Genomic DNA, 57671 nt, shown 5'->3' on the forward strand with positions numbered 1-57671 from the left:
CCAAGAACATCCTGATGATCGGCCCTACCGGAGTCGGCAAGACCGAAATCGCCCGCCGGCTGGCCAAACTGGCCAACGCGCCGTTCCTCAAGGTCGAAGCCACCAAGTTCACCGAAGTGGGCTACGTGGGCCGCGACGTCGAGTCGATCATCCGTGACCTGGCCGATGCCGCGTTGAAGATGCTGCGCGAGCAGGAAATCATCCGCGTGCGCCACCGCGCTGAAGACGCCGCCGAAGACCGCATCCTCGACGCCCTGCTGCCCCAGGCACGCGTCACCAGCTTCAGCGAAGAAGCCGCGCAGACCAGCAGCGACTCCAACACCCGCCAGCTGTTCCGCAAGCGCCTGCGCGAAGGCCAGCTGGACGACAAGGAAATCGAGATTGAAGTGGCCGATGCCGTCGGTGTCGAAATTGCTGCGCCGCCCGGCATGGAAGAAATGACCAACCAGCTGCAGAGCCTGTTTGCCAACATGGGCAAGGGCAAGCGCAAAGCGCGCAAGCTGAAGGTGAAAGAAGCGCTGAAGATGGTTCGCGATGAAGAAGCGAGCCGCCTGGTCAACGAGGAAGAACTCAAGGCCAAGGCCCTGGAAGCGGTCGAACAGCACGGCATCGTGTTCATCGACGAAATCGACAAGGTTGCCAAGCGCGGCAACGTTGGCGGCGCCGATGTGTCCCGTGAAGGCGTGCAGCGCGACCTGCTGCCGCTGATCGAAGGCTGCACCGTCAACACCAAGCTGGGCATGGTCAAGACCGATCACATTCTGTTCATTGCCTCGGGTGCATTCCACCTGAGCAAGCCGAGCGACCTGGTGCCCGAGCTGCAAGGCCGCCTGCCGATTCGTGTCGAGCTGAAGGCGCTGACCCCGGAAGACTTCGAGCGTATCCTGCAGGAGCCGCACGCGTCGCTGACCGAGCAGTACCAGGCATTGCTGAAGACCGAAGGCCTGAACATCGAGTTCCTCGCCGACGGCATCAAGCGCCTGGCCGAGATTGCCTACCAGGTCAACGAGAAGACCGAAAACATCGGTGCCCGCCGCCTGCACACCCTGCTCGAGCGTTTGCTCGAAGAAGTGTCGTTCAGTGCGGGCGACCTGGCCAGCACCCATGACGAAGCGCCGATCCAGATCGACGCGGCGTATGTGAACAGCCACCTGGGTGAGCTGGCACAGAACGAAGACCTGTCGCGTTACATCCTGTAAGACCGGTTTCGACAGTTTCGCGGGCAAGCCCGCTCCTGCACATGTCACCCCATCCCTTGGGCCTGTGGTGATCCGTGCAGGGGCGGGCTTGCCCGCGAAGAGGCCCTTGAATCCCTCCCCCATAAGCTGGAAGCTGTGCTTCATCAGCTCCCGAGAGATTCTGCCCATGGCCCGCCTGCCTACCGCCATCAACCTGCACAAAGCCTCCAAAACCCTCAGCCTCACCTACGCGCCCGGCGAGGTCTACCACCTGCCCGCCGAGTTCCTGCGCGTGCACTCTCCCTCCGCCGAGGTCCAGGGCCACGGCAACCCCATCCTGCAGTTCGGCAAGATCAACGTCGGCCTCAGTGGCCTGGAACCTGCCGGCCAATATGCACTGAAACTGACCTTCGACGACGGCCATGACAGCGGCTTGTTCACCTGGGAATACCTTGAGCAACTGTGCCTGCGCCAGGAACAACTGTGGGCGGAATACCTCGACGAGTTGCACAAGGCCGGCAAATCTCGCGACCCAGCCGAATCTGTGGTCAAGCTCATGCTCTAGCGCAAGGCCTGAGGGGTTTAGAGCGCATTTTCTAAATTCATCTGTTTGAATGACTTGCAGACAGCCCAGTGAAGGGCTGTCTTGCGCATTACACGAAAGTCGGGTAACCAATGGGTGTGGCAAGTTCCCTGCATCACTTTGCAGGTCGTCAGCACCCACGCAGCACCGCTGTTCCTTATCACTGGTCACCCGAGTAGCAGTACCGGGCTCAGGGCTGTGCACCCACCACAGCAACCGGTACTCGTCTCAGGACAACGGAGCGTCGTAGATGAGTAACAAGAACAACGATGAGCTGCAGCGGCAGGCCTCGGAAAACACCCTGGGGCTGAACCCGGTCATCGGCATCCGCCGCAAGGACCTGTTGAGCTCGGCACGCACCGTGCTGCGCCAGGCCGTGCGCCAACCGCTGCACAGCGCCAAGCATGTGGCTCACTTTGGCCTGGAGCTGAAGAACGTGTTGCTGGGCAAATCCAGCCTGGCCCCGGACAGCGACGACCGTCGCTTCAATGACCCGGCCTGGAGCAACAACCCGCTGTACCGTCGCTACCTGCAAACCTACCTGGCCTGGCGCAAGGAGCTGCAGGACTGGGTGAGCAGCAGCGACCTGTCCCCCCAGGACATCAGCCGCGGCCAGTTCGTCATCAACCTGATGACCGAGGCCATGGCGCCGACCAATACCCTGTCCAACCCGGCTGCGGTCAAACGCTTCTTCGAAACCGGCGGCAAGAGCCTGCTCGATGGCCTGTCCAACCTGGCCAAGGACATGGTCAACAACGGCGGCATGCCCAGCCAGGTGAACATGGATGCCTTCGAAGTGGGCAAGAACCTGGGCACCAGCGAAGGCGCGGTGGTGTACCGCAACGATGTGCTGGAACTGATCCAGTACAGCCCCATCACCGAGCAGGTGCATGCCCGTCCGCTGCTGGTGGTGCCACCGCAGATCAACAAGTTCTACGTGTTCGACCTCAGCCCGGAAAAGAGCCTGGCGCGCTTCTGCCTGCGCTCGCAGCAGCAGACCTTCATCATCAGCTGGCGCAACCCGACCAAGGCCCAGCGCGAATGGGGCCTGTCCACCTACATCGATGCGCTGAAAGAAGCCGTCGACGCGGTGCTGTCGATTACCGGCAGCAAGGACTTGAACATGCTCGGCGCCTGCTCCGGCGGCATCACCTGTACCGCACTGGTGGGCCACTATGCCGCCATTGGCGAGAACAAGGTCAACGCCCTGACCCTGCTGGTCAGCGTGCTGGACACCACCATGGACAACCAGGTTGCATTGTTTGTCGACGAGCAGACCTTGGAGGCCGCCAAGCGCCACTCTTATCAGGCGGGCGTGCTGGAAGGCAGCGAAATGGCCAAGGTGTTCGCCTGGATGCGCCCCAACGACCTGATCTGGAATTACTGGGTTAACAACTACCTGCTCGGCAATGAGCCCCCCGTGTTCGACATCCTGTTCTGGAACAACGACACCACGCGCCTGCCGGCCGCCTTCCACGGCGACCTGATCGAAATGTTCAAAAGCAACCCGCTGACCCGCCCCGATGCCCTGGAAGTATGCGGCACCGCGATCGACCTGAAACAGGTCAAATGCGACATCTACAGCCTCGCCGGCACCAACGACCACATCACCCCATGGCCGTCATGCTACCGCTCGGCACATCTGTTCGGTGGCAAGATCGAATTCGTACTGTCCAACAGCGGGCATATCCAGAGCATCCTCAACCCGCCGGGCAACCCGAAGGCACGTTTCATGACCGGTGCCGACCGCCCGGGGGACCCGGTGGCCTGGCAGGAAAACGCCACCAAGCATGCAGACTCCTGGTGGTTGCACTGGCAAAGTTGGCTGGGCGAGCGTGCCGGCGCGCTGAAAAAGGCACCGACCCGCCTGGGCAACCGTGCCTACGCGGCCGGCGAAGCCTCCCCAGGCACCTACGTTCACGAGCGTTGAGTTACAGCGCCGTGGCGGCCTGCGGGGCGCCACGGTGTTTACTTCACCCAAGAGTCACGTGCATGCCGCAACCCTATATTTTCAGGACCGTCGAGCTGGACCACCAGTCCATCCGCACCGCTGTTCGCCCTGGCAAACCGCACCTGACGCCGTTGCTGATCTTCAACGGCATCGGCGCCAACCTCGAGCTGGTGTTCCCGTTCATCGATGCACTTGACCCGGACTTGGAAGTCATCGCCTTCGATGTGCCTGGGGTCGGCGGCTCGTCCACACCACGCCACCCGTATCGCTTCCCTGGGCTGGCCAAGCTGACCGCACGCATGCTCGACTACCTCGACTACGGCCAGGTCAACGTCATCGGCGTGTCCTGGGGCGGCGCCCTGGCCCAGCAGTTTGCTCACGATTACCCCGAGCGCTGCAAGAAACTGGTGCTGGCCGCCACCGCTGCCGGTGCGGTAATGGTGCCAGGCAAGCCCAAGGTGCTGTGGATGATGGCCAGCCCCCGGCGTTACGTGCAGCCGTCGCATGTCATCCGCATTGCACCGATGATCTATGGCGGCGGCTTCCGACGTGACCCCGACCTGGCCATGCACCATGCTGCCAAAGTGCGCTCCGGCGGCAAGCTGGGCTACTACTGGCAGCTGTTCGCCGGGCTGGGCTGGACCAGCATCCACTGGCTGCACAAGATCCAGCAGCCCACCCTGGTACTGGCCGGTGACGACGACCCGCTGATCCCGCTGATCAACATGCGCCTGCTGGCCTGGCGGATTCCCAATGCCCAGCTACACATTATCGACGACGGCCATCTGTTCCTGATCACCCGTGCCGAAGCCGTCGCCCCGATCATCATGAAGTTCCTGCAGCAAGAACGTCAGCGTGCGGTCATGCATCCCCGTCCGGCCTCGGGGGGGTGAAACAGCTGCGGCTGACAGGGGAAATGGATCAGACGAGGGAGTGTTGCCATGAAAGACAAACCGGCCAAAGGATCGACAACGCTCCCCGCCACCCGCATGAACGTGCAGAACGCCATCCTCGGCCTGCGCGGCCGCGACCTGCTTTCCACGCTGCGCAACGTCGGCCGCCACGGTCTGCGCCACCCGCTGCATACCGCGCATCATCTGCTGGCGCTTGGCGGGCAGTTGGGGCGGGTGATGCTGGGGGACACGCCCTACCAGCCAAACCCGCGTGACGCACGCTTCAGTGACCCGACCTGGAGCCAGAACCCGTTCTACCGCCGCGGCCTGCAGGCCTACCTGGCCTGGCAGAAGCAGACACGCCAGTGGATCGATGAAAGCCACTTGAACGACGATGATCGAGCCCGCGCCCACTTCCTGTTCAACCTGATCAACGATGCGCTGGCACCCAGCAACTCACTGCTCAATCCGCTGGCGGTCAAGGAGCTGTTCAACACCGGCGGCCAGAGCCTGGTGCGCGGCGTGGCCCACCTGCTCGACGACCTGCGTCACAACGATGGGCTGCCGCGTCAGGTGGACGAGCGCGCCTTCGAAGTAGGTGCCAACCTGGCTGCGACCCCTGGCGCAGTGGTATTTCGCAACGAGCTGCTGGAGCTGATCCAGTACTCGCCGATGAGCGAAAAGCAGCACGCACGCCCACTGCTGGTCGTGCCGCCTCAGATCAACAAGTTCTACATCTTCGACCTCAGCGCTACCAACAGCTTTGTCCAGTACATGCTCAAAAGCGGCTTGCAGGTGTTCATGGTCAGCTGGCGCAACCCCGACCCACGCCACCGTGAATGGGGCCTTTCCAGCTACGTGCAAGCCCTGGAGGAAGCGCTCAATGCCTGCCGCAGTATCAGCGGCAACCGCGCCCCCAACCTGATGGGCGCCTGTGCCGGCGGCCTGACCATGGCCGCACTGCAAGGCCACCTGCAAGCCAAGCAGCAATTGCGCCGGGTACGCAGTGCCACCTATCTGGTCAGCTTGCTGGACAGCAAGTTCGAAAGCCCGGCCAGCCTCTTCGCCGATGAGCAGACCATCGAAGCGGCCAAGCGCCGCTCTTATCAGCGCGGCGTGCTGGACGGTGGCGAAGTGGCGCGGATCTTCGCCTGGATGCGGCCCAACGACCTGATCTGGAACTACTGGGTCAACAACTACCTGCTCGGCAAGACACCGCCGGCGTTCGACATCCTGTACTGGAATGCCGACAGCACGCGCCTGCCCGCCGCGCTGCATGGCGACCTGCTGGAGTTTTTCAAGCTCAACCCCTTGACCTACGCGTCCGGGCTGGAGGTGTGCGGTACACCGATTGACCTGCAGCAGGTCAATATCGACAGCTTTACCGTGGCCGGCAGCAACGACCACATCACGCCATGGGACGCGGTGTACCGCTCGGCCTTGCTGCTGGGTGGCGAGCGGCGCTTCGTGCTGGCCAACAGCGGGCATATCCAGAGCATCATCAACCCGCCAGGCAACCCCAAGGCCTACTACCTGGCCAACCCCAAGCTGAGCAGCGACCCACGCGCCTGGTTCCACGACGCCAAGCGCAGCGAAGGCAGCTGGTGGCCGTTGTGGCTGGAGTGGATCACCGCACGCTCCGGCCTGCTCAAGGCGCCGCGCACTGAACTGGGCAACGCCACTTACCCACCGCTAGGCCCCGCGCCAGGCACCTACGTGCTGACCCGATGAGCTGCTGACTGGATGAAAACCCGCGACCGTATCCTTGAATGCGCCCTGCAGTTGTTCAACCAGCAGGGCGAACCCAACGTATCCACCCTGGAAATTGCCAACGAACTCGGCATCAGCCCAGGCAACCTGTACTACCACTTCCATGGCAAGGAGCCCTTGGTACTGGGCTTGTTCGAGCGTTTTGAAGAAGCGTTGATGCCGTTGCTGGACCCGCCGCTGGAGGTGCGCCTGGACGCAGAGGACTACTGGCTGTTTCTGCACTTGATCGTCGAGCGCATGGCTCAGTACCGCTTCCTGTTCCAGGACCTGTCCAACCTGACCGGGCGCCTGCCCAAGCTCGCCCGAGGCATGCGCAGCCTGATCACTGCAGTCAAACGCACGCTGGCGGCGCTGTTGGCCAGCCTGAAGAGCCAAGGGCTGGTAGAGAGCGATACCCAGGCGCTGGGGCAACTGGTTGAGCAGATCACACTGACGCTGATGTTCTCGCTGGATTACCAGCGTGTGCTGGGGCGCGAGGGGGATGTGGGGATCGTGGTGTACCAGGTGATGATGCTGGTGGCGCCGCATCTGCAGGCCCAGGCCCGGGCGGCGGCGGAGCAGCTGGCAGTGAAGTACCTGGAGGGGTAGGCCTGCTGGAGATGTTGTGTTGCAGCCGACGCATTCGCGGGTAAACCCGCTCCTACAAGGTTTGGCGCATCTTGTGGGAGTGGGTTTACCCGCGAAGAAGGCGACGCGGTATCAGATCAGGGTACCGGTGCCGGTAGGTGCCGATGGCGTGCTGCTGGCCGGGGTAGCGGCAGGTGCCGGTGCAGTGGTCGCAGCAGGCGCAGCGCTGGCCGCTGGGGCCGCCGGCTTGGCGGCTGCCGGTTTGGCCGGCGCCTTCTTCACCGCAGGTTTCTTGGCCGCTGCCGGCTTCGCCGCAGGCTTGGCTGCTGCAGGCTTGGCTGCAGGTTTTTCCGCTGCGGTTTTGGCTGCGGGTTTTGCCGCTGCGGTTTTAGCAGCAGGTTTGGCCGCCGCCGTTTTCGCCGCAGGTTTGGCTGCCGCTGCCTTGGCCAGTGGCTTGGCCGCAGCCTTGCTCGCAGCCGGCTTGGTTGCTGCAGTGCGCGACGAAATCGGCGTAACCGAAGCACCGGTCAGCTTCTCGATCTGCTTGGTCAGGCTGTCCACCTGCTGGTGCAGTGCCTTGATCTCGTTGCGGCTCGGTACACCAAGGCGCGAGATGGCACTGTTAAGGCGCTTGTCGAAGGCTTCTTCAAGTTCGCTCCACTTGCCCAGCGCACGGTCCTTCACGCCCGACACTCGCGAAGTGGTCGAGGACTTGGCAGTCTCGGCAACATCTTCAGCCGTCTTTTTCGCCTGCTTCTCGGCCTTCTCGCCATCCTTCACCAGCGAGTCGAACAGCTTCGGGCCGTCCTGGTCGATCTTCGAATAGATACCCAGCCCCGCCAGCCAGATCTTGCGGGAGTATTTCTCGATCCCGCCGACCCAGGAGCTGCTTTCTTTTTCGGTGTTCTTCTTGCCAGCCATCCTGCTCTCCTTATGGTTTGTGCGCGACGCGCTCAAGCAGCTCATGCAACTGTTCAAGCTTGATCGACAACGCCTCAACGTCATGTTTAGACGGAATACCCAGGCGATTCAAGGCGCGACCGACCCGTGCGTCGAAAGCTTTTTCGATCTTGTCGAGTTGAATTTCTACCTTACCGCGTACGCGGTTCACTTCTTCACCGACTTCGTCAAGCTGGTGGTTGGCGGCATCGAGCTCTTTGTCGATGCGCTTCTTGCCGCGCGTCTCGACACCTTCACCCGCCCTGACCAGCTCTTTGAAGTAGTCAGAGCCTTCCTGACCGACGCGGGCGTAGGCGCCGATACCGGCCAGCCAGATCTTGCGCGCATAGCCGCGCACCTCGCCAAGCGTGCCCAGGGCTTCGTCTTTTTTCTTCACAATCACTTTGGCCATGCTGTGTACCTCATGCTCATGAGTGGTGGAAAACCGCCCATGGAGGCTGGGCTTGAGCATAAGGTAGGGAAGAAAATTAGAAACCTCACCCTAAGGTCTTCGTTGTCACATCTATATACCGCAAGCCCCTTTGACCATAGCGCTAGCGTCGCAGGCTTCACCTCACGGACATCGACGCTATGACTGCTGCAGCAATCCCACCCAGGCTGACGTTCAAGCAACGCGTGGCAGCCTGTTTCTCCAAACGACCCAGCCTGCGGGACGTTTTATCAAAAGAAGCATTCCAGATTTTCAGCGACCGGTATCCATGGGTGCACCGTAACCACCCTCACATCACATCGCTCGATCCTTTCGTCATCCTGCATGCACCGGCCAGCACCGATGACCTCTCACGTCAGAGCGGGCTGGTGGACGAGCTTCTGAGGCATTTTCTGGCCAAGGAACGTGTGCAACTGGGCGCCGCAGACAGGCTGAGCATCAGCCCTCCCCATGTGTTTCAAATTCAGGAGCAAGGCCAGGACAACCTTCGCCAGCCCGAAATCATGCCGGACCTGACAAAGCTCAACGATGACTTCGATACAGTGCTTGGCGCGTTGATACCCGCCTTCCAGCAAGCCCAGATCGGCTTCTGGAACGGGCTCGACGAAGACAGCCAAGTCTCGCGCATGCTCTGGCTGGAGCACACCATCAAGGCTGCCTTGCTCGAGAACCTCCCTCGCCAAGGCCTGGCAGATGATGCAAAAGCTGCAATGTACGCCCTGCTCGACGGGGTACACGACAGCCTGACTGTCGAGGCGATACAAGTCACGCTCGGAACGGATGGCGGGGCACACACCGTTACCCTACCGGATCTGTTGCTCATCACCACAAGCGGCACCCGCAGCCTGGTTCTGCAATGCAAGCCCTGCGGTTCGGTGCGCCGCCATGTCGACCTGCCCAGCTTTGCCACGGCGCTGCAACGGCAGCTAGCGCAACGCTATCGCTTCGAAACGTTGTCCTGGGCACACACGCCAGTAATCGGACGCCCTTTCGCCTTCCAGGTCAGGCAACTGCTGAACGATATCCTGGACGACATCGGCCGCCTGCGTATTGGCGGCCTGGCAACCGTCGACGAAATGGAGCGACAACTGCGCCAGGTGAGCGACCCGTCAGCTTACTTCTTCGACCTGCCTTCGCAGGAACGAACTGCACCCGCCGTCAGTCCGCCGCGATGGCTGCTCAATGCCAGCGCTGAGGACCGCTACGCCTATCACACTGCACTGCTCGATCTGGCGGCGAACCAAGGCCGGTCGAAGGGCCGCACATCGCTGGGCGATGTTGAGGATATCCGTGATTACGCCGCTCGCCGCTTGCGTGAGACCCTGCAGACCAGCTACCCAGACAAGGCGGTACACGACCCGAACAAGGTGCACATCCGCATTTCCCAGGCCATCATCGGCGCCGCTACACAAGGGCAGTCACTGTTCTTGTACTCGGTTTCCCTGACCGACCTGGCGATTTCACGCCTGCGGCTGGAGGCTGGCGAGGTGATGAGCGGGATGAACTTCGAGGACGGCTCGCCTGTGACCGACTGGCTGAGCATCGACCAGATCAGGGGCCTGATTCATCAGGTCGACATCGGCGGTCACTACCCCTCCTACCTGAAGGACCAAGTCAACACCCAGCCGCGCAGGGCCGAACGAATCCGCCAGCATGCCAGGGAATGGCGTTACGCCCTTCGGTTCAGCACGCTGAAGGCCAAGATCGAGCGACAGCTTGGCGAAGCGGCAAGCCAGGCAATGCTCAGGTTCTGCCAGGGCATGGACAATGGCGTGGACCTTCTGCGCATCGCCCCCCTGGCGTTCCTTTGCGCGCCTGGCGCTTCGGCAAGCGATGTGGCGCACGGGATGTTCATCATCGAAATACCGGCAAGCGGCAGCTGGGTCTTGTACCGCCCATTCTATGCCGACAGGGCGTTGCAGGAATTTCCGAACCTCGAATTGCTGATGGACGCAATCCGCAGCAGGGGCGAACTGCAAGAGAGCGTACTGGCCTGGCTCGAGGATGACGCGCGTCCGACTTACCAGAACGACGGGTTCAAGCACCCGCACCTGCACCCGAACATGACCAAGCTGACGCACCTGCTCAATGTGCCGGTCGAGCTGCTGGACCGCCTTTTGCAACGCCTCAGACGCCCGGTCCAGGCCTCGTTCCAGGCCTGGACGGATGATCTGGACACCCACCTGTTCAACGCGCGTATCGAGACCATGTTATTGGCCTCAGCCAGCAACAGCGTCTCCAATGCTCAGGAAGTGCGGGCTTTGGTGAAGGAAGCTGCGTGGGCGATCTTCAATACCGTCACCCAGCTTTGGCACGGCCCGATGACCACCCTGGTATGGCTAGTCGTGGCGCTGTCGGCAGCCAAGGAAGACGTGGAGGCGCTGATCAAGCGCAGCGGTGACGACAAGATCGTCGCAGCCATAGACCTGGTCACCAACCTGGCCTTGCTCCTTGCCCACCGCCCCGCAACGCCACCTGCCAACAGCGAAGAGCCCGCCAGGCTACGTTTTTCAGGCCCTGCGCCGAAGGAAGAGACCCCGCCCCCAGCGCTCGAGCAGCCACAGGAGAAACCCTGGCAGCCCCCCGTCGAGGCGCCACGGCCCACGCTCGTGCGTGTAGATGGCTGGCATGACGGGCAGCGCCTGAGCAACCTGTCGGTACAGGAGCGCCAGTCACTGGCCCAACTGCAAGCCTCGCAGCCACTCGAAGGGCACACGCCACTGACAAGGGGCCGTTTGCGTGGGTTGTACAATATTGCCGGTCGTTACTACGCCAAGCTGGGCGATGGCACCTATGAGGTCATCGAGACGTGGAACGGCATGCAGATCATCGGCCCCGAGCCGAGCAGCAGCGAGTGGGTGTCCCAATGGAATGGCGCCCCGGACGGTTACCACATCGTTGGTCGTGAACGGCAAAAAGGACCATGGCTTACGCGCTGGCATGGCCAATGGTCTTTGAACCTGAACCTCTATGGCGGCATGCCAAGGAACAGGCAATCCATCAACGCCGAAAACCGCCAGCGGTTCGATACGTTGAGCGCAACCGCCACGGCGAATCAACACGCGCTGAATCAGGTGGGGCTACTCATGGAGCGCAGCAGAGTGCAACTGGAGGCTTATGACGAACTCGCGCTGCAGTACAGCCGGGCTATCGATGTATTGCCTGACCAGGAGCGCACGTCACTGCCGCCAGCATTGCAGCTTCAAAAGCAGGCACTGAAAGCCCAACGCTTACGCCAATTGCCTGAAATCAGGGCGTCCGCGCTCTACCTGGAGCGACAGAGCACGCTGTTGCATGGGAACATCGAAGTGTTCAAGGAAATGGCCGAACCACGGTTCAGCAAATGCGACAATCGCCCCCAGAGCCGACGTCAATATGGTAATTGGTACGGTGCTGCCATCGAAAACGACATGCTGCTGTGCCGCCGCTTGCTAGAGCAGGTCGACCACCAGGCATTGAGCGCACAGGCCGCAATGCTGCGCCGCTTTCCCGAAACTGCCGAAGATATTCAGCAGTACCTCGATTATCGCGAACGGGTACACGATTCCTGCCAGGCCAGCCGCCGCCTGCTTGCCGCTAGCCAGCGACTGGACCGGACGCTGGCGGAGGCCCTCGATGACCCCAAGATCGACTTTGCCAATAAAGCCACGAAGCTCGCCCAGACCAATCGGAGCAGGACCTATTCGACACTGGTGATTCGGGCACAACTGCTCAGTGACCTGGCTTACCTCGTCGTCGACAAGACGCGGCTTTCTGCGGACATGGCCGAGCACCTGCTTGCAATGCGTGCGCCGCTCAGCAACCTCGAGTTGAGCCGCACGGTATGGAGCCACGACGGGCTGGCAGCTACCGAAGAGTCGCCCCAGGTCAAGGCCGAACTGCTTGACGATATCCTTCAGAAATACCGTACCGTGCTGGACCGCGCCCAGTACATGAAGACACTGGACTCGCCTGCACTGGTCACTGACGTGCTGGACGAATACATACGCGAAGTGTCAACGATGACCCAGGTCACGGAGCAGCAACTGAGCGCGATCTTGGCCAACGTCGACAGCGGCATCAGCCCACCTCCGCCTTCCCCCGGCCATCGCCCCGCGACCATCAGGCGGCGCGTCATCCGTATTGACCGAGGTCGACCGCTGCTGGTGGAAATCGACCAGGTGGGCAACCGGGCAATTCAGCGTAATGCGTTCAACCATGAGCCGGCAGGCAGTTTCGCGCAACGCGACGGGGTGTGGCATGCCGTGGCTGAGCAAGCACGGCCCGCCCAACGTGACCGGGCCCAGGTGCGCCAACGAGCAAACCGCCTGCTGGCAGAGGTGGATGGGAAAATCGCGTTTGCCGCTCACTATGCCGATGAGCCCAACAGCCTGAGCGATTTTCTGGAATGGCCGGCCGGTGACATGCGCGAAGTGCAACAGCAGCTGAGCGAGCTGAACAACCCACTGGATAACGGCCTGATCGACCTCCTGCGTGCAGCGGTAGACCGCGTCCACCACGAAAGGCTTCGGCTACTCACCGACGCCTATCTGAACACCCGCCATCCCGACGGCAAGGCGCTGCGCTTCCTGGCCGAGCAGGATCGGATACGGATCAGGCAGACCGTGATTCGCCGCCAGCTACGTCACGCCCATGATTACCTCGATGTCTACGAGGTGCGCGATGTGCAAGCGCCTCGCAGGGTACTGTGGGAGGCACACTTTCATTATCCCAGCCTGGACGCGAGCGCCCACGACTTCGTCAAGGGCCACCTCAAGTTCTGGGATGCAGGTGTAAGAGGCCGCAAGGCCATGCTCGAGCAGGCCGCAGACGCACGCGAGCGCATCGCGATTTACCGCGGCGATCTGCGCCTGGAGCAGGTGATTGGCATCATTCCTTTCCCGGCGGACGCGCCGCAGTAGCCAGACAGCGGCGCCGGCTCAGGCCAGGGCCTTGTCCAGCGCCCGCTCGATCTCGCCTTTGATGGTGCCGCTCATCATCGACAGCATCATGCCCAGCTTCAATTCGACGCGGATGCTGTCGTCGCCAATGTGCACACTGCCATTGGCGCCACTGCGCGCAACGTCCACGCGGTCACCGTTCCAGGTGGCCTTGAGGTCGTACTCGCGGCTGAGCTTGTCGACCAGCGCTTCGGCCTTGGCGCGGGCGGCATCACGGCCGAGGGAGTGTTTGCGTTCGACGCTGATCTGGGTCATGCGGGCGTTCCTGAAGATGTAGACATAATGAGCATTATGCCCGCCCCTGCCCACTGGCACACCCCGCCAAGACAAATCCGCCCGTTCGCCCTAGAATGGCGGTAATTTTTTCCGGTGAAGCGATATGAACGACCAGCGCAAAGGCGACCACGCCGAACCCACCACCCATTTCGGCTACCAGGACGTGCCTGAAAGCCAGAAGGCGAAGAAAGTCGCCGAAGTGTTCCACTCGGTAGCAGCCAAGTACGACCTGATGAACGACGTGCTTTCCGGCGGCATGCACCGCCTGTGGAAGCGCTTTACCATCGAGCTGTCAGGCGTGCGCAGCGGTAACCGCGTGCTGGACATCGCCGGCGGTACCGGTGATCTGGCGGCCAAGTTCTCGCGTCTTGTCGGGCCGACCGGGCAAGTGGTGCTGGCCGACATCAACGATTCGATGCTCAAGGTTGGCCGTGACCGCCTGCTTGACCGTGGCGTGGCCGGCAACATCGAGTTCGTCCAGGCCGACGCTGAAAAGCTGCCGTTCCCGGACAACCACTTCGACTGCGTGACCATTGCTTTCGGCCTGCGCAACGTCACCCACAAGGACGCCGCCATCCGTTCGATGCTGCGCGTGCTCAAGCCCGGTGGCCGCCTGCTGATCCTGGAGTTCTCCAAGCCGACCAACAAGCTGATGTCCAGGGCCTACGACGCCTACTCGTTCGCCTTCATGCCGCTGGCTGGCAAGCTGATCACCAATGACGCCGAGAGCTACCGTTACCTCGCCGAGTCGATCCGCATGCACCCTGACCAGGAAACCCTGAAGAGCATGATGGTCGAGGCTGGTTTCGACCGCGTCACCTACCACAACATGACCAGCGGCATCGTTGCCGTGCACCGGGGAATCAAGCCCTGATGTTGCTGGCCGGGCTGCTCGCCAGCGTCGAACATGGCCTGAACCGCGTCCTGCGCCTGGACAGCACGGCCCTGCCGCGGCTGGCCGCGCTGGAAGGTAAAGTCATCGAGATCGACTGCCGCCAACCGGCCCTGCAGGTGTTCATCCTGCCCGATGAAGAAGGCCTGATGCTCGCCGCCCATTGGGAGGGCGAGGTCGATTGCCGCCTGCGCGCCCCCGCCGGTAGCCTGGCGCAACTGGCCTTGGTCAAGGACAAGACCGCTGTGCTGCACAGCCCGCAGGTCGAGCTGCACGGCGACAGCGCCGTACTGCTCGACCTGTTCGGTGTGCTGCAGGACCTGGAGCTGGACTGGGAGCACGAGCTGCAACGCTGGCTTGGCCCGGTCGCCACGGCAATGCTGGCCGGCCATATCCGCCTGCGCGCTCGCTGGACTCGCCAAGGCCTGGCACGGTTCAGCCAGAACCTGTCCGAATACCTGGCCGAAGAATCCCGTACCCTGGTCGGCAAGCGCGAAGCCGAAGCCGCCTTCAGCGAGCTCGATGCCTTGAAGCTTGATACAGAACGCCTCGAAGCGCGCCTCAAGCGCCTCTCCCGATCCCTTGATACCAGCGATAACGCATGAAGCTGCTCGCCGTCCGACGTCTTTTTCGCATCCAGCGTGTGGTGATCCGCTACCGCCTCGATGACCTGCTGTTCGACCAGCCCTTGCTGCCCTGGTGGCTGGCCAGCCTGCGCCTGTTGATGCCGTGGCGCTGGCTGCCACGCAAGCCCACCGAACTCAGCCGTGGCGCGCGCCTGCGCCTGGCACTGCAGGACCTGGGGCCGATCTTCATCAAGTTCGGCCAGCTGCTGTCCACCCGCCGCGACCTGCTGCCCCCCGACATCGCCGACGAGCTGATGCTGTTGCAGGACCGTGTGCCACCGTTCGACCCGAAAAAAGCCGTGGCCTTGATCGAGGAACAGCTCGGTGCGAAGGTCGGCGAGGTGTTCAGCCGCTTCGACGTCGAGCCTCTGGCCTCGGCCTCGGTGGCCCAGGTGCACGCCGCACGCCTGAAAACCGGCGAAGAGGTGGTGGTCAAGGTGGTGCGCCCAGGCCTGAAGCCGGTCATCGCCCAGGACCTGGCCTGGCTGTTCCTGATCGCCAAGGCCGCCGAACGCGCCTCGGCGGATGCCCGTCGCCTGCACCCGGTGGAAATCGTCGGCGACTACGAAAAAACCATCTACGACGAGCTCGACCTGCTGCGCGAGGCTGCCAACGCCAGCCAGCTGCGGCGCAACTTCGAAGACTCCGAGCTGATGTACGTGCCCCAGGTGTACTGGGACCTGTGCCGCCCCAAGGTGCTGGTGATGGAGCGCATCTACGGCGTACCGGTGACCGACATGGCCACCTTGGCCGACCAGCGCACCGACATGAAGCTGCTGGCCGAGCGCGGCGTGGAAGTGTTCTTCACCCAGGTGTTCCGCGACAGCTTCTTCCATGCCGACATGCACCCTGGCAACATCTTCGTCAGCACGGTCAAACCGTGGAGCCCACAGTACATTGCCATCGACTGCGGCATCGTCGGCAGCCTCACCGCCGAGGACCAGGACTATCTGGCGCGCAACCTGTTTGCCTTCTTCAAGCGTGACTACCGCCGCGTCGCCCAGTTGCACATCGACTCGGGTTGGGTGCCGGCAAACACCAAGGTCAACGAGTTCGAAGCAGCGATTCGCACCGTGTGCGAGCCGATCTTTGAAAAACCGTTAAAAGATATTTCCTTTGGCCAGGTGCTGATGCGCCTGTTCCAGACCGCACGGCGCTTCAACATGGAAGTGCAGCCACAGTTGGTATTGCTGCAGAAAACCCTGCTCAACATCGAAGGCCTGGGCCGACAGCTGTACCCCGACCTGGACCTGTGGAGCACCGCCAAGCCGTACCTCGAACGCTGGATGCGCGACCGCTATAGCCCCAAGGCCGTGTTCGGCAACCTGCACAGCCAGGTAGAGCAACTGCCGCACCTGGCCGGCATGACCCGCGACCTGCTCGAGCGCCTGTCGCAGCCTCACCTGCACGATCCACAACTGCCGGAACGGCGCCGCCAGGGCGACCGCTGGGCGCTGCGCCTGCTGGGCGCCGGCCTGCTTGGCGGTGGCGCAGTTTTGGCTGCAGGCGCTGCCGAAACCGCCAGCCTGGCCGCCCCGGCCGCCTGGCCAGCCTGGTTGATGCTGGCTGCGGGCCTTTACCTGATCGTGCGCCAATAGCCAGCCGCGCCTGTGGCTGGCACACTAGCGCAAAGGGCCCGGCACAGGAGCGGGCCCGCTTTGGAGTCGACGATGAAAGACTGGCTGGACGAGATCAAGTGGAACAGCGATGGCCTGGTACCGGCGATCGCCCAGGACCACAAGACCGGACGCGTGCTGATGATGGCCTGGATGAACCGTGAATCGCTGGCCCTGACCGCCGCCGAGCAGCGTGCCATCTACTGGTCGCGTTCGCGTGGCAAGCTGTGGCGTAAAGGCGAGGAGTCCGGGCATGTGCAAAAACTGCATGAGTTGCGCCTGGACTGTGACGCCGACGTGATCATCCTGATGGTCGAGCAACTGGGCCATATCGCCTGCCATACCGGTCGTGAAAGCTGCTTCTACCGCGTCTATGAAGACGGCCAGTGGAAAATCGTCGACCCGGTCCTGAAGGACCCGGATGCCATCTACAGCGCAGGAAATTGACATGAGCGACACCCTCAACCGCCTGGCCGAAGTGCTTGAAGAACGCAAGCAAGCGGCGCCTGACAGCTCCTACGTGGCCAGCCTGTACCACAAGGGCCTGAACAAGATCCTTGAAAAGCTCGGCGAAGAGTCGGTCGAAACGATCATTGCTGCCAAGGATGCCCAGATCAGCAAGGATTACAGCGATGTCATCTACGAAACCGCCGACCTGTGGTTTCATAGCCTGGTGATGCTCAGTGCGCTGGGCCAGCATCCGCAAGCCGTGCTGGATGAGCTGGAACGCCGCTTCGGGCTTTCCGGGCATGATGAAAAGGCCGCACGCCAGCCTTCGGCTTGAGCACAACGCATTCTAGGAGAGCACCATGGGTATTTTTGACTGGAAACACTGGATTGTCCTGCTGGTCGTCGTGGTCCTGGTGTTCGGCACCAAGAAACTGAAGAACTTCGGCAGCGACCTGGGCGAATCGATCAAGGGCTTCCGCAAGGCCATGAACGAAGAAGAGAGCAAGCCGGCCGAGCAGACTCCGCCGCCTGCCCAACCTGTGCCACCGGTGCAAAACACCGCGCAGCCGCAGCAAGGCCACACCATCGAAGGCCAGGCCCACCCGGTCCAAGAGCCGCAGCGGAAAGACTGACCCATGTTCGGCATCAGTTTCAGCGAGCTCCTGCTCGTCGGCCTGGTCGCCCTGCTGGTGCTCGGTCCCGAGCGCCTGCCGGGTGCCGCGCGCACGGCAGGCCTGTGGATCGGCCGGCTCAAGCGCAGCTTCAACAGCATCAAGATGGAAGTGGAGCGCGAAATTGGCGCCGACGACATCCGCCGCCAGCTGCATAACGAGCACATCCTGCAGATGGAAGAGGAAGCCAAGCGCATCCTCAACCCAATGACGCCACCCGCGAAGCCGCCGGTCACCACGGCCAGCGTGCAGCCACCTGCCGGGCTCGAAGCCAGGCCGGTCGAAGCACCTGCTGCCCCGGCCGCACCGTCTGAACCGCCTCAACCGCCGCGAGCCCCATGAGCGAGAATCCGGAACACGACCAGCCGATGCCGCTGGTTTCGCACCTGACCGAACTGCGCACCCGCCTGCTGCGCTGTGTTGCCGTCATTTTCCTGATCTTTGCCGGGCTGTTCTCCTTCGCCCAGCAGATCTACACACTGGTTTCCGCGCCGCTGCGCGAGCACTTGCCGGCCAACGCAACGATGATCGCCACCGATGTGGCCTCGCCGTTCCTCACGCCGTTCAAGCTGACCATGATCGTGGCGCTGTTCCTGGCCATCCCGTTCATCCTTCAGCAGATCTGGGGTTTTATCGCGCCAGGGCTGTACCGCCATGAAAAGCGCATCGCCATTCCACTGTTGGTGTCGAGCATCTTCCTGTTCTATGCCGGCATGGCATTCGCCTACTTCCTTGTATTCCCGCTGATCTTCGGTTTCTTCGCCAGCGCCACGCCAGAAGGCGTTTCGATGATGACCGACATCGCAAGCTACCTCGACTTCGTGATGACGCTGTTCTTCGCCTTTGGCGTGGCCTTCGAAATCCCGGTGGCGGTGGTGCTGCTGGTGTGGATCGGCGTGGTCGACGTGAAGTACCTGAAGAAAGTCCGCCCGTATGTGATCATCGGCTGCTTCGTGGTCGGCATGGTCCTCACCCCACCGGACATCTTCTCCCAGACCCTGCTGGCCGTGCCCATGTGGCTGCTGTTCGAGATCGGCGTGCTGTGCGGCAGCCTGATCCGCAAGCGCAGCGCCCACGACGAAACCGCCGACGACCATAACGACCAGCCACCAGCGACCCAACCGTGAACCTGCTGCTTCTTGAAGAGGCCGACTTCGTCTCGGCCAACCGCGTCGTTCTTGCTGATCGGCGCTTCACCCATATGCAGGAAATCCACCGCGTGGCAGTGGGCGACAACCTGCGCGTGGGCCGTATCAATGGCCTGATGGGCAAGGCCACGGTGCTGCGCCTGGAAAAGCACGAAGCCGAACTTGAAGTGGCCTTCGACCAGCAGCCACCGGCCAAGCTGCCGCTGACCCTGGTGCTGGCAGTGCCTCGACCAAAAATGCTGCGACGGCTGTTCCAGACCGTGGCCACATTGGGCGTGCCGCGGCTGATCCTGCTGAACAGCTACAAGGTCGAGAAAAGCTTCTGGCAAACACCTTTTCTACAGCCCGAGAGCATTCGCGAAAACCTGATCCTGGGCCTGGAACAGGCACGCGACACCGTGCTGCCCGAGGTGATCATTGAAAAACGCTTCAAGCCTTTTGTCGAAGACCGCCTGCCCACCATCGCCGCCGGCACCCTGGGCCTGGTCGGCCATCCCGGCCCCTACCCAGCCTGTCCGCGCGCCGTAGAACAAACCGTTACCCTGGCCATTGGCCCCGAGGGTGGCTGGATCCCCTACGAGATCGACCTGCTGGGCAAGGCAGGCCTGGCGCCGGTACAGCTGGGTGACCGCATCTTGCGGGTGGAGACCGCCGTTACCGCGCTGCTTTCGCGTATTTTCTGACACAAACACCACTTTTTCGCCCATCAAGTTTCCCTCTCCCGGGCCGATGGCCTTGGCAACAATACAATTATTTGTGCTGCCAAGCCGCCGGGGAGTCGAACATGTATCAATGGTTAGCCCAATCGTTGGGCAATGTGAGCGTCAATCGCAAACTGGGGCTGGGTTTCGGCCTGGTGCTGCTGTTGACCTTGGCGATTACCCTGACCGGCTGGTACGGCATGGACAGCATCATCGACCGTGGCGACAAACTGGGAAACATCTCGGTCATCCAGCAATACACCCAGGAATTGCGCATCGCCCGCCAGCATTACGATCGCCGCCGCGACGAGGCTTCGCTGGCAGAACTGGAAAAAGCCCTGAGCAACCTCGACCGCCAGGTGCAGCGGATGCTTGGCCAGATCGAACAACCCGCCGACCGCCAACACCTCGAACAGCAACGCGAGGCAGTGCGCACCTACCAGCAGGCATTCAACGAGCTTAAGCAAGCCGACCAACGCCGCGAAGCCAGCCGTGATGTACTGGGTAGCAGCGCCGATAAAGCCGTGGAGTTGATAGGCCGTGTACAGCGCAGCCTGCTGCAAGACGCAGACATCAACCAGTACCAGCACGCGGTGGACGTCAGCGCCCTGCTGCAACAAGCGCGTTTCCAGGTGCGTGGCTACACCTACAGCGGCAATGCCGAATACCAGCAAACGGCACTGAACGCCATCGACCAGGCTTTGGCCGAACTGCGTGCACTGCCGGCCAAGGTGTCTGCCGAACATGCTGCCAGCCTGGATGACGCCGCCACAGCCATGGGCGGCTACCGCGATGCGGTGACCCAGTTCGGCGATGCCCAGCTCGCCAGCGAGCAAGCGTTGCAACGCATGGCTGAACAAGGCACGGTACTGCTGCAGGCCAGCCAGATGATGACTACCTCGCAAACCGAGGTGCGCGATGCCGCTGCCGCGCAGGCCAAAACACTGCTCGCAGTTGCCACCGTGCTGGCACTGGCCTTTGGCCTGCTGGCCGCCTGGGCCATTACCCGGCAGATCATCATCCCTCTGCGCCAAACACTGCGCGCCGCAGAGCGTGTGGCCAGCGGAGACCTGACCCAGAGCCTGCAGGTGCAACGCCGCGACGAACTGGGCCAATTGCAAGCCAGCATGCATCGTATGACCCAAGGCTTGCGTGAACTGATCGGCGGTATTGGCGACGGCGTGACGCAGATCGCCAGCGCTGCCGAGCAGCTGTCGGCGGTGACAGAACAGACCAGTGCCGGGGTCAACAACCAGAAGGTCGAAACCGACCAGGTGGCGACCGCGATGAACCAGATGACTGCCACCGTGCACGAGGTGGCACGTAATGCCGAACAGGCTTCGGAAGCCGCCTTGATGGCCGACCAGCAGGCCCGCGAGGGCGATCGCGTGGTGGGCCAGGCGGTGGCACAGATCGAGCGCCTGGCAAGCGAAGTGGTCAACTCCAGCGAAGCGATGAACCTGCTCAAGACCGAAAGCGACAAGATCGGCAGCGTACTCGACGTAATCAAATCGGTGGCCCAGCAAACCAACCTGCTGGCCCTCAACGCGGCAATCGAAGCCGCCCGCGCCGGTGAGGCCGGGCGTGGCTTTGCCGTGGTTGCCGACGAAGTACGCAGCTTGGCCCAACGCACACAGCAGTCGACCGAAGAGATCGAAGAGTTGATTGCCGGCCTGCAAAGCGGCACCCAACGGGTGGCCAGCGTGATGGACAACAGCCGCCAACTGACCGACAGCAGCGTCGAGCTGACCCGCCGCGCCGGCAGCTCGCTGGAAACCATCACCCGCACGGTGTCGTCGATCCAGGCAATGAACCAGCAGATTGCCACGGCGGCCGAGGAGCAGACGGCGGTGGCCGAAGAAATCAACCGCAGCGTGATGAATGTGCGTGATATTTCCGACCAGACCTCGGCGGCGAGTGAGGAGACGGCCAGCTCCAGCGTGGAACTGGCGCGGTTGGGTACCCATTTGCAAGGGTTGGTTGGGCGGTTCCGGCTGTGATCTGAACCAGCGGTCGCCCGGTCGGGCCTCTTCGCGGGTAAACCCGCTCCTACACACATGCACAGGCCGTCGTAGGAGCGGGTTCACCCGCGAATGGGCCGGCCCTGCTGGCCAATTCCACCCGCCGTTCACCGTTGCCGCCGCCACCGTATTCGCGGGTAAACCCGCGCCTACACACACGCACAGGCCATCGTAGGAGCGGGTTTACCCGCGAAGAGGACGGCACAGGACGAAATATATCCTACTGTTCGCGGCGAACTTTCCTACCTGTTTATCAGGTCAAGTCCTACAGCTCCGCTGCCGATGGGCAGAGATGTGATGCCAGCCATGCGCCTGCATCCTTTCTCTCACTCGCTCGGAGATTCCCCATGCTTGGCTCTCTCAACCGCAAGCTCGGCAACATCAGTGTCGCCGCCAAGCTGGCCCTCGGCTTCGCCGTGGTCCTGCTGCTCACCCTGGCCACCACCATCAGCGGCTGGCGTGCCCTGGATGGTGCCATCGTGCGCTCACAGCAACTCAGCGAAATAGGCCTGATCAACGACCTGACAAAAGACCTGCGCGCGGAACGCATCACCTACCGCGTGCTCAACGACGATGCCAGCAGAGCACGCATCAGCAACATCCTCGACCAGCTCAACAGCATGCTGACCACCCTGCAACAACGCAGCAACGTCGATGAGTCACGGCAGTTGCTGACAGAAAAAATGGCATTGTTGCAGAGCCTGCGCGACACCTTCAGCGAACTGCAGCGCAGCGTCGCCAGCCGTGTAGCCCTGCGCGAAGCCCTGCAGTCACAGGAACATGCACTCAGCGAGGCGATTGACCAACTGCAGACCCAGGCCTTGCTGAAAATGCCTGACGACAGTCAGCAAAGTGGTGTGCTGGGCCTGATGGACACCCTCAGCCGGCATGTCGAAGGTGCCAACCAGCAAAGCCTGGTTCCAGCCTACACCTTCGCCCCGGTCGAGGATTTTGCCAAAGTCGGTGATAACGCCCTGGATGCCGCCGACAATAGCCTTGCGCAACTGCTTGAAGGCCTTGCGCCGTTGGGCTTGCCACGTGCCATCAGTGAGCAACCCGGTGTCGAGCTGAGCAAGTACCGCACCAGCCTGGATCAGTATCGCCGCGCCGCCGTACGTGTGGAGCAGTTGCAGAACAACATGGAAAACATGGGCAACGAGCTGCGAACGGTGAGCCTCGAACTGGGCAAACGCAAGGTCGAACAACGCGACAGAGAGGCCTTGGCCGCCCGGTCGCTGCTGACCAGTGTGGCGCTGCTGGCCATGGTGGTAGGGGCGCTGGCCGCCTGGCTGATCACCTTGCAGATCACCCAGCCGTTGCGCCAGACACTGGCCGTGGCTGCCCGCATCGCCAAGGGTGACCTGAGCCAGGTCGACACCGTGCAACGTCGCGACGAAATGGGCCAGCTGCAAACCAGCATGCGCGAGATGACCTTGAGCCTGCGCGAGCTGATCGGTGGCATTGATCAGGGTGTCGGCCAGCTGTCACAGGCCGCCACACAGTTGGCGGCCAGTAGCGAAGACACCAAGCTGCGCATCAATCAGCAGCGCGAGGAAACTGACCAGGTGGCGACTGCCATGAACCAGATGAGCGCCACCGTGCAGGAAGTGGCACAGAACGCCGAGCAAGCCTCGCTGGCCGCGACCAGCGCTGACCAGCAGGCCCAGGTGGGTGACCAGGTCGTCGCCGAAGCCATCGGCCGTATCGAACAGCTGGCCGGGCAGATGGACCATTGCCTGGCGGCCATGCAGCACCTGGCAGGCGAGAGCCAGCGGATTGGCAGCATTCTCGATGTGATCAAGTCGGTGTCCGAACAGACCAACCTGCTGGCGCTGAACGCAGCGATCGAAGCGGCACGGGCCGGTGAAGCCGGGCGCGGTTTTGCCGTGGTGGCCGATGAGGTGCGTGGCCTGGCACAGCGTACGTCGACGGCGACCGAAGAGATCGGCCAACTGATCGACAGTCTGCACAACGGTACCGACGAAGTGACCCGCTTGCTGGACAGCAGCAAGAGCCTGACCGAACAGAGTGTGGAGCTGAGCCGCAGGGCCGGGCACGCACTGAGCCAGATCACCGACACGGTGTCGAGCATTCAGGGCATGAACCAGCAGATCGCCACCGCCAGTGAAGAGCAGAGCGTGGTGGCCGAGCAGATCAACCGAAGTGTGATCAATGTGCGGGATGTTTCGGATCAGACCAGCGCGGCCAGTGAGCAGACGGCAGCCTCGAGTGGAGAACTGGAGCATCTGGGGCAGCAATTGCGGGGGATGGTGGGGCGGTTCAGCCTCTGACTTCGCCTCGCCCTCTTCGCGGGCAAGCCCGCTCACACAGGTACATCACCCCCCTCAAGGCAGTGGTGGACATGCAGGAGCGAGCTTGCCCGCGAAGAAGCCAGCGCGGTTACAGCACCTGGCGCAGGAATGCCTGCGCACGCGGGTCTTTCGGCGCAGCGAAGAACGCGGCCGGGGCCGAATCTTCCAGCAGTTTGCCGTGGTCGAAGAACAGCACGCGGTCAGCCACTTCGCGGGCGAAGCCCATTTCGTGGGTGACGCAAACCATGGTCATGCCTTCCTGGGCCAGGGTCTTCATCACGTCCAGCACCTCACCGACCATTTCCGGGTCGAGCGCCGAGGTGGGCTCGTCGAACAGCATCACTTTCGGGTCCATCGCCAGGGCCCGGGCAATCGCTACCCGTTGCTGCTGGCCGCCAGAAAGCCGGGACGGGAATTCGTTGGCCTTCTGCGCGATACCGACCTTTTCCAGCAGCGCCCGGGCCTTGGCCTCGCGGTCAGCCTTGTTGCGCTTGCGCACCACCTTCTGCGCCAGGCACAGGTTTTCCAGCACAGTCATGTGCGGGAACAGGTTGAAGTGCTGGAACACCATGCCGACTTCGCGGCGGTAGGCATTGATGTCGGTCTTGGGGTCGGCCAGTTGCAGGCCATCGATGGCCACATGGCCTTGGTCGAAATGCTCCAGGCCGTTGAGGCAGCGCAGGAACGTCGACTTGCCAGACCCCGACGGGCCGAGCACGACCACCACTTCGCCCTTGGCGACCTGAGTGGTGACGTTATCCACAGCCCTTACCACCTGGCCACGGGTGTCGAAGACTTTCAGCAGGTCACGGACTTCAATCACTTTGCGCAAGCCTCCGCTCGAGCCGGCTGGCAATGTGCGACAGCGGCAGGTTGATCAGCAGGTACAGGCCTGCCACGCAGAACCAGATCTCGAAGGTAGAGAACGAGGTGGTGATGGCCTCACGGCCACTCTTGGTCAGCTCGGTGATGGCGATCACCGACACCAGCGAGGTGTCCTTGACCAGGCTGATGAACTGGCCGGCCAGGGGCGGAAGCACGCGCTTGAAGGCCTGCGGCAAGATCACATGGCGCATCGACTGGCCAGCGTTCAGGCCCAGCGACCGCGCAGCCTCGTTCTGGCCCTTGGCGATCGACTGCACGCCAGCACGGACGATTTCGGCCACGTAAGCACCAGTAAACAATGCCAGCGCCGCTACCCCGGCAAACTCGCGGGACAGGTTGAGCACGGTGCCGATGAAGAAGTAGAAGATGAAGATCTGCACCAGCAGCGGCGTGCCGCGCACCAGTTCGACATAGACGGTCGACAGGTCGCGCAGGGTCGGGTTGTTCGACAACCGGCACAATCCGGCGAACAGGCCGATCACCAGGCCCAGCGCCCCGGACACCACCGAGATCCACAAGGTGGTCCACAGGCCCCATGCCAGCGGGCCAGCGGCCCAATGGCGGGTTACCCCAATCTGGTCGCCTTCGGCAACATCGTCGCCGCGGCTCAGTTGCAGGCTGTCCTTGGCCACATCGAGCACTTGCTCGGCACCACTTTCGTCCTTCAGCGTGACGCGAGCGTTGTCACCGGAGATGACGATTTCCTGCACAGTGCCGTAGCCGGCAGCGCGTTGTGTTTCCTCGGCCTTGTAGGCGAAGTACTGCGGTACGCGGTTCCAGCGCCACTCGTAGGAAATCATCGAGGTGGCCATGTAAAGGCTGAGCGCCAGGCCTACCAGGACCAGGGCAGTCAACCCATGCCAAGGCCACTGGGCTTTCTTGTGTTTGATCACGTGGGGTACTTCCGTAAATGCGAACGCGCAGGGTTTGCCTGCGCGTCGGGGTCATAAAGCCGGGCTTGTGGCCTGAGCCTTATTCCATTTCCTTCAGCCAGTCCTTGTTCTTGAACCACTTATCGTGAATACGATCGTAGGTCCCGTCGTGCTTGATCTGGTGCAGGAAGTTGTTGATGAAGTTGATGCTGTCGTAGTCGCCTTTCTTCAGGCCGAAGGCCAGCGGCTCGTAGGTGAAGGGTTCTTCGAGGAACAGCAGCTTGCCGGCGCCGGCTTTCTCTACCGCCACCACGTTGTAAGGCGCGTCATAGACAAAGGCGTCGGCCTTGCCATTGACCACGTCCATCACCGCTTCCTGCTCGTTGTCGTAACCGTGGTACTTGGCTTTGCTGATCAGCTTCTTGGACACCATTTCGCCGGTGGTGCCAAGCTTGGAGGTCAGGCGGTACTTCTCGTTGTTCAGGTCCTTGTACGACTTGATCTCGCCAGCCAGCTCCTTGCGGATCAGCAGGGTCTGGCCAACCACGATGAAGGGTTCGCTGAAGTTCAGGCGCAGGTTGCGCTCCTGGGTCAGGGTCATGCCGCTGCCGATCATGTCGAACTTGTCGGTCAGCAAGGCCGGGATGATGCCGTCATAGGCGGTGGACACTGCCTCGAACTTCACGCCCATGGACTTGGCCATGGCTTTGAGGATATCGACTTCGAAGCCGATGATCTCGCCACGTTTGTTGGTCATCTGGAACGGCATGTAGGTTGGGTCCATGCCCACCCGCAAGGTGCCGCGCTTGACCGCGTCATCGATGGCGCCCGCCTGGGCCGCGGTCACGGCGACCAGGGCGGTCACACCGACCAGCAGTCGCGAAAGGTATTTCTTGATCATCACCAAGTCCCCTAGCAAGAAAAGTAGCGAATCTTATTGTGTTGGCACGGCCGTACTGGCCGAAGCGTCGTATCGGAGAAGGATGCTAACGCATGGCGGCCCGAGGACCTAGAGCCGCGGGGGGACTTTGTTGGCCAAAATGAGGGGGCTAGGCCAAAAAGCTTCGCGGGTGAACCCGCGCCTACAAGGGAATGTGTATCCCTGGTAGGAGCGCGTTCACCCGCGAAGAGCCCCGATCAGGCGTCCTGTAGGAGCGGGTTCACCCGCGAAGAGGCCCTGTCAGGCGCCCCGTAGGAGCGGGTCCATCGGGGCGCCGAACCGCCGCGAACAGGCCCTGTCAGGCGCCCCGTAGGAGCGGGTTCACCCGCGAAGAGGCCCTGTCAGGCGCCCTGTAGGAGCCGGTCCACCGGGGCGCCGAACCGCCGCGAACAGGCCCGATCAGGCGCCGACGAGTGCCGGTTGGCCTGCGCTTTCCGGGTGCAACGGCAACAGCGGCGAATGCGGGTCATTGTTGATCGACGCACGCCACACATCGATCCAGGCCGCATTGTGCTCGGCCCACACCTGCTCGTGCAGGCGGCTCAGTGCCACCGGGTCGCTGAGCAGGGCCAGGCGAGTATTGAGGTCCAGGCCTTTTGGCCCGACTTCAATTGCCTTGGCAACGCGCTCGGCACGCAACGCTTCGATCGGTGCCGCCTGGCCATGGCGGGCAGTGGCCATGGCGCAGGCCAGGGCGTTCTGCCGCGGGTCGACCACGGCCCGCACGAAACCATCATGCAAGGCATGCCAGCGGTTTTCGTGGGTGTACTGGTCGGTAGCCAACAGCTCTTGTGGGGTGGCGTATTCCTCTGGGATGAGGAACAGCTTCTCGTCCTTGGCCGCCAGGCCCAGGCGGGTGCGGCTGGAAATCACCGATACCGGGATCGACAGCACCAGCGAACCGACGATAGGCGCCAGCCACCACAGGAAGCTCGGGTTCAACCACGCCACCAGTGCGGCCCAGGCAACGCCCAGCAGCGTCTGCGGGCCATGCCGGCGCACGGCTTCGCCCCACGGCGTGGAGTCGTCGTCACGCTGCGGCGAGTTCCAGGTCGCAGCCCAGCCGAGGAACGCGGCCAGCACGAAGCGGGTGTGGAAGATCATGCGTACCGGTGCCAGCAACATGGAGAACAGCATCTCCATCAGCATCGACAAGGTGACCTTGACGCGTCCACCGTACTCGACGGCGCCCTTGGCCCAGATCAGGATGACGCTAAGCAGCTTGGGCAGGAACAGCAGCACAATGGTGGTGGAGAACAGCGCCACAGCCTTCTCCGGGTGCCACTGCGGCCACAGCGGGTAAAGCTGGTACGGCTCGATGAAATACTGCGGCTCCATCAGCGTGTTGGTCGCCAGCAGCGCGGTCGACAGCACCAGGAACAGGAACCACAGCGGCGCCGACAGGTAAGACATCACCCCGGTGAGAAACACCGCACGGTGAACCGGGTGCATGCCCTTGACCAGGAACAGGCGGAAGTTCATCAGGTTGCCGTGGCACCAGCGGCGGTCGCGCTTGAGCTCGTCGAGCAGGTTTGGTGGCAGTTCTTCGTAGCTGCCCGGCAAGTCGTAGGCAATCCACACACCCCAGCCGGCACGGCGCATCAGCGCGGCTTCGACGAAGTCGTGGGAAAGGATGGCACCGGCGAACGCGCCCTTGCCCGGCAACGGCGCCAGGGCGCAGTGCTCGATGAACGGCTTCATGCGGATGATCGCGTTGTGGCCCCAGTAGTGCGACTCACCCAACTGCCAGAAGTGCAGACCGGCAGTGAACAGTGGGCCGTACACGCGGGTAGCGAACTGTTGCATGCGTGCATACAGGGTATCCATGCCCGAGGCTTTCGGCCCGGTCTGGATGATGCCGGCGTCCGGGTTGGCCTCCATCAGGCGCACCAGGCTGCTCAGGCACTCGCCACTCATGACGCTGTCGGCGTCGAGCACGACCATGTACTTGTACTCGCCCCCCCAGCGACGGCAGAAGTCGTCGAGGTTGCCGCTCTTGCGCTTCACACGGCGCCGACGGCGGCGGTAGAAGATGCGGCCAAAGCCTTTGGTTTCGCGGCACACATCCAGCCAGGCCTGTTGCTCGGCCACGGCAATGTCGGTGTCGTTGGTGTCGCTGAGCACAAAGAAGTCGAACCGGTCGAGGTTGCCGCTGGCAGCCACCGACTCGAACGTTGCGCGCAGGCCGGCGAACACCCGCGGCACGTCTTCGTTGCAAATCGGCATCACCAGCGCGGTACGCGCCTCGGGCGCGATCGGCTCGTTGCCTGCGCTGCTACCGGAAATCTTGTATTTGTCACGCCCGGTGAGCAGCTCGAGGAAGCCCATCAGCGCGGTCCAGAAGCCCGCCGACACCCAGCAGAACAGGATGCCGAAGAGGATCAGGATGGAAGTTTGCAGGGCATACGGCCACACCTGCACCACCGTGTCCCACAGCGGCTGGTTGACGATTTCGTCAAAGTCCACGAACGACCAGCCCTGGTACGGCAGGATGCCTTTCATGTACCAGCCAGCGACGATAGTCTGGCCGATCATGAGCGTCAGCAGGATGTAACGGCGGATCGAGCCAACCGTGCGCCAGCGGGCCGGCGGCAGCTCGCGCTTGGGCGGCTGCGGGGCATTGGGGCGGCCGGTCATGCGTCGCCACATGCGGATCAGCACATTGGTGCGCCATGGCTCGGGCACGACCTTGGTGCGCTTGATCGGTGGGGCGATCTTCAGGCACAGGCGACCGCTGCCGTCGACGCCGAGCATTTCGGCGTCTTCCAGCTCGGCGGCGCTGCCCACGGTCAGGCGCGGGCCCACCGAGGCCTGCACGGCCTCGGCAGAGCTGGCGGCCGGGTTGGCCGCCAAGCGTTGGTGTAGCTCACTGAACGAGGTGCAGCTGGCAAGTTCAGCCCGCTGCTCGTCGCTCAGGGGTAGGTGGGCCAGGTACTCGCCAAGCGATTCCGGCCTTGCGCTTGAGTTACTCATCGGCAGGCAACTGATAGCTCCAGGTCTCGGTCAGCACCTTCTCGGTGGTGGCCGGGGCCCCGTTGGTGGGCGCCGCATCGGCGGCAGGTTGTTCGGCCTTGGCAGATTGCTCAGCCTTGACGGCTTTCTCGGCCTTGGCATGCTTGGCTGCGGCTTTGTCCTGCTTGGCGTCCTGGGCAGGCTTGGCGGGCTCGACCGGTACATCACGCACCAGTGCGGCGCGCATTTCGGTCGACTTGTTGGCTTCCTTGACCTTCAGGCGCAGGGTCAGGCGCCAGCCCTTGGTCTCAGGGTTATAGCGCAGATTGTTCTCGACCACCTCGGCGTTGTCGCCCACGCTGATCTGGCTGCGCACGGCGGTGTCTTCCGGCAGGGCCGCAAGCGCCGGGCCGGCGAAGTCGACCAGGAATGCCACGCTGCCATCTGGCTGGCGGATCAGGTTGGACTGCTTGACGTCACCCGTGGAACGCAGGGTCTGCTTGACCGAGCCCAGGTCAGGGGCCTGGAACTTCGGCTCGTCGATGGTCCAGTGCAGGCGGTAGGCGTACTCGAACGGCTTACCTGGCTCAGGCAGTTTCTCCGGGCTCCAGAAGGCCACGATATTGTCGTTGGTCTCGTCGGCGGTCGGGATTTCGACCAGGTCGACGCTACCCTTGCCCCAGTCACCCTTCGGCTCGATCCAGGCGCTTGGGCGCTTCTGGTAGTTGTCGTCGAGGTCTTCGTAGTCGCTGAAAGCACGCTGACGCTGCATCAGGCCGAAACCACGCGGGTTCTCGACGCTGAAGTTACTTACAGCCAGGTGTTTCGGGTTGTTCAGCGGGCGCCACAGCCACTCGCCGTTGCCGGCATGGATCGACAGGCCTTCGGAGTCGTGCAGGGCCGGGCGGTAGTTGAGCACCTTGGACGGCTGGTTGGGGCCGAACAGGTACATGCTGGTCAGCGGCGCAATGCCCAGGCGGCTGACATGGTCACGCAGGAACACGCGGGACTGCACGTCGACCACGGTGTCGTTGCCTGGACGCAAGGTCAGCTTGTAGGCGCCGGTAGAGCGCGGCGAATCCAGCAGCGCGTAGATCACCAGGTGCTTATCGGCTGGCTTGGGCTTTTCAACCCAGAACTCGGTGAAGCGCGGGAATTCTTCGCCCGACGGCAGGGCGGTGTCGATGGCCAGGCCACGGGCAGACAGGCCGTAGACGTGGCCCTTGCCGACTACGCGGAAATAGCTGGCGCCAAGCAGGGTCATGATCTCGTCCTGCTTGTCGGCCTTGTTGATCGGGTACAGCACGCGGAAACCGGCATAACCGAGGTTTTTGGTGGTTTCCGGGTCGTGCGGCACGTCACCGAACTCGAAGCGGTCCGGGTCGTACTTGATTTCCTCGACCTTGGTGGCGGTGACCTCGTTGATTTTCACCGGGGTGTCGAAGTGCATGCCCTGATGATAGAACGACAGTTTGAACGGGGTCTTGTCCTTGGCCCACTCGGCCTTTTCCTGCAGGAAACGGATTTTCTGGTAGTCCGCGAACTTCATGTCGCGGAACACGGCCGGCAGGTTGCTTTTGGGCGCGTCGTACTTCTGGCCGGCCAGATCCTTTGCCTTGGCAGCAACATCGTCAAGATTGAATGCCCACAGCTGGCCCGCGCTCATCAGGCCGACCAGAGCCACACTGGCCATCAGCGCCTTGCGTAGCCCGACGCTGGGGATTCTTGATGCTTTTTGGGGACTAACAATCACGAGCAACCCTCGCCGAAAACAGATCATGAAACCAACGGCCAGCGACAAATGCCGGGTTGGCGAGCACTGTTCGGACCCCGCGAGGGCGTAATGATTCCCCAAACGGATCCAGACAATGCTCGAGTCAGAGTGAAACGGACCTACGAACGCAGGTCCATGCAGCGCGCGATTATCCAGCAGGTTGCGTGACAACGCATCAGGCTGGAGCAACTATTTATCGTACAAAACCCCTTGTTTTCCTGTGAACAAAGGGTTTTTTGACCTCATATTTGTAACATAAATGTTACCGGGCCATCATTGACCAGGTGCACCTGCATATCTGCACCAAAACGGCCGCTGGCTACGTCGGCGTACTGTGCTTTTGCCTGTTGCAAAAGATAGTCGAACAACTCGGCGCCGAGGGCCGGTGGCGCTGCGGTCGAGAAGCTTGGGCGCATGCCGTTGCGGGTGTCGGCCGCCAAGGTGAACTGTGACACCAGTAGCAGGCCACCCCCGACATCCTTGAGCGACAGGTTCATCTTGCCCTGCTCGTCACTGAACACACGGTAGTTCAGCAGCTTGTGCAACAGCTTATCGGCCTGTTCACGGGAATCTTCAGGCTCGACCGCGACCAGCACCAGCAACCCTTGGTCGATGGCGCCGACCACCTCCCCCGCCACTTCAACCCGCGCACCGCGCACGCGCTGCAGCAGGCCCCTCATGCTTCTTCCAGGGGCAGGTCGAGCAGGCGCCGGGCCATCTGGTCGGCGGCACGCACCAAGGCATCGGTGATGCCAGGCTCGGAAGCCGCGTGACCGGCGTCACGGATCACTTTCAACTCACTGTTCGGCCAGGCCTGGTGCAACGCCCAGGCGTTGTCCAAGGGGCAGATCACATCGTAGCGCCCATGCACGATCACCGCCGGCAGGTGGGCGATTTTGGGCAGATCGCGGATCAGCTGGTCCGGTTCGAGGAAGGCGTTGTTCATGAAGTAGTGGCATTCGATGCGGGCGATCGACAACGCCCGCTGCGGTTCGGAAAAGCGGTCGACCACCAGCGGGTTGGGGCGCAGGGTGGCGGTACGGCCTTCCCAGGTGGACCACGCCTTGGCGGCGTGCATCTGGGCGATCTGGTCGTTACCGGTCAGGCGTTTGTGGAAGGCCCTGACCAGATCGCCGCGTTCCTCCGGTGGAATCGGTGCGATGTAGTCCTGCCAGTAGTCGGGGAACAGGCGGCTGGCGCCTTCCTGGTAGAACCACTCGATTTCCTGCGGCCGGCACAGGAAGATGCCGCGCAGGATCAGGCCGTGCACGCGTTCTGGGTGAGCCTGAGCGTAGGCCAGGGCCAGGGTCGAGCCCCAAGAGCCACCAAACAGCACCCACTTGTCTATGCCAAGGTGTTCGCGAATGCGCTCCAGGTCTTCGACCAGGTGCCAGGTGGTGTTGTTCTCCAGGCTCGCATGGGGCGTGGAGCGGCCACAGCCGCGCTGGTCGAAGGTGATGATGCGGTACAGGTTGGGATCAAAGTAGCAGCGGCTCTGGGCGTCGCAGCCAGCGCCAGGGCCTCCGTGGATGAACACCACGGGCAGACCTTCCGGCGAGCCGCTTTCGTCGACATAAAGCACATGCGGCGCTTCCACGGCCAGATCGTGCCTGGCGTAGGGTTTGATCTGCGGGTAGAGGGTCTGCATTGCGCACTCCGTGTGAGGATTATTCGGCCGTGGGCCATCATAAACCTGAATTGCGCTTTCAGCACCGTCCTTGCTGACGCGTTCGAACGGCGCGAATTGACCCTTGCGCAGATTTCCGGCAACTGCCTCCCACGGTGCCTGGCGACGCCAATAGCGTCGCCGCCTCCACTCAACGCTTGTAACGCGCGTCGCCCCAGGCCAGCAGCGCTTGCAGAAGCTGCCTCAATACCGCTTGCGTCGGTTGCGCCAAGTCTTCCCGGTAGGCAAACGGCTCGACTTCCTCCATATAGGTGCTTTGCGCCAGCTCCAGTTGCACAGCATGGATATGGTTGGCCGGGTCGCCATAATGCCGGGTGATGTGACCGCCTTTGAACCGACCATTAAGCACATGGCTGTAACCTTGCACCTCGGCGCACACACCCTGCAGCCGCTCAGCCAGTGCCGGATCGCAACTGGCGCCGTTGAAAGTACCCAGGTTGAAGTCCGGTAGCTTGCCGTCGAACAGGTGCGGGATCAGCGAACGGATCGAATGGGCATCCCACAGCAGCGCATAGCCAAACTGCTCACGCAAGCGGTCCAGTTCACGACGAATGGTCGCGTGATAAGGGCGCCAGATTTGCTCCAGATAGCGTTTGCGCTCTTCGCCAGACGGCGCCAGCCCGTCTTTGAAGAGGGGTTCGCCGCCGAACAAGGTCGCCGGGTACAAGCCCGTGGTGGCGCCGGCGTACAGCGGCTTGTCGTCGTCCGGACGGTTCAGGTCGATGACGAAGCGTGAGTACTCTGCGGCTACCACGCTGGCACCCAAGTCACGGGCAAAGTCGTACAACTGCGGGATGTGCCAGTCGGTGTCCGGCAAGCTTTGCGCCTGGTCGACCAGGCCGTCGCGCACGGCGTCGGTCAGACGCAAGCCAGCGTGCGGCATGCTGATCAGCAGCGGCAGGCGACCTTGGTGAAAACTCAATACCTTGTCCATCGTGCCTCGCTCAGTTGGAGATTTCGTGGCCCATGCGCACTACGCGCTTGGGCAGGTCGCCACCCAGCCAGTAGGCCAGGTCGGCGGGGCGTTCGATTTGCCAGGCAACGAAGTCGGCCACCTTGCCCACTTGCAGCGAGCCGTGACTGTCACCCAGGCCCAGCGCCGTGGCGGCGTGCACCGTAACGCCTGCCAGGGCCTCTTCCGGTGTCATGCGGAAGCAGGTGCAGCCCATGTTCAGCATCAACCGCAGCGACAAGCCTGGCGAGGTGCCGGGGTTGAGGTCGCTGGCCAGGGCAATCTTTACCCCGTGGCGGCGCAATGCATCCATTGGCGGCAGCTGGGTTTCACGCAGGAAGTAGAAAGCACCCGGTAACAGTACGGCGACCGTGCCGGCGTTTGCCATGGCCACGGCGTCTTCCTCTGTCATGAACTCCAGGTGGTCAGCCGACAGTGCCTGGTAACGCGCGGCCAGGCTTGAGCCGTGCAACGATGACAGCTGTTCGGCATGCAGCTTGACCGGCAGGCCCAGTTCGCGCGCCTTGATGAACAGCCGCTCGACCTGGGCCGGCGAGAACGCGAGGTGTTCGCAGAAGGCATCCACCGCATCCACCAGGCCTTCGCCGGCCAGGGCAGGCAACATCTGGTCACAGATGTGCGCGATGTAGTCGTCGGCCCGACCCGCGTACTCCGGGGGCAAAGCGTGCGCCGCCAGGCAGGTGGCACGCACCGTCAGCGGCAGCTCGTCAGCCAGGCGCCGGGCCACTCGCAGCATCTTGCGCTCATTGGCCAAGTCCAGGCCGTAGCCGGACTTGACCTCGAGGGTGGTCACGCCATCGCGCATCAGTGCCTGAACGCGCTGGCGAGCACTGGCGAACAGCTCGTCTTCGCTGGCCGCCCGGGTAGCCCGCACGGTACTCGCGATACCCCCGCCCTGCGCGGCGATTTCGGCATAGCTCACGCCCTGCAGGCGCTGCTCGAACTCGCCGCTGCGGTTGCCACCGAACACCGCATGGGTGTGGCAGTCGATCAGGCCGGGGGTGACCCAGGCCCCCCCCAGGTCAACCGTGCGGTCAGCTTCGACCGGTGCCAGCTCGGCGCGTGGGCCTATCCACTCGATCAGCCCGGCGCTGGTGACGATCGCCGCGTCCTCGATGGCCGAGTAACGGCCATCGGCCATGGTTGCAACATGGCAATGCTGCCAGAGGGTTCTCATGCACAATCTCCTTTGCTAGCGGTGCAGCTCGGCCGGCTCCGCTACCGGCTGGCCCTGCCCTGCGCGCGGCTTGCACCACAGCAGGTAGGACGCCACCAGGAACACCACCCAGATCACGCCGACGATCAATGCCGCCTGGGTGTCCGGGAAGTAACCGAGCACGCCAAAGATGAACACCATGAACGCAATGGCCATGGCCGGGCCGTATGGCCAGAACGGTACCGGGAACTTGAGCTGGGCCACTTCCTCGCGGCTCATGCTGCGGCGCATGGCTACCTGGGTGAGCAGGATCATCAGCCACACCCACACCGTGGCGAAGGTGGCGATCGAGGCAATCAGCAGGAACACATTTTCCGGGATCAGGTAGTTGAGCAATACGCCGATCAGCAGCGCAGCCCCCATCACCACGACGGTCATCCACGGTACGCCATGTTTCGACAACTTGCTGAAGCCGCGCGGGGCGTGGCCTTGCTGGGCCAGGCCATACATCATGCGGCCAGCGCCAAAGATGTCGCTGTTGATGGCAGAGATGGCAGCGGAAATCACCACGACGTTCAGCACGGCAGCGGCAGAACCAATGCCCAGGTTGCTGAAGATCTGCACGAACGGGCTGCCCTGGCTACCGATCTGCGGCCAGGGGTACAGGCACATCAGCACGAACAGGGTGAGCACGTAGAACAGCAGGATACGCAGTGGCACCGCGTTGATCGCTTTGGGAATGACGCGCTGCGGGTCTTTTGCCTCACCGGCGGTGACGCCGATGATCTCGATACCGCCGAAGGCGAACATCACCACGGCAAACGACGCAATCAAGCCCCCCACGCCGTTAGGCATGAAGCCGCCGTGGTCGAACAGGTCGCTCATGCCTACGGCATGCCCGGTACCCACCTGGCTGAAACCGAAGGCCATGATGCCGAGGCCGGCCAGGATCATCGCCACGATGGCGCCGACCTTGAGCAGCGACAGCCAGAATTCCATTTCGCCGAATACCTTGACGTTGCACAGGTTGAGGCCGCCGATCAGGAAAACGATGCCCAGCACCCAGATCCAGCGGGCTACCTCCGGGAACCAGAAGCCCATGTAGATACCGAACGCGGTGACGTCCGCGATGGCGACGATGACCATCTCGAATGCGTAGGTCCAGCCGAGGATGAAACCGGCCATTGGGCCGAGGTAGGTCGTGGCGTAGTGGCCGAAGGAGCCGGCCACCGGGTTGTGCACGGCCATTTCGCCAAGGGCGCGCATGACCATGAACACGGCGGCGCCGCCGATCAGGTAGGCCAGCAGCACGGCCGGGCCTGCCATCTGGATGGCCGAGGCAGAGCCGTAGAACAGGCCGGTGCCGATGGCGGAGCCGAGGGCCATGAAACGGATGTGGCGGGCACTTAGCCCGCGCTTGAGACCTTGAGCTTGTTGCATGTCACGTCCTTGAATTGTTTTTGTGGTCGTGAGATTGAGCGGCTGCTGCGCAGCCCCTTCGCGGGCAAGCCCGCTCCTACATGGATAGCGTTTGCAGATCGCAAGCTGTGTAGGAGCGGGCTTGACCGCGAAGGGCCGCCAAGCGGCCCCAAGGGGCATTACAGGCTTGGCAGCACACCCGCCGGCAGCAAGCCGGTCAGACTACCTTTGGCCAACAGGTCCACGGCCTTTTCGATATCCGGCGCGAAGAAACGGTCACGGTCGTAATGCGGCACCTCGCTGCGCAGCGCCTGGCGCGCCTGCTCCAGCTTGGCCGAAGTCTTCAGGCCTTTGCGCAGGTCCAGGCCCTGGCACGCGCCCAGCCATTCGATGGCCAGCACGCCACGGGTGTTTTCGGCCATTTCCCACAGGCGCTTGCCGGCAGCCGGGGCCATCGACACGTGGTCTTCCTGGTTGGCCGAAGTTGGCAGGCTGTCGACACTGTGCGGGTGCGACAAAGCCTTGTTCTCGCTGGCCAGGGCGGCAGCGGTGACCTGGGCGATCATGAAGCCAGAGTTGACCCCACCGTTTTCCACCAGGAACGGCGGCAATTGGGACATGTGCTTGTCCATCATCAGCGAGATGCGACGCTCGCTGAGCGAACCGATTTCGGCGATGGCCAGGGCCAGGTTGTCGGCGGCCATGGCCACCGGTTCGGCGTGGAAGTTGCCGCCGGAGATCACATCACCTTCGGCAGCGAACACCAGCGGGTTGTCCGACACGGCGTTGGCTTCGATGCCCAGTACCTCGGCGGCCTGGCGCAGCTGGGTCAGGCAGGCACCCATGACCTGCGGCTGGCAGCGCAGCGAGTACGGGTCCTGGACCTTGTCGCAGTTCTTGTGCGACAGCGACACTTCGCTGGAGTCGCCCAGCAGGTCGCGGAAGCAGGCGGCGGTGTCGATCTGGCCGCGCTGGCCACGCACTTCGTGGATACGCGCATCGAACGGCGAACGCGAGCCCAGCGCAGCTTCGACGCTCAGGCCACCGCAGGCGATGGCAGCGGCATACAGGTCTTCGCCCTGGAACAGGCCACGCAAGGCATAGGCGGTGGAGGCCTGGGTACCGTTGAGCAGGGCCAGGCCCTCTTTGGCGGCCAGGGTCAGCGGCTCGAGGCCGGCAATCGCCAAGGCCTCGGTGGCCGGCAGCCACTGGCCCTTGTAGCGGGCCTTGCCTTCACCCAGCAGCACCAGCGACATATGCGCAAGCGGCGCAAGGTCACCGGATGCGCCGACCGAGCCTTTCAGCGGGATGTGCGGGTAGACTTCGGCGTTGACCAGGGCAATCAGCGCGTCGATGACTTTGCGGCGGATGCCGGAGAAGCCACGGCTGAGGCTGTTGATCTTCAGCACCATGATCAACCGCACCAAGTCGTCATCCAGCGGCGCGCCGATACCGGCGGCGTGGGACAGCACCAGCGAACGCTGCAGGTTCTCCAGGTCATGGCTGGCGATGCGGGTCGAGGCCAGCAGGCCGAAGCCGGTGTTGATGCCGTAGGCAGTACGGTCTTCGGCAATGATCTGTTCGACACAGGCGACGCTGGCGTCGATGGCCGGTGCGGCGCTGGCATCCAGTTGCAGGCGCACGGGCGCGGCATGGATCGCGCGCAGCTGGGCCAGGGTCAGGGTGCCAGGCTTGAGGGTGAGTTCGGTCACGTTACTACTCCAAATCGCGTGGAGCCGCAGGCCCGCTTGTGGGTGCCTGCGCGCTCCTTCTTGTTGTTCAGTATCACCCCTTGCAGGGTGCGATCCAAAGCGTGGTGATCAGCCGGTGATCATCGGCAGGTCCAGGCCCTGCTCCTTGGCGCAGTCGATGGCGATGTCATAACCGGCATCGGCGTGACGCATGACGCCAGTCCCTGGGTCGTTGGTCAGTACCCGGGCGATGCGCTCGGCGGCCTCATCGGTACCGTCGCAGACGATGACCATGCCCGAGTGCTGCGAGAAGCCCATGCCCACGCCACCGCCATGGTGCAGCGATACCCAGGTGGCGCCGCCTGCGGTGTTCAGCAGGGCGTTGAGCAGCGGCCAGTCGGAAACAGCGTCCGAACCATCACGCATGGCCTCGGTTTCGCGGTTCGGGCTGGATACCGAGCCGGAGTCGAGGTGGTCACGGCCGATCACCACCGGTGCCGACAGCTCGCCGCTGCGGACCATTTCGTTGAAAGCCAGGCCCAGCTTGGCGCGAAGGCCCAGCCCCACCCAGCAGATACGTGCCGGCAGGCCCTGGAAGCTGATGCGCTCGCGGGCCATGTCCAGCCAGCGGTGCAGGTGGGCGTCGTCGGGGATCAGTTCCTTGACCTTGGCGTCGGTCTTGTAGATGTCCTCGGCTTCACCGGACAGCGCCGCCCAGCGGAACGGGCCGACCCCGCGGCAGAACAGTGGGCGGATGTAGGCCGGGACGAAGCCTGGGAAGTCGAAGGCATTGGCCACGCCCTCTTCCTTGGCCATCTGGCGGATGTTGTTGCCGTAGTCGAAGGTCGGGATGCCCTGCTTCTGGAAGTCCAGCATGGCCTGCACGTGCACGGCCATCGACTGCTTGGCAGCCTTGACCACTGCAGCTGGTTCGGTCTGCGCGCGGTCGCGGTACTGTTCCCAGGTCCAGCCAGCAGGCAGGTAGCCGTTCAGTGGGTCGTGGGCGCTGGTCTGGTCGGTGACCATGTCCGGGCGCACGCCACGTTTGACCAGCTCTGGGAGGATTTCGGCGGCGTTGCCATGCAGGGCGATGGAGATGGCCTTGCCTTCGGCGGTGTACTTGGCGATGCGTGCCAGGGCGTCGTCGAGGTCAGTGGCCTGCTCGTCGACGTAGCGGGTTTCCAGGCGGAAGTCGATACGGCTCTGCTGGCATTCGATGTTCAGCGAGCAAGCCCCGGCCAGGGTCGCGGCCAGTGGCTGGGCGCCGCCCATGCCGCCCAGGCCAGCGGTGAGTACCCACTTGCCTTTCAGGCTGCCGCCGTAGTGCTGGCGACCGGCTTCGACGAAGGTTTCATAGGTGCCCTGGACGATGCCTTGGCTGCCGATGTAGATCCAGCTGCCGGCGGTCATCTGGCCGTACATGGCCAGGCCTTTGGCGTCCAGTTCGTTGAAGTGTTCCCAATTGGCCCAGTGTGGCACCAGGTTGGAGTTGGCGATCAGCACGCGCGGTGCGTTGCTGTGGGTCTTGAACACACCGACCGGCTTGCCCGACTGCACCAGCAGGGTTTCGTCGTCTTCCAGGCGGGTCAGGGTTTCGACGATCTTGTCGTAGCACGCCCAGTTGCGCGCGGCGCGGCCGATACCGCCGTATACCACCAGCTCTTTCGGGTTTTCCGCGACCTGTGGATCGAGGTTGTTCATCAGCATGCGCAGTGGCGCTTCGGTCAGCCAGCTTTTGGCGGTCAGCTTGTTGCCACGTGGGGCACGGATTTCAACGTCACGGTATTTGTTGTTGTCGGTCACGGGAAAGGTCCTCTGCGGTCGTCCGCGGGCGGGTATGTCGTGGTCAATATACAAACACACCTTTACTTGTATGTACAAGCATGGACAACCAAAATATTCGGACCTGTTGTTCCTGCTTTGATTTTTTTTTGGGGGGGGTGAAGCGAGCGTCGGTCCGGCTTGAGTTTTGCGGCGGCGCATAAATCGAGCGCCGCCCGCGCGGCGCATCGCGACGCAAGGCCGCTCCCACATTTGTTTCGGGCCAATTACTCCTGTGGGATTCGCGCGCGAGCCCCTTGGCGCATGACTCAATATCGCGTCGTACAAACAAGGCGGTCGCGCGCGCATGGCACAGGAGGGACTGGCCCGAAACAAATGTGGGAGCGGCCTTGCGTCGCGATGCGCCGCGCGGGCGGCGCTCGATCTCACAGGCGATGAAAATGTATCGCCAAGCCCATCAGCGAGAAATGAGCTCAATCAAGCAAAACCGCCCCTGAACCTCCAGCCCAAGCAATTCGTCATTGCCCTCCAGCCGCAGGCAGTCATACAACCCTAGCCGCTGCGTTTCACGCCCCACGATGGTCACCTCAACATGGCTGCTGGCAGCAAACAACAACACCGTCGACGCCGAGCTGTACACCCGGCTGGTGCCATCCAGCCACTGCAGCCGCGCCCGATATCGCTCAGGTGCATAGATCAGGTTGAAATCGCGGATCGCCCCGCCCAGCAACTTGCAGCTGACCTGGCTCTCGCCGCTGAACGCAAACGCATCGAACGCCAGCAATGGCCGACTGGCCTGGCCGTCGACCAGCAGGCGCATGCCGTCGCCCTGCAGCACGGTGATGATCCGCTGGTAGCCGGCAAAGGTGGAAAACCCGCCCGACTCTTCGATATCGGCAATCGACAGACGCCAGCCAAAACCGTCCAGGCCCTCGCCACTGTCGCGGGTGATCTCTTCGGTGAAACCGCCACCGTTCTTCCACGGCATGCGCGGGTAATCGTGCGCACGCAACAACTGCAGCTGACTCATTTGCTGAAACGTCCTTCCAGGCGATGACGGGAACCGGGGTGGATCAGCCGTGCAGCGGTCACCGGCTGGCGGCCGGACCAGGTGCGACGACGAATCAGCAGGCAAGGCTCGCCCCGCTCGATCTGCAACAGGCGGCATTCTTCCGGCTCGGCCAGGATCGCCTCGACCACATGCTCACCTTCGGTCAACGGCGCCACCTGGGACAGGTAGGCGTAAGGCGTCTGCCGAGTAAAGTCCTGCTTGAGGTAGTCGGGGGCGATGGCCGCGTTAACGTAGCGGTCCTCGATCTGCACCGGCACGCCGTTCTCGAAATGCACGATCAGCGAATGGAACACCCGCTGACCTTCACGCATGTCCAGAGCCAGCGCCCGCTCGGAGCCGGCCGCTTCTTCGGCAAGCGTGATCACCTGGCAGCTATGCTGGTGCCCGCGCGCGGCAATTTCATCGGCAATGTTGTTGACCTCGAACAGCGCCGAACGGCCCTTGGGCTCGGCCACGAAGGTGCCGACCCCTTGCATGCGCACCAGCAGGCCCTCGGCGGTGAGTTCACGCAGGGCGCGGTTGATGGTCATGCGGCTGAAACCCAGCTCGTTGACCAACTCGCTCTCGGAGGGTACCCGGTGATGCGGTGGCCAGCTGCCGTTGTCGATCTGCTGGATGATCATCTGTTTGACCCGGGCGTAGAGCGGCGCCGGGCCCTCGCCCATCTGGGCAACCAGCACGGAGACAGGAGGTGTCGGCACGGCGATGGATCCTTGTGCAAATGAAATGAGCGGTAGCTTGCCGCAGTTTACCCGGCAGGCAAACGCCTGTATATGTATATACAAGTTAACAATAACAGGATTCCACCGATGTCAGCCTACTTCGCCGAACGCGCCCTGCTACCTACGGGTTGGGCCAGCCATGTGCGTATCGAGGTCGCCCGCGATGGCCGCGTGGCCAGCATCGAGCCTGGCGCTTCGGCCGAAGGCGCCGAGCGCCTGGCCGGCCCGCTGCTGCCCGGCATGCCCAACCTGCACTCGCATGCCTTCCAGCGCGCCATGGCAGGCCTGGCGGAAGTTGCCGGCAACCCCAACGACAGTTTCTGGACCTGGCGAGACCTGATGTACCGCCTGGTCGGGCAGATCAGCCCAGAGCAGCTTCAGGTCATCGCCCGCCAGCTGTACATCGAGATGCTCAAGGCCGGTTATACCTCGGTGGCGGAGTTCCACTACGTGCACCACGACCAGGCCGGCAAGCCCTACGCCGACCCCGCCGAGCTGTCGCGACGCATCAGCGCGGCCGCAGCCGACAGCGGCATCGGCCTGACCTTGCTGCCGGTGCTGTACAGCCATGCAGGCTTTGGCGGCCAGGCGCCGAACGACGGGCAGCGGCGCTTCATCAACTCCACCGCGCAGTACCTGCAGCTGCAAGCCCAGCTCGCCCCGCTGCTGGCCGCGCAACCGGCGCAGCAACTGGGCCTGTGCTTCCACTCACTGCGGGCGGTAACGCCTGGGCAGATCGCCGAAGTGTTGGCGGCCAGCGACAGGCAGTGCCCAGTGCATATCCACATCGCCGAACAGCAGAAGGAAGTCGACGACTGCCTGGCCTGGAGCGGCCTGCGCCCGCTGCAGTGGCTGTACGAGCACGTGGACGTGGACCGCCGCTGGTGCCTGGTACACGCTACCCACGCCGAACCGGACGAAGTCACTGCCATGGCCCGCAGCGGCGCGGTGGCCGGGTTGTGCCTGACCACCGAAGCCAACCTGGGCGATGGGATCTTCCCGGCAGTGGATTTCCTGGCACAGGGCGGGCGTATGGGCATTGGCTCGGACAGCCATGTGTCGTTGAGCGTGGTGGAGGAGCTGCGCTGGCTGGAATATGGCCAGCGCCTGCGGGACCAGCGGCGCAACCGCCTGTATCGCGGCGACCAACCGATGGTCGGGCGCACGCTGTATGACGCGGCGTTGGCCGGTGGTGCACAGGCGCTGGGGCAGGCGGTCGGCGAGTTGGCGGTGGGCAAGCGTGCCGACTGGCTGGTGCTCGATGGGCAGGACCCCTACATCGCCATGGCGGAGGGTGATGCCATTCTCAACCGTTGGCTGTTTGCCGGCGGCGATCGCCAGGTGCGCGATGTGATGGTGAATGGGCAGTGGGTGGTGCGCCAGGGGCGGCATGCGCAAGAAGAAGAAAGCGGGCGGGCGTTTGCCGAGGTGTTGCGCCAGCTTTTGGGCTGAGTGTATCGGGGCTGCATTGCAGCCCTTCGCGGGCTTGCCCGCGAAGGGTTGCAAATCAACCCCAAAAAAAACTCAGTGCATTTTTACTATTTGCTGATCGGACGCCCGCCAGATCAAGCGGCTGGTGTCATACCCCTGCTGCCGCGCCCTGGACAGCAGGTTCTCACGCTCCCAGGCCGGCAGTGTCGGCATGCGCGACAGAATCCAAAGGTATTTGCGGTCCGGGCTGCCGACGATGGCCGTACGGTAGTGGTCGTCCACATAAAGAATCCAGTACTCACCCCGCGCCACGCCTGGCACCAGCCTGGTGAACCAGTTATCGAACTCGACCCACAGCTTGTCGGTGTGCCCCGGCTCCTGGATATTCGCATGCCCTTCGGCGCGAAGCCATTCATCACCCATGGTGCGGCAGCGGTTGAGCACGCCATAACTGCCATCAGGCCTGAGGTTGTAATGGGCCTCGGACTGCTCGCAGCCTTCCTGGAAGCGCATGGGCAGGCGCGCCAGCTCGTACCATTTGCCCTGGTAGCGCTTGAGGTCGACATGGCCGGCGGTTTTCGGCGCCAGCGGGTCGTGCACGGAACCTGCACAACCGCCCAGCAGCAACGCCAGGCATACCCCCATCAGCAGGTACGCACGCCTCATTTGAGGCCCTGCCCGGAATACATCAGCACCTTGTCAGCTGCGTACTGCACGCTGATGAAGCTCTTCTCGTCCCCCCAGGTGCAGCTGCTCATGCCCAACGCGCCAGAACACTCGGTCGGCGTGCCGAGCAACTGCTCGACCTCGGCCTTGTTCATACCGGCCTTGATCTTGGAATAGTTTTCCTGATTGATCTTGCTGCAGGCAGTCAGCACGACGCACAGCGACAACAGGGCGAGGGAACGCAACGACATGAAGGGACACTCCTGAAAGATGATACAGGCGAGTGGCCTGCAGTGACCTTCGACGTGAAAATCCCTCCCAGGTTCCCTGCCCCACCCCCTATGTCCCTACACCATTGGTCGGATGGCCACTACTGTGCGATTAATCACAAAGCATTAATCATGCGCCCAATAAAAAAGGCCGTCCCCAATGGGAGCGGCCTTGCGTCGCGATGCCTGCACAGCAGGCCCCTTGGGCCTCAGAACCGGGACCCAGGCTCCAGCAAAAAGTCCATCTCTTCGCTGGTGCTCGGCCGCTCCAGCACCAGGTTGCGGTGCGGGAAGCGCCCGAAACGGGCAATTACCCGCTGGTGCTGCTCGGCATAGTCGAGGAAGCCTTCAAACAGCCGGCGGTTGGCCTCGGGCTGTTCGTCCAGCAGCATTCGATAACGCTCCACGCACAGGTTCTGCCAGTCCAGCACTTCGGCATGCTCCAGTACCAGCAGCACGAACACGCGCTGGATCGGCAGCAACTGGTAATCCCAGCCCTTCTGCAGGCCCTGCATGGCCACCACCTGGGCACGCCGGTCGCCCTCGAAGGCACGCGGCGTGTCGCGGTAGATCATGCGTGGCAGCTGGTCGAGCAAAATCAGCAGGCCCAGCCAGCCCTGCGGGCTTTGCTGCCACTCTTCGAGCCCACCCGCCAGGGCATGCTCGACCAGGTCGCCAAACAGCGCATGGGCCTCGGCATCGTAATGTTTGCCGAACCACAGCGTGCTCTTCTCGTCAGCCACGGCCTGGGCACTGGTGCCCCAACCGAACCACCACTCCAGCAACGGCTGCCAAGGTGCGAGCATGACTTACTCCTTGTGGTAAGCGGTGACGCGCTCGACCTCTTCCTTCGAGCCGAGAATCACCGACACGCGCTGGTGCAGGCTTTCTGGCTTGATGTCGAGGATGCGATCGTAACCGTTGGTGGAAGCGCCACCGGCCTGTTCGATGATGAACGACATCGGGTTGGCTTCGTACATCAGGCGCAGCTTGCCCGGCTTGCTTGGTTCGCGGGCGTCACGTGGGTACATGAACAGGCCGCCACGGGTCAGGATGCGGTGCACGTCGGCCACCATCGAGGCGATCCAGCGCATGTTGTAGTTCTTCTTCAGCGGGCCGGTCTCGCCTGCCAGCAGTTCGCCCACATAGCGCTGTACCGGGGCTTCCCAGTGGCGCTGGTTGGACATGTTGATGGCGAACTCGGCGGTGGTCTCCGGTACGCGGATGTTTTCGTGAGTCAGCACGAAGCTGCCCAGTTCGCGGTCCAGGGTGAAGCCCTTGACGCCGTTGCCCAGGGTCAGGATCAGCATGGTCTGCGGGCCGTAGATGGCATAACCGGCAGCAACCTGCTCGGTACCTGGCTGCAGGAACGCTTCTTCGTTGAGGCTTTCGTTCTGGCTCAGGTATTGGTTAGGGCAACGCAGAACCGAGAAGATGGTACCGACCGACACGTTGACGTCGATGTTCGACGAACCGTCCAGCGGGTCGAAGACCAGCAGGTAGGCGCCTTTCGGGTACTTGCCCGGGATCTGGTACGCGTTGTCCATTTCTTCGGAAGCCATGCCAGCCAGGTGACCGCCCCACTCGTTGGCTTCCAGCAGGATATCGTTGGAAATCACGTCCAGTTTCTTCTGGACCTCGCCCTGCACGTTTTCAGTGCCCATGCTGCCCAGCACACCGCCGAGGGCGCCTTTGGACACGTGATGGCTGATTTCCTTGCACGCACGCGCTACCACTTCGATCAGGAAGCGCAGATCGGCAGGGGTATTGTTGCTGCGGGTCTGCTCAATCAGATAGCGACTCAGGGTAACGCGGGACATGTATGGCTCCGAACGGATTGGGGGGATGAAAAACCCCCGCAGTTTACAGGGAGAGTGACGGGCTAGCGAGTGATGAGACTCGCCACGGCTCTCAGACGGCACAATAGGTCGGTAGTTCAGCCTTCGCCAGGCCGGTGGTCTGGTTGTGGGGCCATTCGCGGACGCGCCCGCGCCTACAGGTGGATAAGGGCCCTGTAGGCGCCGGATTACCCGCGAACAAGCCAGCACAGGCCCGCCTCAGTCCAGCGCCTTCCAGATCTCGGTCGCATACTCGCGAATGGTCCGATCCGAGGAGAACCAGCCCATCCGCGCGGTATTGAGCACCGCCTTGCGCCACCACTCCTGCGGTGTGTGCCACAGATCCTCGACCCGCCGCTGGGCATCCCAGTAGGCATCGAAATCGGCACACACCAGGAAGCGATCGTAGGCCACCAGGCCGTCGATCAACCCGGTGTACCGAGAAGGGTCGTCTGGCGAGAACACACCACTGCGAATGGCCTGCAACACATCGGTCAAGCGGTTGGAAGCAGCTATGGCGGCATTGGCGCCAAAATCACCGGCACGCTTGCGCGCTTCAACCTGCTGCGCGGTCAGGCCAAAGATGAACATGTTGTCGGCCCCCACCTGTTCGCACATCTCTACGTTGGCGCCATCCAGGGTGCCGATGGTCAGCGCACCATTGAGGCCGAACTTCATGTTACTGGTACCGGAAGCTTCGTAACCCGCGGTGGATATCTGCTCGGAAAGGTCCGCCGCCGGGATGATGCTCTCGGCCAGGCTGACGTTGTAGTTGGGCAGGAACACCACCTTCAGCAGGCCGCGCACCGTCGGGTCGTTGTTCACCACCCGGGCGATGTCGTTGGCCAGCTTGATGATCAGTTTGGCCTGGTGGTAACTGGCCGCAGCCTTGCCAGCGAAGATCTTCACCCGCGGCACCCAGTTGGTGCCAGGGTCGTTGCGTATGGCCTGGTACAGTGCAACGGTGTGCAGCAGGTTGAGCAACTGGCGCTTGTATTCGTGAATACGTTTGACCTGAACGTCGAATAGCGCCTCGGGGTTGACCGTGACGCCGATACGATCCTGAATGATGCTGGCCAAGGCGCGCTTGCTGTGCAGCCGCTGGGCAGCGAACTGCTTGCGGAAACCGGCTTTTTCGGCGAACGGCACCAGGCCCGCCAGACGCGTCTGTGGGTCGTCCTTGAGTTCCGGCCCAAGCGCCTCGACCAGCATCTCGGTCAGTTGAGGGTTGGACTGGTACAACCAGCGGCGGAAGGTAATGCCGTTGGTCTTGTTGTTGATCCGTTGCGGGTAGAGCTTGTGCAGTTCGGAGAACACCGTGCTTTTCATCAACTTGCTGTGCAGCGCCGACACGCCGTTGACGCTGTGCGAGCCGAGAAACGCCAGGTTGCCCATGCGCACCCGTCGGCCGTTGTCTTCCTCAATCAGCGAAACCGCGCGCAGCACGTCGAAGTCGTGCAGGCCTTTGGCCCGCAACGCATCGATATGGTAGGCATTGATCAGGTAGATAATCTGCATGTGCCGTGGCAGCATGCGCTCCATCAGCGCTACCGGCCAGGTTTCCAGGGCTTCTGGCAACAGGGTATGGTTGGTGTAGGCAAGCGTGCCGACGGTCAGCTCCCAGGCCTTTTCCCAAGGCACTTCGTGCTGATCCACCAGCAACCGCATCAGCTCCGCCACCGCAATCGAGGGATGGGTGTCGTTTAGCTGGATGGCCGCTGCATCAGGCAGGTTGAGCAGGTCCTTGTGCATGTTCAGGTGGCGCCGCAGCAAGTCCTGCAGCGAAGCCGAGACGAAAAAGTACTCTTGGCGAAGGCGCAGTTCCTGACCGGCCTCGGTACTGTCGGCGGGGTAAAGCACACGCGAAATGCTCTCGGCACGCGCCACTTCAGCCACAGCCCCCAAATGGTCACCGGCGTTGAAGCGCTCCAGGTGCAGCTCTTCCAGCGCCCGCGCACGCCACAGGCGCAGGGTGTTGACGCTGGATCCGCGCCAGCCGACTACCGGCGTGTCGTAGGCCACCGCCCGCACCGTCTCGCCAGGCCACCATACCTGGCGCTGGCTACCGCTTGCATCGTGCACCGTTTCGACACTGCCGCCAAAGCTGATCGGGTAGATCACCTCGGCGCGCTCGAACTCCCAGGGGTTGCCGAAATCCAGCCAGTTCTCGGTCTGTTCCTGCTGCCAGCCATCGACCACGGCCTGACGGAACAGCCCGTGCTCGTAGCGGATGCCGTAACCATGGGCAGCGATACCCAGGGTAGACATGCTCTCCATGAAGCACGCAGCCAGACGGCCAAGGCCACCATTGCCCAGCGCGGCGTCCGGCTCGAGCAGGCGAATGCGTTCGAGGTCCACATTCAGCCCTTCCAGCGCATCGCGGGCGACGTCCAGCAGGCCCAGGTTGCTCAGGCTGTCGTACAGCAAGCGGCCGATGAGAAACTCCAGGGAAAGGTAGTAGACACGCTTCTGGCTGCGCCGATAGGCCTGCCGGGTGTGATCCATCCAGTGGTCGACCATGTGATCGCGCGCAGCCAGGGCAATGGCTTCGAACCAGTCATGGTCGAAGGCGTGCTCGGGGTCCTTGCCGACCGCGTAGGTCAGCTTGTTCAGTACAGCAGCGCGAAAATCCGCGACTTCGGCGTCACGTGCTTTGGGTTCCTGGGACATGCGGCATCCTCGGGCAAGTTGACGAAAGCGGAGGGAGAGTGTTGAGACTAGACCCTTCGACAGAGAGCGACAGTTACGGTTCGCAGTTTTCATGCCCACTCTGCGATTCCGGCAAAAGGTTGTTCATAAATTGAACAATTCCGGTATCATCGCGCGCCCCAAGACCGTGATCCACCCTATAAAGATGAAAACGACCCTGATCGCCGCGGCCGAAGTCGACCGCCTGGAGACCTGGCAGCGCTATACCAGCAACATGTGCCATGGCTGCCATTCGACCTGCTGCACCCTGCCGGTGGAGGTGAAGATCAAGGATCTGATCCGTATCGGCGTGGTCGACGAGTTCGAAAAAGACGAACCCCCCAAGAACGTGGCCAAGCGCCTGCAAAAAGAAGGCATCATCGAGCGCTTCAACCAGAAGTCCGGGATCTTCACCCTCACCCGGATGAGCAACGACGACTGCATGTACCTGGATCGTAAAAGCCGGCTGTGCACCATTTATGACAAGCGCCCGGATACCTGCCGCAACCACCCCAAGGTCGGACCGCGGCCGGGGTATTGCGCCTACAAGCCCAAGGTGGTTGGGCGCTGATCTATTGCCTGCAGCGGCCTCTTCGCGGGTGAACCCGCTCCTACAGGTCTTGACCTTTGTGGATATCCTGTAGGAGCGGGTTTACCCGCGAAGAGGCCGGTACTACCAGCACAAAAAACCCAGATGTCTAGTCCTGAAATAGGTTTACACCTGTTCAGGTAGGCCGACAGGCCTCAAAACGCCCGATGCACCGCATCGGGCGTTTTGTTTTTCAGGGCCATATGAGGCCGTTCTGTATTGTAAATCTGCACTGCCTCGTCAACCATCTGCCTCGCTTGTTCCAGATCTTCAGGGCTACTCAACAGCAGCTCCATCTTGAGGATTCCGTTGATTCGCTCGGCCAGCGCGTTCTGGTAGCAGTCATACCCATCAGTCATGGAGCACTGAACGCCGTGCCGTTGATGTAGTGACTGGTATAGCGCCGAGCAATATTGGATTCCTCGATCCGAATGGTGGACTAATGGCTGGCGACGACGGCGCTTTCGTAATGCCTGCTTGAAGGCTTGCGCCACTGACTCGGCATGCAGGCTTTCATGGACGTGGTGGCCAACAATCTTCCTGGAGTACGCATCCGTTACCAGGCTCAGGTACAGCGGGCCCTTGCGTGCGGGCAGGTAAGTAATGTCGGCAACCCAGACGTGCTCCGGCCTTGTCGGAACGATCTGACTTGGGCCGGGTTTGAGTAAATTGGGATGGCGGTAGAAGCGATGAAAGCTTTGTGTTGTCTTGTGATAGGCCCGCTTAGGCAGCACTAGCAAACGGCGCTCTCCCAAGACCTGGAACAGCCTATCTCGGCCGACCTGGAATCGTCTGTCAGGTTGGCAATGCAGCAGATAGTGCAGCTTGCGTGTGCCCAGACGAGGCTGGCGTATCCGGATCTGCTGTACAAACTCAACCACCCGGTCTGCCTGGCGTTCTTTGCCATCAGCAACTCGATTGCGTTTGTAGTAAGCCTGTCGACTGATGCCTAGAAACTGACAAGCCCTGGCAATGCTCAGTCCTGCGACTTGACCTTGCGTGAGGACTTGCCGGATCGCTTTTTTACGACCGAGACACCATAGTCATTTTTCAGAACATCAACGACCGTCTCAAAGAATTGGGCCTTCTGGCTCATCAGCTCAAGCTGCTGCTCAAGCTCTTTGATCCGCTGCTCTGGAGTGAGCGTTTTGGGGTCAGACATCGCGCAGCTCCTCTCGTCGCGGATCGAGGCCCCCTGGCTCCAATCCTGCCGACCGTGCTTACGCAACCATACCAGAACCGTCGAGCGACCCTGGATGCCATACCGCATCTGGGCCTGCTTGTAGGTCAGTTCGCCTTTTTCTATCTGATCAACCACCGCCAATTTAAAAGACAGTGAGTAATCACGCTGTGTGCGCTTTACACCTTGCTCCATCAGACTCTCCGGAAATTCGGGATGGGAGGTGTAAACCTTATTCAGGACGGGACAAGACAAACAAAAACGCCCCCGGCCTTTCGACCGGGGGCGTTTTCATTCAGCCTGAGCTAACTCAGTTCTTGGCTTTCTTGGCTGCGCGGGTACGCTCGCCTTCGTCCAGGATCTTCTTGCGCAGACGGATCGACTTAGGCGTCACTTCGCACAGCTCGTCGTCCTGGATGAATTCCAGGGCCTGCTCGAGGGTGTGGCGAACTGGTGGCACCAGGGCGATGACTTCGTCTTTGCCGGAAGCACGCATGTTGTCGAGCTTCTTGCCTTTGGTCGGGTTCACGCCCAGGTCGTTGTCACGGCTGTTCAGGCCGATGATCTGACCGTTGTAGATCTCCTGGCCGTGTTCAACGAACAGCTTGCCGCGAGCCTGCAGGGTTTCCAGCGAGTAGGTCAGTGCCTTGCCGGTCTCGACCGAAACCAGTACGCCGTTGAGGCGGCCGGACATCTGGCCCGACTTCATGGTGTCGTAGCGATCGAAGATCGAGGTCAGGATGCCTGCACCGTTGGTCAGGGTCAGGAACTGGTTACGGAAACCGATCAGACCACGGGCTGGAATGTTGTACTCCAGACGAACACGGCCCTTGCCATCCGGAACCATGTTGGTCAGGTCGCCTTTACGCAGACCCATCTCTTCCATGACTTTGCCCTGGGATTCTTCAGGGATGTCGATGGTGACGTTCTCGAACGGCTCCTGCTTCACGCCGTCGACTTCGCGGATGATCACTTCAGGACGGCCCACGGCCATTTCGAAGCCTTCACGACGCATGGTTTCGATCAGCACCGACAGGTGCAACTCACCACGGCCCGAAACCTTGAACTTGTCTGGGGAGTCGGTCTCCTGAACGCGCAGGGCAACGTTGTACAGCAGCTCCTTGTCCAGACGGTCCTTGATGTTACGGCTGGTGACGAACTTGCCTTCTTTACCGCAGAACGGCGAGTCGTTGACCTGGAAGGTCATCGAAACGGTCGGCTCGTCAACGGTCAGCGGCTTCATCGCTTCTACCGCATCCGGGGCGCACAGGGTGTCGGAGATGAACAGCTCATCGAAACCGCTGATGCAGACGATATCGCCAGCCTGGGCTTCTTCGACGTCAACGCGGTGCAGACCGTGGTGACCCATCAGCTTCAGGATACGGCCGTTACGCTTCTTGCCGTTGGTGTCGATGGCGACAACCGGGGTGTTCGGCTTGACGCGGCCACGGGCGATGCGGCCAACACCGATCACGCCGAGGAAGCTGTTGTAGTCCAGTGCGGAGATCTGCATCTGGAACGGGCCGTCGCGGTCAACAGACGGTGCTGGTACGTTGTCGATGATCGACTGGTACAGCGGGGTCATGTCTTCGGCCATGGCAGTGTGGTCCAGGCCGGCAATGCCGTTCAGGGCCGAGGCGTAGACCACTTTGAAGTCCAGCTGTTCGTCGGTGGCACCGAGGTTGTCGAACAGGTCGAAGATCTGGTCCAGAACCCAGTCAGGACGTGCGCCCGGACGGTCAACCTTGTTGATCACGACGATTGGCTTCAGGCCGGCTTCGAAAGCCTTCTTGGTCACGAAGCGAGTTTGCGGCATCGGGCCGTCTTGGGCGTCGACCAGCAGCAGCACGGAGTCGACCATCGACATTACACGCTCAACCTCGCCACCGAAGTCGGCGTGGCCGGGGGTGTCGACGATGTTGATGTGGTAGCCGTTCCAGTTGATGGCGGTGTTTTTCGCCAGAATGGTAATACCGCGCTCTTTTTCCTGGTCGTTGGAGTCCATGACGCGCTCGTCATTGAGCTCGTTACGCTCCAGAGTGCCGGACTGACGCAGGAGTTTGTCGACCAGAGTGGTTTTACCATGGTCAACGTGGGCGATGATGGCGATGTTACGCAGATTTTCGATCACAAGTGTATCTCGATCAGAGGATTCGGTTGCCGCCCAGTGTAGGCGGCCAATATGTACTGTTTAAGGCTCAGCGGGCCCGGCGGTCGGGAGGGCGATGGCGGATACTGCCGCCATACAGCCCCGGCGTCTTATGTCGGACGATAAACACGCACATTGGCATGTCCCTCACTGAGCAGGTGGTGTGCGTGCAAACGGCTCATCACACCCTTGTCGCAATACAGCAAGTACTGGCGCGTGGGGTCCAGGTGCTTGAACTTGCTGTTGATGGCGTAGAACGGCATGGCCTGGACTTCGATACCTTCCAGCACCAGAGGTTCGTCTTCCTGGGCATCGGGGTGGCGAATGTCGATGACGATCTGGCCTGGCAGCGCCTCGGCCACTTCCTCGATTTCGATGTCCTTGCCCAGCTCATCGATCACATGGTCGATGGAAATGAACTTGGCGCGCTCAAGAGCGCGCTCCAGCACGGCCATGTCGAACTGCTTTTCTTCGTGCTCCATGCGGTGACGCTTGGCATGGGTGGTCGGGTTTACCGAGATCACGCCGCAATATTCCGGCATGTGCTTGGCAAAGTCCGCGGTGCCGATTTCGGTGGCCTGGTCGATGATGTCCTGCTTGTGGCTGGCCAGCAGCGGGCGCAGCACCAGCTTGTCGGTGGCCGAGTCGATGATCGACAGGTTCGGCAGGGTCTGGCTGGACACCTGGGAAATCGCTTCGCCGGTCACCAGCGCGTCGATCTGCAGGCGGTCGGCCATATGGGCGGCGCCGCGCAGCATCATGCGCTTGAGGGTCACGCCCATGTAGCTGTTGTCGACCTTGTTGAGGATCTCGCCAACCACTTCTTCGAACGGCACGCTGATGAACAGTACGCGCTGGCTGCTGCCGTATTTTTTCCACAGGTAATGGGCCACTTCCATTACGCCCAGCTCGTGGGCACGGCCGCCGAGGTTGAAGAAGCAGAAGTGGGTCATCAGGCCGCGGCGCATCATCTGGTAGGCCGCAACGGTGGAGTCGAAACCACCGGACATCAGCACCAGGGTCTGCTCCAGGGCACCCAGCGGATAACCGCCGATGCCATTGTGCTGGTTGTGGATCACGTACAGGCGCTGGTCGCGGATTTCGATGCGCACCAGCACTTCAGGCTTTTTCAGCTCGATCCCGGCGGCGCCACACTGCTGGCGCAGCTGGCTGCCGACGTAACGGTCGACGTCCATCGAGGTGAAGTCATGGTGGCCACCGCGCTTGCAGCGCACGGCGAAGTGCTTGCCGGCCAGCAGGTGGCCGAAGTGGTGCTTGCACTTGGCGACGATGTCGTCGAAGTCACCCAGCGGGTATTCCTCTACCTGCAGGAAGTGGGTGATACCCGGGGTGCAGGTGAGGCGTTCGATCATCTCGCGCTGGACTTTTTCGTCTTCGACGCGGGTGACCACCTCGAGATTGTCCCAGACACCATCGACCGCGAGCTCAGGGTCGAGATCCTTGAGCACGTTGCGGATGTTCTTGCCAAGCTGGCGGATGAAGCGCTTGCGCACCGGCCGGCTTTTGATGGTGATTTCTGGGAAGACTTTGACGATAAGTTTCATTGGTTAACAGCGCGCGCAGGGCCTGCCGAAAATGAGGGGCGCGAATTATATCGGAAATTGCTCAGGATTTGACCAACTTTTGATCAGAAGCTTTGAGATAAATGCAGAGGCCAGGTTTTGCAGTGCCTGTTCCGGCCCTTTCGCGGGTAAACCCGCGCCTACAGGCGGTGCAAAGCCCGTAGGAGCGGGTTTACCCGCGAAGAGGCCCTAGAACCTGGCACACCACTCACGCAACGCACCCTATTGGTGCGATACGATCAAAAAACGCATCGTAAGGGTGCACTTTTACCCGCCAACCCAACGCCAAATGCCCGCAAACGCCCCCTTTTATCCCACCCTCGCCATTTTCGGGCACTGGCATGCAATTTGCTCCCTTGTGAGGCAGGTAAGCTTGGCCGACTATCCGCGCCCGGCAACACCCTTTTTCCAGGGCAGCGGCCCACCGCGCTCTAGACCATCCGGAGGACAACATGTCGAAGTCGGTTCAACTCATCAAAGATCATGACGTCAAGTGGATTGATCTGCGTTTCACGGACACCAAAGGCATTCAGCACCACGTGACCATGCCGTCGCGTGATGCGCTGGACGAAGACTTCTTCGAAGTCGGCAAGATGTTCGACGGTTCCTCCATCGCTGGCTGGAAAGGCATCGAAGCTTCCGACATGATCCTGATGCCGGTCGACGAAACCGCCGTTCTGGACCCGTTCACCGAAGAACCAACCCTGATCATCACCTGCGACATCGTCGACCCGTCGAGCATGCAGGGCTACGACCGCGACCCACGCGCCATCGCCAAGCGTGCTGAAGAGTACCTGAAGAGCACCGGCATCGGTGACACCGTATTCGCCGGTCCAGAGCCTGAGTTCTTCATCTTCGACGAAGTGAAGTTCCACTCGGACATCTCCGGTTCGATGTTCAAGATCTTCTCCGAGCAGGGCTCGTGGATGACCGGCGCTGACGTGGAAGGCGGCAACAAAGGCCACCGTCCAGGCGTGAAAGGCGGCTACTTCCCGGTTCCGCCGTTCGACCATGACCACGAAATCCGTACTGCCATGTGCAACGCCCTGGAAGAAATGGGCCAGACCGTTGAAGTTCACCACCACGAAGTGGCGACTGCCGGCCAGAACGAAATCGGCGTCAAGTTCAACACCCTGGTGAAGAAGGCTGACGAAGTACAGGCGCTGAAATACGTCGTGCACAACGTTGCCGACGCTTACGGCCGTACCGCCACCTTCATGCCGAAGCCACTGTACGGCGACAACGGCTCGGGCATGCACGTGCACATGTCGATCTGGAAAGACGGCAAGAACACCTTCTCGGGTGAAGGCTATGCCGGCCTGTCCGACACCGCCCTGTACTTCATCGGCGGTATCATCAAGCACGGTAAGGCCCTGAATGGCTTCACCAACCCGTCGACCAACTCGTACAAGCGTCTGGTCCCAGGCTTCGAAGCCCCGGTAATGCTGGCCTACTCGGCTCGCAACCGTTCCGCCTCGATCCGTATTCCTTACGTTGGCAGCCCGAAAGCCCGCCGTATCGAAGCACGCTTCCCGGACCCATCGGCCAACCCGTACCTGGCGTTCGCGGCCCTGCTGATGGCTGGCCTGGACGGCATCCAGAACAAGATCCACCCAGGCGACGCGGCCGACAAGAACCTGTACGACCTGCCGCCAGAAGAAGCCAAGAACATCCCGCAAGTGTGCGGCAGCCTGAAAGAAGCTCTGGAAGAGCTGGATAAAGGCCGTGCGTTCCTGACCAAGGGCGGCGTGTTCTCCGATGACTTCATCGACGCCTTCATCGAACTGAAGAGCGAAGAAGAAATCAAGGTCCGTACCTTCGTACACCCGCTGGAATACGAGCTGTACTACAGCTGCTGATCTGATTGGCGCCTCGCGCCGATGACATGATCACAACGGCCTCCCTCGGGAGGCCGTTTTTGTTTCTGCGCACCTTGCAGAAGCACCACTGATTCGCCTGCCACGCTATGCTCTATCTTGGTGCACTAATTCACGCCATGCCCTCAATTGCTCCCCAATCTGGTTCAGATTAAACGTTTCACCAAGACTTTCTGATCCGAATTTGCGCAGATTCAGGCCTTTATCGGTAAATCCCGCTTCTTTTCGGAGCTTTGGTTTGTTTCTTGCATTTTCTTATCCAGAGTCTCGCATCAGTGGATCCACCCCGCGTCCGGCCCTGACCAAAGCAGTGCCAGGCAAGCGCCAAACGAGGTCAACGACGCCTTATGACCATCAGCGATGCACAGCACCGTCTGCTTCTGGACAACCTGACCACCGCCACGTTGCTGCTCAACGCCGAGCTGCGCCTGGAGTACATGAACCCGGCCGCAGAAATGCTACTGGCCGTCAGCGGCCAGCGCAGCCATGGGCAGTTCATCAGCGAGCTGTTCACCGAATCGACCGAGGCGCTCAGTTCGCTGCGCCAGGCGGTCGAGCAGGCGCACCCGTTCACCAAGCGTGAAGCGCAGCTTACATCGCTGACCGGGCAGACCATCACCGTCGACTACGCGGTAACGCCGATACTGCATCAAGGCCAGACCCTGCTGTTGCTCGAGGTGCACCCGCGGGACCGTCTGCTGCGCATCACCAAGGAAGAGGCCCAACTGAGCAAGCAGGAAACCACCAAGATGCTGGTGCGCGGCCTGGCCCACGAAATCAAGAACCCCCTTGGCGGCATCCGCGGAGCGGCCCAGCTACTGGCCCGCGAACTGCCCGAGGAAGGGCTGCGCGACTACACCAATGTGATCATCGAAGAGGCCGACCGCTTGCGTAACCTGGTCGACCGCATGCTCGGCTCGAACAAGCTGCCGTCGCTGGCCATGACCAATATTCACGAAGTGCTGGAGCGGGTGTGCAGCCTTGTCGATGCCGAAAGCCAAGGGTGCATCACTTTGGTGCGCGATTACGACCCAAGCCTGCCGGACGTGCTGATCGACCGAGAACAGATGATTCAAGCCGTACTCAACATCGTGCGCAACGCCATGCAGGCGATCAGCTCGCAGAATGAGCTGCGCCTGGGTCGCATCACCTTGCGCAGCCGTGCCCTTCGCCAGTTCACCATCGGCCACGTGCGTCACCGCCTGGTAGCGCGGGTAGAAATCATCGACAACGGCCCGGGCATCCCGCCGGAACTGCAGGACACCCTCTTCTATCCCATGGTCAGTGGCCGCCCGGACGGTACCGGGCTGGGCCTGGCCATTACCCAGAACATCATCAGCCAGCACCAGGGCCTGATCGAGTGTGAAAGCCACGCTGGCCATACCGCCTTCTCGATTTACCTGCCTCTGGAACAAGGAGCCACCGCCTCATGAGCCGAAGTGAAACCGTATGGATCGTCGACGATGATCGTTCCATCCGCTGGGTCCTGGA

48 protein-coding genes and 1 pseudogene (2 of these 49 running past the window's edge) are annotated in these 57671 nt (G+C 62.1%); 24 read left to right on the forward strand and 25 right to left on the reverse strand.

Annotated features, from left to right (window positions below; translation table 11 throughout):
• The 6 genes from hslU to LMH93_RS25105 form a co-directional block, all read left to right on the forward strand.
• Positions 1-1199, forward strand: the 3' portion of a protein-coding gene (gene hslU, locus LMH93_RS25080; protein ID WP_003249308.1) for an ATP-dependent protease ATPase subunit HslU. Its footprint begins 145 nt before the window's first position; the window shows 1199 of its 1344 coding nt (coding positions 146-1344); its start codon lies off the left edge, out of view; its stop codon occupies positions 1197-1199.
• Positions 1200-1365: 166 nt separating this feature from the next.
• Positions 1366-1743 carry a gamma-butyrobetaine hydroxylase-like domain-containing protein gene (locus LMH93_RS25085; protein ID WP_003249306.1) on the forward strand — a complete coding sequence of 126 codons (378 nt, stop codon included), beginning with the start codon at positions 1366-1368 and terminating at the stop codon, positions 1741-1743.
• A gap of 268 nt (positions 1744-2011) precedes the next feature.
• Positions 2012-3691 carry a class II poly(R)-hydroxyalkanoic acid synthase gene (phaC, locus tag LMH93_RS25090; RefSeq protein WP_003249304.1) on the forward strand — a complete coding sequence of 560 codons (1680 nt, stop codon included), beginning with the start codon at positions 2012-2014 and terminating at the stop codon, positions 3689-3691.
• A 62-nt stretch (positions 3692-3753) separates the two neighbouring features.
• On the forward strand, positions 3754-4605 hold the full coding sequence (phaZ, locus tag LMH93_RS25095) for a poly(3-hydroxyalkanoate) depolymerase (RefSeq protein ID WP_004576725.1): 852 nt from the start codon (positions 3754-3756) through the stop codon (positions 4603-4605).
• A 48-nt stretch (positions 4606-4653) separates the two neighbouring features.
• Positions 4654-6336, forward strand: a complete 1683-nt coding sequence (gene phaC, locus LMH93_RS25100; protein WP_087535548.1) for a class II poly(R)-hydroxyalkanoic acid synthase — start codon at positions 4654-4656, stop codon at positions 6334-6336.
• Between the two features lie 12 nt (positions 6337-6348).
• Positions 6349-6963: a TetR/AcrR family transcriptional regulator gene (locus LMH93_RS25105; RefSeq protein WP_003249297.1), complete on the forward strand. Its 615-nt coding sequence runs from the start codon at positions 6349-6351 to the stop codon at positions 6961-6963.
• A gap of 111 nt (positions 6964-7074) precedes the next feature.
• Here the strand turns inward: LMH93_RS25105 and LMH93_RS25110 are convergent, their stop codons facing one another.
• On the reverse strand, positions 7075-7863 hold the full coding sequence (locus LMH93_RS25110; protein ID WP_004576727.1) for a phasin family protein: 789 nt from the start codon (positions 7861-7863) through the stop codon (positions 7075-7077).
• Between the two features lie 10 nt (positions 7864-7873).
• A complete protein-coding gene (locus LMH93_RS25115; RefSeq protein WP_003249293.1) occupies positions 7874-8293 on the reverse strand; it encodes a phasin family protein in 420 nt (139 codons plus the stop codon).
• A gap of 179 nt (positions 8294-8472) precedes the next feature.
• Here LMH93_RS25115 and LMH93_RS25120 point away from each other — a divergent pair, with 179 nt between their 5' ends.
• Positions 8473-13233 (forward strand): DUF6543 domain-containing protein, encoded by a 4761-nt coding sequence (locus tag LMH93_RS25120; protein ID WP_230064715.1) that lies wholly within the window; start codon positions 8473-8475, stop codon positions 13231-13233.
• Between the two features lie 18 nt (positions 13234-13251).
• Here LMH93_RS25120 and LMH93_RS25125 read toward each other — a convergent pair whose 3' ends face one another.
• Positions 13252-13527, reverse strand: a complete 276-nt coding sequence (locus LMH93_RS25125) for a polyhydroxyalkanoic acid system family protein (protein WP_003249289.1) — start codon at positions 13525-13527, stop codon at positions 13252-13254.
• Positions 13528-13651: 124 nt separating this feature from the next.
• Here LMH93_RS25125 and ubiE point away from each other — a divergent pair, with 124 nt between their 5' ends.
• The 12 genes and pseudogenes from ubiE (at position 13652) to LMH93_RS25180 (ending at position 23964) form a co-directional block, all read left to right on the forward strand.
• A complete protein-coding gene (gene ubiE / locus LMH93_RS25130; protein WP_003249287.1) occupies positions 13652-14422 on the forward strand; it encodes a bifunctional demethylmenaquinone methyltransferase/2-methoxy-6-polyprenyl-1,4-benzoquinol methylase UbiE in 771 nt (256 codons plus the stop codon).
• Entirely contained in the window at positions 14422-15045 is a 624-nt protein-coding gene (locus tag LMH93_RS25135; protein WP_003249286.1) for a ubiquinone biosynthesis accessory factor UbiJ, read from the forward strand. Before ubiE ends, LMH93_RS25135 begins: the two co-directional genes overlap by 1 nt.
• On the forward strand, positions 15042-16664 hold the full coding sequence (ubiB, locus tag LMH93_RS25140; RefSeq protein WP_004576731.1) for a ubiquinone biosynthesis regulatory protein kinase UbiB: 1623 nt from the start codon (positions 15042-15044) through the stop codon (positions 16662-16664). Before LMH93_RS25135 ends, ubiB begins: the two co-directional genes overlap by 4 nt.
• Before the next feature lie 72 nt (positions 16665-16736).
• Positions 16737-17129 carry a phosphoribosyl-AMP cyclohydrolase gene (hisI, locus tag LMH93_RS25145; RefSeq protein ID WP_230064716.1) on the forward strand — a complete coding sequence of 131 codons (393 nt, stop codon included), beginning with the start codon at positions 16737-16739 and terminating at the stop codon, positions 17127-17129.
• Position 17130: 1 nt separating this feature from the next.
• Positions 17131-17466: a phosphoribosyl-ATP diphosphatase gene (locus LMH93_RS25150; RefSeq protein ID WP_003249283.1), complete on the forward strand. Its 336-nt coding sequence runs from the start codon at positions 17131-17133 to the stop codon at positions 17464-17466.
• A 25-nt stretch (positions 17467-17491) separates the two neighbouring features.
• Positions 17492-17764, forward strand: a complete 273-nt coding sequence (locus tag LMH93_RS25155; protein ID WP_003249282.1) for a twin-arginine translocase TatA/TatE family subunit — start codon at positions 17492-17494, stop codon at positions 17762-17764.
• 3 nt (positions 17765-17767) lie between these two features.
• Complete coding sequence (gene tatB, locus LMH93_RS25160) at positions 17768-18145, forward strand: Sec-independent protein translocase protein TatB (RefSeq protein ID WP_003249280.1); 378 nt, start codon at positions 17768-17770, stop codon at positions 18143-18145.
• Positions 18142-18930 carry a twin-arginine translocase subunit TatC gene (gene tatC / locus LMH93_RS25165; RefSeq protein ID WP_003249278.1) on the forward strand — a complete coding sequence of 263 codons (789 nt, stop codon included), beginning with the start codon at positions 18142-18144 and terminating at the stop codon, positions 18928-18930. Before tatB ends, tatC begins: the two co-directional genes overlap by 4 nt.
• Positions 18927-19634, forward strand: a complete 708-nt coding sequence (locus LMH93_RS25170; RefSeq protein ID WP_012053922.1) for a 16S rRNA (uracil(1498)-N(3))-methyltransferase — start codon at positions 18927-18929, stop codon at positions 19632-19634. Before tatC ends, LMH93_RS25170 begins: the two co-directional genes overlap by 4 nt.
• A 218-nt stretch (positions 19635-19852) precedes the next feature.
• A pseudogene (locus LMH93_RS30010) lies at positions 19853-20797 on the forward strand (methyl-accepting chemotaxis protein); the annotation flags it as partial.
• A gap of 141 nt (positions 20798-20938) precedes the next feature.
• Entirely contained in the window at positions 20939-21652 is a 714-nt protein-coding gene (locus LMH93_RS30015; protein ID WP_371044509.1) for a methyl-accepting chemotaxis protein, read from the forward strand.
• Between the two features lie 368 nt (positions 21653-22020).
• Entirely contained in the window at positions 22021-23964 is a 1944-nt protein-coding gene (locus LMH93_RS25180; RefSeq protein WP_230064717.1) for a methyl-accepting chemotaxis protein, read from the forward strand.
• 109 nt (positions 23965-24073) lie between these two features.
• On the opposite strand, the gene LMH93_RS25185 is transcribed toward LMH93_RS25180, so the two are convergent.
• The 14 genes from LMH93_RS25185 to hutC all read right to left on the reverse strand — a co-directional run bounded on the left by LMH93_RS25185 (position 24074) and on the right by hutC (position 41853).
• Complete coding sequence (locus LMH93_RS25185; RefSeq protein WP_003249271.1) at positions 24074-24808, reverse strand: amino acid ABC transporter ATP-binding protein; 735 nt, start codon at positions 24806-24808, stop codon at positions 24074-24076.
• Positions 24801-25763: an amino acid ABC transporter permease gene (locus LMH93_RS25190; protein WP_003249268.1), complete on the reverse strand. Its 963-nt coding sequence runs from the start codon at positions 25761-25763 to the stop codon at positions 24801-24803. The genes LMH93_RS25185 and LMH93_RS25190 overlap by 8 nt, the downstream gene beginning before the upstream one ends.
• Positions 25764-25842: 79 nt before the next feature.
• A complete protein-coding gene (locus tag LMH93_RS25195; RefSeq protein WP_029380729.1) occupies positions 25843-26640 on the reverse strand; it encodes a transporter substrate-binding domain-containing protein in 798 nt (265 codons plus the stop codon).
• Positions 26641-27081: 441 nt separating this feature from the next.
• Complete coding sequence (mdoH, locus tag LMH93_RS25200) at positions 27082-29655, reverse strand: glucans biosynthesis glucosyltransferase MdoH (protein WP_019752661.1); 2574 nt, start codon at positions 29653-29655, stop codon at positions 27082-27084.
• Positions 29648-31387, reverse strand: coding sequence for a glucan biosynthesis protein G (locus LMH93_RS25205; protein WP_003249263.1), 1740 nt, complete (start codon positions 31385-31387; stop codon positions 29648-29650). Before LMH93_RS25205 ends, mdoH begins: the two co-directional genes overlap by 8 nt.
• A 263-nt stretch (positions 31388-31650) precedes the next feature.
• A complete protein-coding gene (gene dtd, locus LMH93_RS25210) occupies positions 31651-32088 on the reverse strand; it encodes a D-aminoacyl-tRNA deacylase (protein WP_003249262.1) in 438 nt (145 codons plus the stop codon).
• Positions 32085-33056 (reverse strand): prolyl aminopeptidase, encoded by a 972-nt coding sequence (pip, locus tag LMH93_RS25215; protein ID WP_003249260.1) that lies wholly within the window; start codon positions 33054-33056, stop codon positions 32085-32087. The genes dtd and pip overlap by 4 nt, the downstream gene beginning before the upstream one ends.
• A 169-nt stretch (positions 33057-33225) precedes the next feature.
• Positions 33226-34029: an N-formylglutamate deformylase gene (gene hutG / locus LMH93_RS25220; protein WP_003249258.1), complete on the reverse strand. Its 804-nt coding sequence runs from the start codon at positions 34027-34029 to the stop codon at positions 33226-33228.
• 10 nt (positions 34030-34039) lie between these two features.
• Positions 34040-35245: an imidazolonepropionase gene (gene hutI, locus LMH93_RS25225; RefSeq protein ID WP_003249256.1), complete on the reverse strand. Its 1206-nt coding sequence runs from the start codon at positions 35243-35245 to the stop codon at positions 34040-34042.
• A 15-nt stretch (positions 35246-35260) separates the two neighbouring features.
• Positions 35261-36664 (reverse strand): amino acid permease, encoded by a 1404-nt coding sequence (locus LMH93_RS25230; RefSeq protein ID WP_230064718.1) that lies wholly within the window; start codon positions 36662-36664, stop codon positions 35261-35263.
• 158 nt (positions 36665-36822) lie between these two features.
• Entirely contained in the window at positions 36823-38355 is a 1533-nt protein-coding gene (gene hutH, locus LMH93_RS25235; RefSeq protein ID WP_003249248.1) for a histidine ammonia-lyase, read from the reverse strand.
• A gap of 108 nt (positions 38356-38463) precedes the next feature.
• Positions 38464-40137, reverse strand: a complete 1674-nt coding sequence (gene hutU, locus LMH93_RS25240; protein WP_004577162.1) for a urocanate hydratase — start codon at positions 40135-40137, stop codon at positions 38464-38466.
• 436 nt (positions 40138-40573) lie between these two features.
• Positions 40574-41146, reverse strand: a complete 573-nt coding sequence (locus LMH93_RS25245) for a HutD/Ves family protein (protein WP_088512561.1) — start codon at positions 41144-41146, stop codon at positions 40574-40576.
• Complete coding sequence (gene hutC / locus LMH93_RS25250) at positions 41143-41853, reverse strand: histidine utilization repressor (RefSeq protein WP_173881450.1); 711 nt, start codon at positions 41851-41853, stop codon at positions 41143-41145. Before hutC ends, LMH93_RS25245 begins: the two co-directional genes overlap by 4 nt.
• Before the next feature lie 144 nt (positions 41854-41997).
• Between hutC and LMH93_RS25255 the strand changes: the two genes are divergently transcribed.
• Positions 41998-43362 (forward strand): formimidoylglutamate deiminase, encoded by a 1365-nt coding sequence (locus LMH93_RS25255; protein WP_004576932.1) that lies wholly within the window; start codon positions 41998-42000, stop codon positions 43360-43362.
• A 72-nt stretch (positions 43363-43434) separates the two neighbouring features.
• On the opposite strand, the gene LMH93_RS25260 is transcribed toward LMH93_RS25255, so the two are convergent.
• The 5 genes from LMH93_RS25260 to LMH93_RS25280 form a co-directional block, all read right to left on the reverse strand.
• The gene (locus tag LMH93_RS25260; protein WP_230064719.1) at positions 43435-44007 is read right to left on the reverse strand and encodes a lipocalin family protein; all 573 of its coding nucleotides are present in this window, start codon (positions 44005-44007) and stop codon (positions 43435-43437) included.
• Positions 44004-44258, reverse strand: coding sequence for an outer membrane protein assembly factor BamE domain-containing protein (bamE, locus tag LMH93_RS25265; RefSeq protein WP_003249234.1), 255 nt, complete (start codon positions 44256-44258; stop codon positions 44004-44006). Before bamE ends, LMH93_RS25260 begins: the two co-directional genes overlap by 4 nt.
• A gap of 227 nt (positions 44259-44485) precedes the next feature.
• Positions 44486-45082 carry a DUF924 family protein gene (locus LMH93_RS25270; RefSeq protein ID WP_012053931.1) on the reverse strand — a complete coding sequence of 199 codons (597 nt, stop codon included), beginning with the start codon at positions 45080-45082 and terminating at the stop codon, positions 44486-44488.
• A gap of 3 nt (positions 45083-45085) precedes the next feature.
• Positions 45086-46096 (reverse strand): class 1 fructose-bisphosphatase, encoded by a 1011-nt coding sequence (locus tag LMH93_RS25275; RefSeq protein ID WP_003249230.1) that lies wholly within the window; start codon positions 46094-46096, stop codon positions 45086-45088.
• Between the two features lie 237 nt (positions 46097-46333).
• Positions 46334-48784, reverse strand: coding sequence for a glycogen/starch/alpha-glucan phosphorylase (locus LMH93_RS25280; RefSeq protein WP_012053932.1), 2451 nt, complete (start codon positions 48782-48784; stop codon positions 46334-46336).
• A 184-nt stretch (positions 48785-48968) separates the two neighbouring features.
• Between LMH93_RS25280 and LMH93_RS25285 the strand changes: the two genes are divergently transcribed.
• A complete protein-coding gene (locus LMH93_RS25285) occupies positions 48969-49373 on the forward strand; it encodes a YkgJ family cysteine cluster protein (RefSeq protein ID WP_003249225.1) in 405 nt (134 codons plus the stop codon).
• Between the two features lie 173 nt (positions 49374-49546).
• On the opposite strand, the gene LMH93_RS25290 is transcribed toward LMH93_RS25285, so the two are convergent.
• The 3 genes from LMH93_RS25290 to thiI form a co-directional block, all read right to left on the reverse strand.
• Positions 49547-50766, reverse strand: a protein-coding gene (locus tag LMH93_RS25290; protein WP_156747497.1) for an IS3 family transposase whose coding sequence is annotated in 2 segments (ribosomal slippage) — positions 49547-50418 and positions 50418-50766 — 1221 coding nt in all. Because the reading frame shifts where the segments join, the coding sequence is not laid out codon by codon here.
• A gap of 115 nt (positions 50767-50881) precedes the next feature.
• Positions 50882-52702, reverse strand: a complete 1821-nt coding sequence (typA, locus tag LMH93_RS25295) for a translational GTPase TypA (RefSeq protein ID WP_003249222.1) — start codon at positions 52700-52702, stop codon at positions 50882-50884.
• A gap of 128 nt (positions 52703-52830) precedes the next feature.
• Positions 52831-54285: a tRNA uracil 4-sulfurtransferase ThiI gene (thiI, locus tag LMH93_RS25300; protein ID WP_003249221.1), complete on the reverse strand. Its 1455-nt coding sequence runs from the start codon at positions 54283-54285 to the stop codon at positions 52831-52833.
• A gap of 470 nt (positions 54286-54755) precedes the next feature.
• Here thiI and glnA point away from each other — a divergent pair, with 470 nt between their 5' ends.
• The 3 genes from glnA to ntrC all read left to right on the forward strand — a co-directional run.
• Positions 54756-56162: a type I glutamate--ammonia ligase gene (glnA, locus tag LMH93_RS25305; protein ID WP_003249219.1), complete on the forward strand. Its 1407-nt coding sequence runs from the start codon at positions 54756-54758 to the stop codon at positions 56160-56162.
• Between the two features lie 365 nt (positions 56163-56527).
• The gene (gene glnL / locus LMH93_RS25310; protein ID WP_003249215.1) at positions 56528-57613 is read left to right on the forward strand and encodes a nitrogen regulation protein NR(II); all 1086 of its coding nucleotides are present in this window, start codon (positions 56528-56530) and stop codon (positions 57611-57613) included.
• Positions 57610-57671, forward strand: the beginning of a protein-coding gene (gene ntrC, locus LMH93_RS25315) for a nitrogen regulation protein NR(I) (RefSeq protein ID WP_003249213.1). 1375 nt of this gene lie beyond the right edge of the window; 62 of the gene's 1437 nt are visible here — the first part of the coding sequence; it begins with the start codon at positions 57610-57612; its stop codon lies beyond the right edge, outside the window. The genes glnL and ntrC overlap by 4 nt, the downstream gene beginning before the upstream one ends.

The organism is Pseudomonas sp. CIP-10 (assembly GCF_020911845.1).
In the GTDB taxonomy this organism is placed as follows: Bacteria; Pseudomonadota; Gammaproteobacteria; order Pseudomonadales; family Pseudomonadaceae; genus Aquipseudomonas; species Aquipseudomonas alloputida.

Coding starts and splice junctions, on each gene's coding strand:
- dtd (WP_003249262.1), bottom strand. CDS start 32,088: ATGAGGGGCCTGCTGCAGCGCGTGCGCGGTGCGCGGGTTGAAGTGGCG.
- phaC (WP_003249304.1), top strand. CDS start 2,012: ATGAGTAACAAGAACAACGATGAGCTGCAGCGGCAGGCCTCGGAAAAC.
- LMH93_RS30015 (WP_371044509.1), top strand. CDS start 20,939: ATGAACCAGATGACTGCCACCGTGCACGAGGTGGCACGTAATGCCGAA.
- hutG (WP_003249258.1), bottom strand. CDS start 34,029: ATGGACAAGGTATTGAGTTTTCACCAAGGTCGCCTGCCGCTGCTGATC.
- phaC (WP_087535548.1), top strand. CDS start 4,654: ATGAAAGACAAACCGGCCAAAGGATCGACAACGCTCCCCGCCACCCGC.
- LMH93_RS25155 (WP_003249282.1), top strand. CDS start 17,492: ATGGGTATTTTTGACTGGAAACACTGGATTGTCCTGCTGGTCGTCGTG.
- LMH93_RS25245 (WP_088512561.1), bottom strand. CDS start 41,146: ATGAGTCAGCTGCAGTTGTTGCGTGCGCACGATTACCCGCGCATGCCG.
- phaZ (WP_004576725.1), top strand. CDS start 3,754: ATGCCGCAACCCTATATTTTCAGGACCGTCGAGCTGGACCACCAGTCC.
- LMH93_RS25260 (WP_230064719.1), bottom strand. CDS start 44,007: ATGAGGCGTGCGTACCTGCTGATGGGGGTATGCCTGGCGTTGCTGCTG.
- LMH93_RS25105 (WP_003249297.1), top strand. CDS start 6,349: ATGAAAACCCGCGACCGTATCCTTGAATGCGCCCTGCAGTTGTTCAAC.
- ubiB (WP_004576731.1), top strand. CDS start 15,042: ATGAAGCTGCTCGCCGTCCGACGTCTTTTTCGCATCCAGCGTGTGGTG.
- LMH93_RS25285 (WP_003249225.1), top strand. CDS start 48,969: ATGAAAACGACCCTGATCGCCGCGGCCGAAGTCGACCGCCTGGAGACC.
- LMH93_RS25085 (WP_003249306.1), top strand. CDS start 1,366: ATGGCCCGCCTGCCTACCGCCATCAACCTGCACAAAGCCTCCAAAACC.
- LMH93_RS25125 (WP_003249289.1), bottom strand. CDS start 13,527: ATGACCCAGATCAGCGTCGAACGCAAACACTCCCTCGGCCGTGATGCC.
- ubiE (WP_003249287.1), top strand. CDS start 13,652: ATGAACGACCAGCGCAAAGGCGACCACGCCGAACCCACCACCCATTTC.
- LMH93_RS25115 (WP_003249293.1), bottom strand. CDS start 8,293: ATGGCCAAAGTGATTGTGAAGAAAAAAGACGAAGCCCTGGGCACGCTT.
- LMH93_RS25270 (WP_012053931.1), bottom strand. CDS start 45,082: ATGCTCGCACCTTGGCAGCCGTTGCTGGAGTGGTGGTTCGGTTGGGGC.
- LMH93_RS25230 (WP_230064718.1), bottom strand. CDS start 36,664: ATGCAACAAGCTCAAGGTCTCAAGCGCGGGCTAAGTGCCCGCCACATC.
- glnA (WP_003249219.1), top strand. CDS start 54,756: ATGTCGAAGTCGGTTCAACTCATCAAAGATCATGACGTCAAGTGGATT.
- mdoH (WP_019752661.1), bottom strand. CDS start 29,655: ATGAGTAACTCAAGCGCAAGGCCGGAATCGCTTGGCGAGTACCTGGCC.
- LMH93_RS25110 (WP_004576727.1), bottom strand. CDS start 7,863: ATGGCTGGCAAGAAGAACACCGAAAAAGAAAGCAGCTCCTGGGTCGGC.
- pip (WP_003249260.1), bottom strand. CDS start 33,056: ATGCAGACCCTCTACCCGCAGATCAAACCCTACGCCAGGCACGATCTG.
- LMH93_RS25280 (WP_012053932.1), bottom strand. CDS start 48,784: ATGTCCCAGGAACCCAAAGCACGTGACGCCGAAGTCGCGGATTTTCGC.
- hisI (WP_230064716.1), top strand. CDS start 16,737: ATGAAAGACTGGCTGGACGAGATCAAGTGGAACAGCGATGGCCTGGTA.
- hutC (WP_173881450.1), bottom strand. CDS start 41,853: ATGGGCGAGGGCCCGGCGCCGCTCTACGCCCGGGTCAAACAGATGATC.
- LMH93_RS25150 (WP_003249283.1), top strand. CDS start 17,131: ATGAGCGACACCCTCAACCGCCTGGCCGAAGTGCTTGAAGAACGCAAG.
- glnL (WP_003249215.1), top strand. CDS start 56,528: ATGACCATCAGCGATGCACAGCACCGTCTGCTTCTGGACAACCTGACC.
- LMH93_RS25120 (WP_230064715.1), top strand. CDS start 8,473: ATGACTGCTGCAGCAATCCCACCCAGGCTGACGTTCAAGCAACGCGTG.
- hutI (WP_003249256.1), bottom strand. CDS start 35,245: ATGAGAACCCTCTGGCAGCATTGCCATGTTGCAACCATGGCCGATGGC.
- bamE (WP_003249234.1), bottom strand. CDS start 44,258: ATGTCGTTGCGTTCCCTCGCCCTGTTGTCGCTGTGCGTCGTGCTGACT.
- LMH93_RS25180 (WP_230064717.1), top strand. CDS start 22,021: ATGCTTGGCTCTCTCAACCGCAAGCTCGGCAACATCAGTGTCGCCGCC.
- tatC (WP_003249278.1), top strand. CDS start 18,142: ATGAGCGAGAATCCGGAACACGACCAGCCGATGCCGCTGGTTTCGCAC.
- LMH93_RS25275 (WP_003249230.1), bottom strand. CDS start 46,096: ATGTCCCGCGTTACCCTGAGTCGCTATCTGATTGAGCAGACCCGCAGC.
- LMH93_RS25135 (WP_003249286.1), top strand. CDS start 14,422: ATGTTGCTGGCCGGGCTGCTCGCCAGCGTCGAACATGGCCTGAACCGC.
- thiI (WP_003249221.1), bottom strand. CDS start 54,285: ATGAAACTTATCGTCAAAGTCTTCCCAGAAATCACCATCAAAAGCCGG.
- LMH93_RS25255 (WP_004576932.1), top strand. CDS start 41,998: ATGTCAGCCTACTTCGCCGAACGCGCCCTGCTACCTACGGGTTGGGCC.
- tatB (WP_003249280.1), top strand. CDS start 17,768: ATGTTCGGCATCAGTTTCAGCGAGCTCCTGCTCGTCGGCCTGGTCGCC.